Consider the following 55,820-nt stretch of genomic DNA (forward strand, 5'->3'; position numbering starts at 1 on the left):
ATATCGTGGCATAGCGAATCGTCTGAACCGGGACGGTATCCCCTCACCCCGAGACGGCCAGTGGTCCACCAACACCCGGTCGAAGTGGAGCGTCGGAACCATCCGCGCCATCCTCAAAAACCCCGCCTATCGAGGGGACTCTGTTTGGAACAGGAAGACATTCGCGAAGTTTCACCGGGTTAGCGAGGGCACTGCATTGGCAAGGCCCCGTGTCGAGGCGGGGAAGCCCCGCGAGAATCCGGAAGATCGGTGGATTGTCGTGTCGGGCACCCACCCTCCTTTGTTGCCACCTCGTGTCTTCGACCGGGCACAGGAGCTGATGAGCGCCCGGAGGCAGGGGAGCGGTACAAGGAGCTTTCGGGCGGGAAGCGCCCTGCGCTCCCCCTATCTATTTTCCGGTCTCCTTGAATGCGGACGTTGCGGGCAGAAATACCAGGGCCGGGGCGTGAACAGCACGAAGAGGCGCATCGACGGCTCGAAAATCCGGACCCTCTACTACGCCTGCGGTGGGTATGTCATGAAGGGATCCCACGCCTGCGAAAGATTCCTCCTTAGGAAGGATCCCGTGGAAGGAGCCCTCCTTGAGGTCGTCCGCGGTCAGATGGAGAAACTACTTTCGGGCGGGGGAGAGCGCATCCTCCGCGGGTACATCGAGGAGGAGATTGCCGCTCGCGGGGAGGATCCGCGGGTGGAGAGGGACCGGGTCCAGGGTCGGATCGCCGAGATCGACCGGCTGGCGTCCGTACTGTTGGACGGAATCTCCTCCGAGAACCGGGCTTTCGTGGACAGCAAGCTTCGTGACTTAGCCGCCGAGAAAAAGAGCCTTGTCGGCCGCCTGGAGTCGCTTGGGGCCATTTCCAGCGACAACTTGGACCCTGAGGTCATCCTTCAGCAGGGAAGAGCCGCCTTGCAGGACCTGGCGCGGCTGATGGAGTTCGGGTGCCTTGAGGAACGGAAGGAATTTATCCGGGCTTTTGTGACCGGAGTCACGGTCCTTCCGGACGAAAAGCGCTTAGAAGTGCGTGTAAGAAAAATCCCGGCTTCGGTATCGCTGAAGCCGGGATCGTCTGTAGAGTTGGTAGCGGGGGCGGGATTTGAACCCGCGACCTTTGGGTTATGAGCCCAACGAGCTACCAGGCTGCTCCACCCCGCGTCGCTGATCAAATGGTGTGGCATTATAAGAAGATTGGCAGCAAAGTGTCAAGGCGGGTTGGTGATAAGATTGGGGCCAAGAATTCCTGTCAGATATTCCTTGACGTAACAGATAGGGGCGGGTATATGAGAGTCAACATTGGCCCTCACCTGTCGGAGAGGCCGCTCGTGATCGTTCGACGGTTGTTTGCTCTCATCCTTCCCTTGCTGTTCGGGTTGGCGGCCTCGCCTGTCGAAGCTGCCTGGACCGCGAGCGGCACGTTCCTCTATCAGGACCGCGAGTTCGACGAGAACGGCTTCACGGGCGCGACTCCCAACTTGCCCGTCCGTTTCGCGAAGGTGGAGGTCCGCTATTTCAAGCAAAGCGGAGGCACGACGCTGCTGGCGACGGGGGCCACCGACGCCGCAGGAAACTATTCCATCCTCGTCAGCGACACCTCGACACGCGACATCATGGTTCGCGCGCTGACGGCCTCCGGCGTGGCCGACCTGTTCCTGGAGGTCACGAACGTCGTCGGCACGGTCAGCAACTACGCCGTGACGACGCCCACCTTCTTCGCGCACGCCCCAGTGAACCTCAACGCGGGAACCGTCGTCGCGCTCGCGGGGGCCGGCGGCGAGCCCTTCAACCTCTTCGACGTCGGCTTGAATACGGAGGATTACCTCGCGCACCTGAACGGGAGCCGCCCGAGCTCGACCCATGAGCTCATCATCCAGTGGGAGAACCTGTCGGGCGTGACGGTCAACAGCTACATCGGCAACAACACGGTGCGCGCGGCCGACACCTCCGGATACAATGACACGGTCATCCAGCACGAGACCGGCCACTACGCGGTATTCAACTTTTCCGCCACCGATTCTCCGTTCGGCTTTCACCGGCTGAGCAATTGCAAACAGGATCTCCGGCTGGCGTTCGATGAAGGATTCGCCACCTACTTCGGACAATCGGTCCGGAAGTACCTGAACCTGCCCAACCCCCACCTTTACGTCAAGACGACCGGCGCGGTCGGCCCGGGGAACCTCGATTTCTACTTCAACGTCGAGGACGAGGTCCCGTTCACCTGCAGCGAGTCGACCAGCGAAGTGACCGTCTATGCGGCCCTGTGGGATCTCGTCGACGGCGCGACCACCCCCGACGAGACTCCGGGGGTGGACGAGGGCTGGGACCCGCTGGCGGTGAGCGACACCGTCGTCTGGGACATCATGCGAAATTACATGCCGGGCGCCGTCAACAAGAGCGCCGAGGATTTCTGGGACGGATGGTTCGTCCTGGGCAAGGGACTGGACTCCTCCTTCCGGACGGTGTTCGTGCAGCATGGCATGGAATTCATCGACGACCTCGCGGAGAACAACGACACCACCGCCGGCGCCCTGGGGATCGCTCCCGACGGAGTGCCCCTCCACGCCACCTATTTCAGGCCGCTGGCGAGCGGTGCGGGCACGACCGACGTCGACTATTTCAAATTCTTCGGAACGGCGGGGCACGATTTCCGGATCGAGACGACGGCTCTGACGGGGGACGCCAACACCTCCCTGGTTCTTCTCGGGCCGGACGGAGTCACTCCGATCATGTCGAATGACGACCGGGGGGGCGGCGAGAAGTCGTCCCTGATGATCTTCAACTCTCCCGCCAGCGCCACGTACTACGTCAAGTCCTTCCACGGCCCCGGCCTCGGAATCTACGGCTCCTACGACGTGGTCATCAGCGGCGCCGTCGTGGCCGGTGGATCCAGCCCCCCGCTCGTGACGCAGTCGCCCAAATTCACGAGGCGTCCGATGCTGAACGAGGGGGACAGCCCGACGGTTTCCGGACTCAGTTCCCAGGATTGAAAATCGCGCGGGCGCCGGGGTCTTCCCGGAACACGAAGGTGATCTCTCCGGGACGGGCGTAGCCGAGATCTTCCCGGGCGATGCGCTCGATCGCGAGCGGATCCTGCCGGAGGGCGCGGATTTGCTCGTGCAAGGAGGCGTTCTCCTGGCGCAGCGCCAGGACCTCGAAGGAGATCTGCTGATAGGTCGATTTCTTCCGCCAGACCTCGAAGAGCCCGCGGTCGCCCAGGATCGAACGGGCCACCAGCGCGAGGATGGCGCACAGGCTCACGGTGAGCAGGAGCCTTTTGCCGATCGAGACCGGCTCCCGGCGCGGCTGCCGTGCCGGGAGCGTCACCGTCTGCCTCCCGCCGCATAGACTTCAAACCCGCGATACCGGGCTCGATCCGACAGCTCCTCTTCGATGCGCAGGAGCCGATTGTATTTCGCGACCCTTTCGGAGCGCGCCGGCGCACCGGTCTTGATCTGTCCGAGGTTGAAGGCCACCGCCAGATCGGCGATCGTCGTGTCCTCCGTCTCGCCCGAGCGATGGGAGACGACGCAGGTGTACCCGGCGCTCCGGGCGAGATCGATCGTCTCGCGCGTCTCGGTGAGCGTGCCGATCTGGTTGAGCTTGATGAGGACGGAGTTGGCCACCTTCTGGCGGATTCCCTCCCGGAGAATCGCGGGATTGGTCACGAAGAGGTCGTCTCCGACCAGCTGAATCTTCTCTCCCAGCGCGCGCGTCAAGCCGGCCCATCCCTCCCAGTCGCCCTCCGCCATCCCGTCTTCGATGCTCACGATCGGGTATCGGGCCACGAGGCCGGCGTAGAAGTCCACCAGCTGCGCGGAAGTCTTTTCGGGCGGCGACTCGGCCTTCAGCCGGTAGACGCCGTCCTGGTGGAATTCCGACGCCGCCGAATCGAGGCAGAGAACGGCATCGCGCCCCGGAGCGTAGCCCGCCTGCTGGATCGCCTCGACGATGCAGTCCAGCGCCTCGGCGTGCGAGCGGAAACTGGGGGCGAAGCCGCCCTCGTCGCCGACGGTCGTCGAGAGCCCCTTCTTCTTGAGGACCGCTTTCAGCTGCTGGTAGATTTCGGCCGCCATCCTCAGCCCTTCGCGGAACGAGGCGGCCCCGGCGGGCGCGACCATGAACTCCTGGAGATCGAGGTTGTTGTCGGCATGGACGCCGCCGTTGACGATGTTCAACATCGGGACCGGAAGCTCCACCGCCGCGTCGCCGCCGAGCGCGCGGTAGAGGGGAAGCCGCAACGAGGCGGCCGAGGCCCGGGCCACCGCGAGCGAGACCCCCAGCAGAGCGTTCGCGCCCAGCCTGCTCTTGGCCGGAGTCCCGTCCATTTCGATCATGCGGCGGTCCAGCGCGGCCTGGCTCGCGGCCTCCATCCCCGAGAGCTCGGGGGCGAGGACGGAATTAACGTTCTCCACCGCCCGCAGGACCCCTTTTCCGGCGAAGCGCTTCGGATCTCCGTCCCGCAGCTCCAGGGCCTCCCGGGAGCCGGTGGAAGCGCCCGACGGGACGGCCGCCGATCCGCGCGCGCCGTCCGACAGGACGGCCTCGACCTCCAGGGTCGGGTTGCCGCGCGAATCGAGAATCTCACGGGCGGTCAGTGATTGGATTCGAGCCATCGATCCTTCCCCCCTCAGGGATTCAGGACGAGCGACCGGCCGGCATCCAGCAGCCGCGCCAGGTCCTTCGGGCTGCGCGCCTCGGCGTAGCAGCGGACCAGCGGCTCCGTCCCGGAAGGACGCAAGAGGAGCCAGGAGGCGTCCTGCAGGAGCATGAGCGTGCCGTCGGTCGTGCGCACCTCGGTGACGCGCTTTCCGGCCAGCGAGTCGGGCGGGCTCTCCAGCCGGCGGCGGAGGGCGATTACCTCTCCGGGGCCCATCCGGAAATCGCGGCGCGCGGAGTGCCGCGGCCCGACTTTGCGGAACAGGAGCTGAATCTGGCGCCGCAGGCTGGCTCTTCGCCGGGCGACCATCTCCGCCACGAGACATCCCGCCAGGATGCCGTCCTTCTCCGGCACGTGCCCCGACACGGAGAGTCCGGAGCTTTCCTCGCCGGCCAGGAAGACCTTCCCGTCCAGGAGGAGGTCACGGAAGTACTTGAAGCCGACGGGAGTTTCGAAGTGGGCCACACCGTGATGCTCCGCCACGTCGTCGAGGAGGTGCGTCGTCGCGACCGTGCGCGCGACCCCCGACCGGTAGCCTCGCGTCTCCAGGAGATAGTCGGCGAGCAGGGCGAGGATCAGGTTGGCGGCGACGTAATGGCCGCCCCGATCGACGATCCCGAAACGATCGGCGTCGCCGTCGGTGGCGAGACCCAGATGCGCCCCCGTGCGGCGCACCTCCGCGCACAGCTCGTCGAGGTGCTTTTCATTGGGATCCGGTCCGCCTCCTCCGAAGAGCACGTCACGGCGGTCCCGGATCGTCGTCACGCGGGCGACGGGGGAGAGCAACGCCTGCGAATAGCCCCTTCCGGCGCCGTACAACGGGTCACACACCAGCCGCAGCCGGCCGCGGCCGAGCGCTTTCCGATCGATGATGCGCAGGATCGCGGCGCGATACGGGCCGGAGGGGTCCACCGTGCGAAGCTCGGAAGGCCGCGGTTGCGGGGCCGGAGATCCGTCGTGGATCTCGGCGATCAGCGCCTCGATCCGCCGGGTCGTCTCCGGCGGGGCGGGCGCGCCGTCCCGCGTCGAGAATTTCAAGCCGTTGTACTCGGCCGGATTGTGGCTCGCGGTGAGGTTGATGCCGCCGTCGAGTCGCCCGCGCCGGATCGCGTGGGCCACCACCGGAGTCGGCACGAAATCGGCAGCCAGGCGAGGCCGGACCCCTTCCGTCAGGAGCACGGAAGCGACGTCGCGGGCGAGCTGCTCGGAGAGGAAGCGCGTGTCGTAGCCGACGAACAGGCTCGGCGCGCGCCGCCGGTTCTCTTCGTGGACGAGACGAGCGATAGCCCGGGTCGCCCGCCGCAGGTTGAAGAAGGTGAAGTCGTCGCTGAGGATCCCCCGCCATCCGGACGTGCCGAAGGCGATCGGTGTCGGAGCCATCGGACCGGATTCTCCGCCAGGACGTTCGTCCGAGCAGGCATTCCGGGAGGCTTTCGCCTCCTGCCAGCCCGGTGCGGCGCCGACTATAGCACAGGGCCGATCTCATGACAAGGAAAGGATTTGGAGCGATTCGTGCCTTGACACGCCGCAGGGCGGGGACTATACTTCGAGCGTCAAGGAGATCTCCTTCCATGGAAAATGAAACCGTTCTGGTTCTCTCGACGGCTTCCTCGGAGAAAGAGGCGATCTCGATCGCGCAGGCCCTGGTGGATCAGGAGCTGGCCGCCTGCGTCAACGTGGTTCCCGCCATCCGATCGATCTATCGCTGGAAAGGCAAGATCTGGAACGAGGTGGAGAACATGATGTTCATCAAGACCACCTCGCAGCAGTTCGAGGAAGTCAAGAAGACGATCAAAGAGCTGCACTCCTACGAGCTTCCCGAAGTGCTCCTCTTGAAGATCGACGACGGCGAGAAGAACGTGCTGAACTGGATCGGCTCGTCGGTGAAGGGCGGCCGCGAGCGCTTCTAGTCCATCAGACGGCCGCGAGCCCCTGCTCCAGATCCGCCACGATGTCCTCCACGTCCTCGTTGCCCACCGAAATCCGGATCAGGCCCGACGTGAATCCCTGACGCTCCCGCTCCGCCTCTGGGATCGAGGCATGGGTCATGGTGCCCGGATGGCAGATGAGCGTCTCGACTCCCCCCAGGCTTTCGGCCAGGGCGCACAGGCGCAAGCGATCGAGGAAACGCTTGGCGCGGTCGAAGTCGCCCAGGTCGAAGGAGATCATCCCGCCGAAGCCGGAGCATTGGGTTCGCGCCAGCTCGTGCTGCGGATGGGACGGCAGGCCGGGGTAGAGGACGCGCCGCACCTTCGGGTGGGAATCGAGAAAGGCGGCGACCTGCCGCCCACCGGCATCGTGAGAGCGCATCCTCAGGTGCAGCGTCTTGATCCCCCTCAGGACGAGCCACGAGTCGAAGGGAGACAGGATGGCCCCGACGGAGTTCTGCGTGAATCCGATGCGCTCGGCATGGTCCCGATTCGAGGTGACCACGCATCCGCCGACGCTGTCGGAGTGGCCGTTGATGAACTTGGTCGTGCTGTGCAGGACCACGTCGATGCCGAAGGCGAGCGGCTTCTGAAAATACGGAGACATGAAGGTGTTGTCGACCACGGAAATGAGCGAGCGCCGCCGGGCCAGCTTCGCGGCCGGCTCCAGGTCGGTGAGGCTCATCAGCGGGTTCGTGGGCGTCTCGATGTAAAGCATGCGCGTGTCCGGGCGGATCGATCGCTCGGTGGCCTCCAGATCGCCGGTGTCGACGTAGGTGAAGTCGAGCCCGTATCCCCGGAGGATCCGCTCGAACAGGCGGTAGGTCCCTCCGTACGTCATGCTTGAGACGACGACGTGATCTCCCTTTCCCACCAGCGTCATCACTGCCGCGATCGCCGACATTCCCGAGGCGAAACAGAAGCCTTTCTCGCCCCCCTCGAGCGCGGCCAGGTTCTTCTCCAGGGCCAGCCGCGTCGGGTTGATGGTGCGGGCGTAGTCGTATCCTTTGCTCTTGCCCAGCGCTTCCTGCACATAGGTCGAAGTCTGGTAGATCGGAGTCATGATCGCGCCGGTGGTCGGATCGGGATCCTGCCCCGCGTGGATGGCGTCCGTGGCGAAACCCATCGTCGCTCCTCTCGTGATGCGTTCCTGGTGCGGGGATGATAGCCAACGCCTCGGAGGAGTGTCAAACCTCGAAACGCGCGCGCGGCCCGCTCTCCCGTGCCTTGCGTCCCGCGGATCGATGCGTCTATAGTGCCTCGCGGCAATCCGAGCCTCTCGATGTCCGGCCTGAACCCTCTGGGGTCTTCCCTGCGTAGGAGGAGACGGGACTCTCGAGGGCCGATTCGGGGCTTCTTCGACGGGAGGCAACCGTGGACCATTCTCTTCCAGACCCCTCGCGCAGGCTGGCGCTCGTCCTCCTGTCGTTCGCGTCCTTCCTCTTGGGAGCGAAGACTGCCCCGCCGGTTGAGGCGCCGGATCCCCGACCCTACGCGAAGAAGGCGCAGGCGGCCTTCGACGAAAAGGACTACGCCGCCTTCCGCGAGAACATGGAGAAGGCCGTCGAGCTCCGACCGGGCCACGCGGGATATCAGTACTACCTGGCGATGGCGGAGGCGCTCACCGGCAGAAAAGACCAGGCGCTTTACTGGCTCTCTCGCGTGGCCGGGGTCGGGCTCGCGTTCCCGGCCGCGGAAGAGAGCGCCTTCGAGTCGATTCGCGACTCCGAGGGTTTCCAGGGCATCCTGCGGCAATTCGAGGCCAACAAAGCCCCGGTCCATCGGAGCTCGATCGCATTCACCGTCGGCGAGCAGCGGCTCATCGCGGAAGGCCTGGCCTACGATCCGGGGAAGGATCGGTTCCTGATCGGAAGCGTCCACCGGAGAAAGATCCTGAGTGTCGCCCGGGACGGCAAGATCGCCACGTTCAGCGTCCCGGAAGATGGATTGTGGGGGGTCTTCGGCATGCGGGTCGACCCGGCAAGGCGGTTGCTGTGGGTCGCCAGCGCGGCGCTGCCGGAGATGGAAGGATACGGCCCCGAGGACGATGGGAAGACGGGTGTCTTCAAATACGATCTGAAAACCGGCAAGCTCCTGGCCCGGTATCTTCCTGCCGGCCGGGAGAGGAAGCACTTCTTCGGCGATCTGACGGTCGACGCGAAAGGGAGCGTGTTCGTCACGGACAGCGTCTCCCCGATCCTCTACACGATCGGCCGGCGGGACGATCGCCTGGAGCCCTTCGTCGAAGGTCCTTTCGTGTCGCTGCAGGGAGTCGACGTTTCCGCCGACGGCAAGCGGGTCTACGTCGCCGATTACTCCCGCGGGATCTTCGCGGTGGATCGCGCGAGCCGCGGGATGACGCTGCTGCCGGCCCCGGAGCGCAGCATTCTCCTCGGGATCGACGGCATCTACATCCGCGGGGATCGCCTCATCGGAGTGCAAAATGGCACCCGGCAAAACCGCATCGTCCGGCTGTCGCTGGACGAGGCGGCCTTGAAGGTGAAGTCGTTGGAGGTGCTGGAAGCCAACACTCCGGAGCTGGCCGGACCCACGCTGGGCGTCCGGGTCGGAGGCGATTTCTTCTACGTCTCCAACAGCGAATGGGACGCCTTCGACGCCGCGACGGGCCGGTTCGCGGAGGACAAGCTCCGCCAGCCGGTGATCCTCAAGGTTCCTTTCTGAGAAGGGAGGTGGAGGCGTGGCTGCCTATTTGATCGTCGAGATCGACGTTCGCGACCCGGCCGGCTATGAGGAATACAAGACGCTGGCGGCGCAGACCGTTCAGGGCTTCGGCGGGAGATATCTGGCGCGCGGCGGAGAGGCCCAGGCGCTGGAAGGGGACTGGACGCCGAGGCGCGTCGTCATCCTGGAGTTCCCGAGCGCAGACCGGGCGCGCGAATGGTGGTCCTCCAAGGAGTACGGCAAGGCCCGCGACATCCGGCGCCGCACGGCCGACGCCCGCATGATCCTGGTCGAAGGAGTCGCCTAGCACTCCAGGAGGAGAAAAAGAAACGGGGCCCGAAGGCCCCGTGAACAAGATTGATCTTGCCTCCGAGGAGGCGCGACTCAGCGGCCGTGGCCGTTTCCCTGGCCGTGCCCCTTCCCTTGGCCTTGGCCCTCTCCCTTGTTTCCTTTCCCTTTGCCTTTCGTGCCGCCCCGCGTCTCGCGGGAGTCGGAGCCGCCCCGCATCTGGCGGGAATCGGAGCTGCCCCGCGCCCCGTCCCGGCTGTCCGCGCCCCGGCGGTTCGCGGCCCAGGTCTGACGTCCATGCTTTTCCCGCCAGCGGTTCGCGGTGTAGGCCTCGACCCGCTTGCCCTGGCGTTGCGCGTCGATGACCGCGAACGGGCTCGCGCCGAAGTGCCGCGCGGCGGTTTGGACCTTCACCAGGCCGACGACGTCGCGATCGGCGAAGCGAACGCGACGATACGTGCCCGGCCGGGAGTTCTTCTTCCAGTATCCCCACGCGTTGCCGTAGGGCGGTCCGGGATCGCGATCCATTCCCACGAACAGGACGGACGGGCTGACGTTCAGCCTGAAGAAGACCTCGTTCCAAGGGTATCCTTCGTTCCGCAGGCTCAGAATGGCGCCCGGATCGCGGTGCGTGTGAAAGGCGAGGAACGCGATGACCGGGAAATCGTCCTCCGGGTACCGCATGCGCTCGATGACGGTCACCGGCATCGCCGGCCGCCAGACCTCATTCGACACGTTGAGGAAGATCCGAGTGTCCTCGTTGACGTTCATGCCCATGCTCACGTCGAAGCTGACGGCCGCATGAACGGCAGGAGCCGCTGTCAGGATCAACAGGACAGCGCCCAGGAAGTGCTTTCTCCCAAGAGACTGGAAATCCATCGTGGTCCCTCCTCGGCGAGTTTCGTACCGGGAGAATATAGGAGCCGGTGCGCCGAGGGTCAAGGCACGACGGCCGCGCCCTGCGCCGGGCAACCGGCTTGTTTCCAGCTCGATGGGAGCGTGCGGCCGCCCGGCATTTCAATGTCGTAATCGATCGAGCCGGCTGCTTCCGAACCTCGAAAAGGCCGGACGCGAGCCGGGATGGATCGGGGGCCGAATGTAACATGATTTTTGAGACGCGACACTAGGTTGACGATCCCCGCGGCGAGGTGTGAGAATCGGCGGCCACGGCCGCTTCCCCGATCCGAGGGCGTTGCTGCGATGCGAATCGGAGTGATCTCGGACACCCATGGACGCCTCGAAGCGCGCGTCCTCGATCTCTTCCAGGGCGTCGAGCGCATCCTCCACGCCGGGGACGTCGGAAGCGAGGAGGTGCTCGAGAGGCTCGAGTCCGTGGCTCCGGTCACGGCGGTTCACGGGAATGTCGACGAAGGGCCGCTCGTCGAGCGGCTGCGGGAAGTGGAGTGGCTCGAGGCCGGCGGCCTTCGATTCCTGATTCTCCACCAGATCGGAAGCCCGGGGTGCCTGGCGGAGCCCGCCCGCCTCAGGATCCGGGAGCGCCGTCCCGACGTGGTCGTGTTCGGACATACGCACGCCGTCTGCGACCGGGTCGTCGACGGCGTCCGTTTTCTGAATCCCGGCGGCTCGGGGCCCCGTCGATTCGGTCTTCCCAGGACGGTCGCGCTGCTGGAGGCGAGCCGCGGCGAAATCGAAGTCCGCTTCGTGGGGATCGATGCCCCGGGCCTGGAGCGTGAAGGGGAGAACCGATGATGCGAAAAAGCAGGATGATCGTCCCGGCGGTGCTGCTGGCGGCGCTCTCGGCGGCCGCGGCTCCCCGAAGGAGCGCCGCGCCGCCGGCCAACCTGATTGCGACGTTTTCGATCGTGGCCTACGACCCGGCCAACGGCGACCTAGGAGTCGCCGTCACCTCCAAGTTCCCGGCGGTGGGAAACGGTGTGCCGTGGGCCCGCGCGGGGGTCGGCGCGGTGGCCACGCAGGCCGCCGCGAACCTTTCCTTCGGTGAGGGAGGGCTCGATTGGATGGTGCGGGGGGCGTCGGCGGAGGAGGCCCTTCGGAGAGTGATCGAGGCCGATCCGGGACGGGAGGAGCGGCAGGTCGGCATGGTGGACGCGCGCGGCAACGCCGCCACCTTCACCGGAAAGAACTGCTTCTCATGGGCGGGAGGCAGGACGGGAAAGCACTATGCCGCCCAGGGAAACATCCTGGTGGGGCGCGAGACCATCGAGGCGATGAGCCGGGCGTTCGAGCGGACGCGCGGCGAGCTTCCCGATCGGCTGGTGGCGGCGCTTTCGGCGGGCCAGGCGGCCGGCGGCGACCGAAGAGGGCGCGAATCGGCGGCTCTTCTGGTCGTCCGGAAAGGCGCGGGGTACGGCGGCAGAGGGGACCGTTGGGTCGATCTCCGGGTGGACGATCATCCCGATCCGGTCCGGGAGCTTCGCCGGCTCCTCGCGGTGCATCATCTCTATTTCGGCCGCACCGATCGATCGAAAGTGGTCCGTATCGACGCGGCCCTGGCGCGGGAGATCCAGCTGGTCCTGTCCCGAAGAGGATTCTATAAGGGGTCGATTCACGGAAAGTACGACGCCGCCACGCGCAAAGCCCTGGAGGACTACCTGGGATGGGAGAACCTGGAGGAGCGGATCCAGAAGGACGACACGATCGACGACGTCGTGCTCGCCTACATCCGGGAGCACGACGAGCCCGGCAGGCGGTAGCTCGTCCGCCGGAAAGAGGCGTCCCGTGTTGCGTCTGGCAATGGCGTCAACCGCGAGGCCGTCGAGGCGCCCGGATCACCCGGGGCGACGAAGTGCCGCGTGCCCCAAGCGGCACGCCGGCGAGGCGGGATGGATCAACGGTCGAGTGTAACGGGATTTCGGAGACGCGACCCTAGTCCTCGAAGCGAATGTCCTTCACCGCGCTGTTCACGATGAACACCCGGGTGTTGTTCTCGCCCGGGTCGGCAGGATAGAAGTAGAAGCCCTTCTTGTCCTTCCCATACCCCTGTGAGAAGCCCCACACCTTCTCGCCATCCTGGAACTCCACCACCGTCTTCTTCCCCAAGGAGGACTCCATGGCGAATTTCTTGGCGCGTTCCACCGAGCGGCGGGCCGCCCCCCATTCCTTGACGTAGAAGAGGGCCTTGAGCTCCTCCACGCGGATGACGGTCGGCATCCCCCCGCCCTCGCTGGGCAGGAGGTGGAAGGATTCGGAGGCCGGATGAAAATCCTGCGTCAACCCCCGCAACGTCCTGCCATCCTTGAAGTGAGCGACGACTTTGTCTTCCATGGGCCCCCCTTCGAATCGGCGCGCGGCGCGCGCTACAGATTGCCCGTGACGGCGATGGCGCCGTCCGTGGCGAACGGAGATTCCGCGTCCACGCTCGGGAAGAAGACGACCGGCAGATCGGCCAGGTCCTTGCGGACCGCGGAGCCGGGAGCGCCGGAGGAGGAGACGACCAGGCGGAAGTCCCCGATCCCTTCCTTCATGACGCGTATCGTCACGTTCGCGATGACCCGCGTTGTGCTGACCAGCACGGAAGGGCATCCCTGGCAGGTGCCGGAGACGCAGGTGTTCAGGCAGTCCGCGTCCTGCGTGCAAGTGCGGCCCGGAATGTTGGTGCAGAGGTTGCCGCTGCAATCCAGAGGGACGGAGTTGCATTCCGCGGTGCCCGAGCAGGAGGCGCCGCCGGACTCACAGAAAGAGCAGTCGGCGCTGGTCGAACAGCCCCGGTTCGGATCGTTCGAGCAGACCTTCGGCCCCGTCAGGACGGCGAACGCAGCTTGCAGAATCCCGAACGACCCGCAGGCGTCCCCGGCGGCGGTGCAGTCGGTGTCGGCTGTGCAGAACGTGCGGCCATCGCTCCGGCAGAACCTCGACCCGCCGGCGTTGGCCTGCTGGCGATTGTTCGTGCAGATCGGGCTGTTGATGCCGCAGCTCAAGTTCACCGTGTTGCAGGTCCCGAAGAGGGTGTTCTGGCCGGAGAGGCTCGCCACCTGGATGAAGGTGGAGTCGTAGCGGAACACCAGATCGACGTCGTCGATGTCCAGATCGGTGACGCCGGCGAAGTTCCTGATGACCACGTCCATCGAGATCGAGTCTCCGACGGTGATGACGTTGTCGAAGAAGACGACTCCTTTCGCCGACGGCAAAGACGCGGGTGGAGAGGCCGGCGGAGCATCCTGAGCCAGCCTGGCCCGGACCGTCGGCGTCAGGATCGGTTTCCTCTCGCCGCCCGAGCATTGGCCGAGAATCAGCACGCCCGCCAGCGGAGCGAGGAGGCGCAGCGATCGGTTCGATGGAAGCGGCATCGGGCGGCTAAGGTCCCCTCGGAGAGTACGGACTTGAATCCGAGCAGTATAGCCCCCGGCCGATCTCCTTTCAACCCGGCGGCTTGCGCTACTTAAGCCGCGCCCCGAGCAAGGCGCTGACCGCCTTGCCGTCCGCCTTCCCGCGGTGCCGCGCCATGAATTCCTTCATGGCCCGCCCCATGTCCTTCTTCTGGGTGATTCCCGTCTCGCGCAGCAGCTGATCCACGGCCTGCTCGAGCTCCTCCCCCTCCAGCTGCGCCGGCAGGTACCGCATGAGGACCCCCAGCTCCGCCTCTTCCTGCTGCACGAGATCGGGCCGGTTCCCTTTCCGGAAGGCGTCGATCGATTCCCGCCGGGCGCGGATCGCCTTCTGGATCAGCGCCGCGATCTCGTCCTCCCGCAGGTCCCGCTTCGTCTCGATGGCGGCGTAGCGAATCATGGAGAGCAGCAACCGCAGCGTGGAGACGGCGATCTTGTCGCCGGATTTCATCGCTTCTTTGAGGTCTGACTGGATGCGATCCATCATGAGCGTCACATCTCCTGCCGTCTTCCCAGCGTCCGAGTTTTTGACTCCCCCCCGGCGAGGCCCCTATAATAACGCCGTTTTCGGGAGGTTCGGATGGCTCCGGAAGATCCCGGCACTTCCTCGGAAGACGTCCCCGAGGCGCCCGCGAAGCGCTCCTCCAAATCGTCGCTGTTCATCGCTCTCGTCCTGGCCGCGGCCGCGGGCGCGTTTTTCCTGATGCGCCGGCCGGCGGCGGCGCCGGCGGGCGCCACCCCGGGGAGCGCCGCCTCGAAGGCCCCGGCGGCAGGGGTGGTCGTCGAAGCTCCGGTGAAGCTCAGCGCCGCCGCCTCGCTGGTGTCGGATCGGTTCCGTTGCCTTTGCGGGGAGTGTCACGACACGCTGGGAAGCTGCACCTGCACCCGGGACAAAGGGTCCAATGAGATGAAGACGACGCTCAATCGAATCGCCGCCGAGAAGAAGACGATCGCCGAGATCGAGGCGGCGATGGTGCAGAAGTACGGGCCCGGCGTCCTGATCGCCTCCACCCCCGCGCCGTCCGGCCGCTGATCCCTCGCGCTCCTTTCTTCAGCGCGCTCCCCAGCGCAGTTTTCGCCGCAGCACGTCGAAGTAGTTTCTCTGCCGTGAAACGATCAGCGGAAGGGAAGCGCTGCTGCGCCGGACGCTGAGGCGGTCCCCGGCCTTCATCGGGAAGCCCACCTGGCCGTCCATGGTGCAATAGACGTTTTCCGCCCCCGATTCCAGCGTGACCTCGATCCGCACGGAGTCGGGGACGACGAGCGGCCGGTTCGTCAGGGCGTGCGGGCAGATGGGGGTGATGCAGAAGGCCTGCAGGGAAGGAAGGACGATGGGCCCTCCGGCCGACAACGAATAGGCGGTGGAACCGGTGGGGGTCGAGACGATCAGGCCGTCGGAATGGTACGTCGCGACGAACTGCCGATCGATCTTCACGTTCATCTCCAGGATCCGGGCCAGGGCGCTCTTGTTGATGACCACGTCGTTCAGCAGCCGGTGGCCGGAGATCTTCCTCCGCCCGCGCACGAGGGAGGCGTGCAGCATCATCCGGGCCTCCACTTCGAACCGTCCCTGGAGGACCTCGTCGAGGACCGACTCCATCTCCTCCAGCCTCGTCTCGGTCAGGAAGCCGAGGCTTCCGAGGTTCACTCCGAGGACCGGAACGACGCGCCGGGCCATGTTCCGGGCCACTCCCAGCATGGTGCCGTCACCTCCCAGGACCAGCATGAGATCGACCGAGGCCGTCAGGGTGGGCAGCGTCCTCCCTTTGCCCTTCTGCCCGAGAAAGCGGGCGGTTTCGGGATCGCACAGAGTCCGCACCTTGCGGCGCGCCAGCAGAGAGAACAGCCGCTTGGCCGCTCCGCGGGAGGTGGGCGAGTGGAGCTTCGCCACGATGCCCACGGTTCGGAAGGGAGGAAGGGGACTCATCGGTGGGTGGCCTCCTGAATGCGATCCGTGAGCTCGGGCCCCTCCATGGAGGGGCCATGATTCCGGAAATGGAGGAAGAACTCCTTGTTGCCTTCGGCGCCCGGAACGGGGGAGAGAAAGACGTCGCACCCGCTCAAATGCACGGCGGCGCCGGCGGCGAGGATTTCCTGGATGACCCGCCGGTGCACCGACGGATCGCGCACGATCCCTCCCTTGCCGACCTCCCTCCTGCCCGCCTCGAACTGCGGCTTCACGAGCGCCGCCAGATCGCTGCCGGGCAAGAGCAGGCTCGCCGCCGGCCCCAGCACGAGGCGCAGCGAGATGAACGAAACGTCCACGACCGCCAGGGAGACGGCTTCCGGAATCATGCCGGGCTCGAGGAAGCGGGCATTGATCTTCTCCATCACGACGACCCTCGGGTCGCGGCGGAGCCGCTCGTGCAGCTGACCGAACCCGACGTCCAGGGCGTAGACCCGCCTGGCCCCTCGCTGCAGGAGACAGTCGGTGAACCCGCCCGTGGAAGCGCCCACGTCCAGGGCGATCCGATCGCGGGGATCGATTCCGAAGCGCTCCAGGGCGCCGGCCAGCTTCAGGCCGCCGCGGCCCACGTAGGGATGATCGGGGCCGGAGAGCTCCAGCCGGCAGGAGGCGTCGAAGCGCTCCCCCGCCTTGGCGGCGCGCCGGCCCTCCACCGCGACGCGTCCCGCCAGGATGAGGGCCTGAGCCCGTTCCCGGCTCTCGGCCAGACCTCGCGCCACCATCAGGAGATCGAGCCGCTCGCGCTTGGAGTCGCTCCCTTTCGCCATCGCCGGGTCGTCTCCGCGGGTGCGCCCCTCAGTGCGCCCGCCGAAGCACGAATTCGGCCAGGCTCGACAGCGGCTCCGAACGCTTTCCGAAGGGCCGCAGCGCCCGCTTCGCCCGCGCCACGGCGGCCGCCGCCATCACCCGCGATCGGGCCGTACCGAAGAGCGACGGATAGGTGGCTTTGCTCACGGCCCGGTCCTTGCCCGGGGACTTCCCCAGCTCCCGCCGCGTCCCTTCCTCGTCCAGAACATCGTCGACGATCTGGAAGGCGAGCCCGACCTCGCGACCGTAGCGCCGCAGCGCCTGCACGTCGCGGGGGAGGCCGCCGCCGAGGATGGCTCCGATCTCGGCGGACACGGTGAACAGGGCGCCGGTCTTGGAGGCGTGGATTCGTGAGAGATCGGACGGGGCGATGCGCTTTCCCTCGGCCTGCAGATCGCGGACCTGGCCGCCCACCATCCCTTCCATCCCGACGGCCCGGGCCACCCGCGCCAGGACTTGCGCGCGCCGTCCCTCGAAGCGGCGGCCCGCCGGCTCCTCCGCCAGGATCTGGAAGGCGAGGGAGTGCAACGCGTCGCCCGACAGGATGGCCAGCGCCTCTCCGAACTTCACGTGGGCGGTGGGCTTGCCGCGTCTCAAGTCGTCGTCGTCCATGGCGGGAAGATCGTCGTGGATCAGGGAGTAGGTGTGGATCATCTCCAGGGCACAGCAGGCGGGAAGCGCCCAGGCGTCCTTTCCTCCCACCGCGCGGCAGGCTTCCAGAGTCAGAACGGGGCGGATCCTCTTGCCGCCGGCCAGGACGGAATAGCGCATCGCGCGCAGCAGGGACGCGGGCGCGTCGCGGGCGGTCCGAAGCCGGCGGCCGAGCGCGGCGTCGATGACCCGGCGCCGGCTTTCCAGCCACGGACGCGCGCTCTCCATCTCATTCCTCCTCGCCGCCGCCCGCCGGTTCGTCCAGGTCGGCCCCGCCCGGCGCGAACGGCTCGGGGGTCCAGGCGCCGTCGGCCCCTTTCATCAGGATCTCGATCCGCTTCTCCGCCTCGTCGAGCTTCGTGCTGCAGAATCGGGAAAGGCGCACCCCTTCCTCGAAGAGCTTCAGGGCGTCGTCGAGCGGCAGATCGCCCCCTTCCAGATCCCGGACGATCCGCTCCAACCCCGCGAGCGCCTCCTCGAAACGGGGCTCCTTAGGTCCTTTCTTCATCATCCTGGGCATGGGTCACCTCACGTACGTCGCAGGCGATCCGCCCCCGGCGCAGCCGGACGTCGACCCGCCCGTGCTCGGGGAGCCTCCGGCTGTCGGTCACGAGGGCGCCGGTCCGAGGATCGAGGCACAGCGCATAGCCCCGGTCCAATACCGCGAGCGGGGAAAAGGAATCGAGCAGCGACGAGAGAGCCGCCCAGCGGTCGCGCCGTTCGGAGGCGATCCACCGGACCGCGGGCACCGCCCGCCGCAGCAGGGCCTCGGAGCGCAACCGTCGGGCCCCGACGTGAGCGGCCAGGAGGCGGGGCGACACGACCTCGGAGGCCCGGGCCAGCCTCCTGCCGCGCTCGAGGAGCTTCCGCCGGAGCGCCCCGCGCAGCGCCTCGCGGCGATCGTCCAGGCGCTGGAACAGGGCGTCGAGGCGGCCGCGCGTCGACAGCAGCGCGCGGCTGCGGCCCAGCCGGGCGCTGCGCTCTCGAAGATCGCGATGGATCAGACGGATCGACTGGTGGGAGCGGGACAGCAACGAGGCGATCCGCTCGCGCAGCTCTTCCTTGGTCGCCACCACCATCTCGGCGGCCGCGGAAGGGGTGGCGGCCCGCAGATCGGAGACGAAATCGCAGATCGTGAAGTCGATCTCGTGGCCCACGGCGGAGATCACGGGGATGCCTGATTCCAGGACGGCCCGGGCCAGAAGCTCCTCGTTGAACGGCCAGAGGTCCTCGAGCGACCCGCCTCCCCGGCACACGACGATCACGTCGACCCCTCCCAGGCGGTTGGCGCGCCGCACGGCGGCGGCAATCTCCGCGGCCGCCCCGTCCCCCTGGACGCGCACCGGGTGGATGACGATCCGCACGTTGGCGTAGCGCCGATCCAGGACATGCAGGAAATCGCGCAGGGCGGCGCCGGTCGGGGACGTGATGACCGCGATGCATTGGGGAAGGGCCGGAATGGGGCGCTTCCGCGACGGATCGAAGAGTCCTTCCGCCGCCAGGCGCCGCTTGAGCTGCTCGAATGCCAGCTGCAGCGATCCGCGGCCCGCCGGCTCCATCCACTGGCAGTTGATCTGGAAGGCGCCGCGCGCCTCGTAGAGCGAGATTCGCCCTCTCACGAGCACCTTGAGGCCGTCCTCGAGCCGGAACCGGAGCCCCAGGGCCTGCGTGCGGAACAGGACCGCGGAGATCTGGGAGGTCGCGTCCTTGAGCGTGAAGTAGCAGTGGCCCGAGCCGGGAGAGCGGAGATTGGAAACCTCGCCTTCCACCCAGACGTCGTAGAACGAGGACTCGAGCACGTCGCGCGCCAGCGCGTTGATCTCCGAGACGCCGTAGATGCGGCGCGTCCCGCCGACCGGTTTCAACGGAAGCTGATCCAACGCCGCTCTCCCTCCCCGCTCATTCGGCTCCCGCCGAGCCCGGCAGATCGAGGCGCTGGATTCCCCGCGCCCGGCCGGTGGCCTCGTCCACGTCCACGACCACGGCGCAGAGACGCGGATTCTTGCGCGCGCACGCGAAGCGCACGGGCATCTGCTGCAGGAATCTCCGGATCGCCAGCTCCTTCTCGACGCCGATGACCGAATCGCGCGCGCCGGTCATCCCGGCGTCGGTGATGACCGCGGTGCCCTGGGGCAGCACGCGCTCGTCGGCGGTCTGCACGTGCGTGTGGGTTCCGAGGACCGCCGAGACCCGCCCGTCAAGGTACCATCCCATGGCCACCTTCTCGGACGTGGCCTCCGCGTGGAAGTCGACGAGGATCACGCGAGCCCGGCCGCTGATCTCCGCGAGCACGCGATCCGCCGTCCGGAAAGGGCAATCCAGCGCGTTCATGAACACCCGGCCCATGAGGTTGATCACGGCGACCGGGATCCCGCCCGCGGTGGCTCCCATGTGGACGCCCGTGCCCGGGGCTCCCGGGGGATAGTTGTGCGGGCGCAGGAGATCGCGATGCTCCTCGATATACGGAAGAATCTCGGCCTTGTCCCAGATGTGGTTGCCGCTGGTCATGACGTGCAGGCCGCAGCCCTGCAGCTCCGCCGCCAGGGCCGGAGTCACGCCGAAGCCGTCGGCCGCGTTCTCCACGTTGGCCACGGCGTAATCGATGGAGTGCCGATCGATCAACCGGTCGAGGTGCTCGCGGACCAGGTTGCGGCCCGCCCGGCCGTTCACGTCGCCGATGAACAGGAGATTCATCCGATCACTTGGCGTAGTCGACGGCGCGGACTTCGCGGATCACGTTGACGCGCACTTGGCCGGGATAGTTCATCTCCCGCTCGATTTTCGAGGCGATGTCCTTGGAGAGCCAGATGACGTCGGCGTCCGTGACCTTCTCCGTCTCCACCAGGACCCGAAGCTCCTTGCCGGAACGCATCGCGTAGGCCCGGGCGACCCCCGGGAATCCGCGGGCCACCTCCTCCATGTCCTTCATCCTCTGGATCCAGATGTCCATGTTGTCGCGCCGCATCCCCGGCCGGGAGAGGCTGATCTTCCTCGCCAGGCGGAGCAGGATGGCGTCCAGGGAGGGCTCCGCCTCGCCGGGGTGGAGGCTGCGGATGACCTGGACGACCGCCGCATCCTCGCCGTGGCGCCCGGCGATTTCCGAGGCGAGGATCATCGGCGGCGTGTCGGTGCCGCTTTCGTCCACCATGCCGATCCCGCTGAGCAAGCCCGCCCGCTTCACCGTGTCCGCCGCCACTTCGAATTCGGCCGCCAGGGCGGCCGCCAGCGCGGCGGTCTCGCGGCAATGCTGCAGGAGGTTGTAACCGGAGACGACGAAGAACTTCATCTTGCCGACGAGGCGGGCCAGCATCTCCGGGAGGCTCACGATCCCGAGCTCGAACGCGGCGGTCTCGCCCGATTGGAGCATGATCTGGTCCGTCTCCTCCTTCACCTTCTGAACGACCTCCTCGATGCGACCCGGATGGATCCGCCCGTCCTCGACGAGCCGCTCGATCGACACCTTGGCGATCTCGCGTCGCAGGGGATTGAATCCCGAGAGGATGATGGCGCCGGGGGTGTCGTCCACGATGAGATCGATTCCGGTGGCCATCTCGAGCGCCCGGATGTTCCGTCCCTCGCGGCCGATGATCCGGCCCTTCATCTCGTCGTTCGGGAGCATGACCAAGGAGCAGGCTAAATCCACTATCTGGCCCACGGGAATCCTCTGGAGCCCCCCGGCGACGATGCGCCGCGCCTCGGCGTCGGAGCGCTCGCGCGTCTCCTCCTCGATCCGCTTGAGGGTGATGGCCGCTTCGGAGCGCGCCTGGGATTCCATCTCGCGCATCAGCTCCCGCTTCGCCTGCTGCGCGGTCATGGCCGCCATCCGCTCGAGACGCCCGCGCTGCTCGTCGATCAGAGCCTGCAGCTCCTGCTGCCGGGAGGCGAGGACGGCCTCCCGTTCCGTCAGGGCGTGGTCCCGGGTCTCCATCTCGGTCTGCTTCTGGGACAGCAGCGCGGCCTTGCGCTCCAGCAGGCGCTCCTGCTCCTCCGCCTGGCGCCGGGCGGCCTGCAGGTCGGCCCGCTTGGAGCGCATCTCCTGCTCGAAAAGCTCCTCCGCGGCGTCCGCCTTCTCGCGCGCCTCCAGCTCCAGCTCCTTGAGCCGGATCTCCGCCTGCTTCTCCGCGTCCTCCACGACCGCTCGCGCCCGCTGCTCCGCCTCGCTGCGCTTCCGGCGGATGAACGTCCGGTGGAAGAGATAGTCGACTCCCGCGAGGGCGGCGAACGTGGCGATGATGATCCCGAGGATCAGATCCAACGTCGATCTCCCGACTCCGGACGGGACCGGAGGCTGGGTCGAGGAATTCGTAGGTCCGCGGTTCGGAAGCGTTCGGGGGGTGCGGAGCGGGGCGGAAAAAACCCCCGCTCGGCCGTGAGGAACGGGTTATTTGAACCGGCCTGACCAGCCACGGGACCCTGCTCCCACTTCAGGCATCCTCGCGAGGAGGACGCTCACCGTGGGAAGACCCGGATCCCCGTTCAAATAATGTTGGCTCAAATTCGCCGTCCCTGCACGAACCTCGCAGGGGAATGGAATCCGCTTGCATGCTAGCCCTTCTCCCCCCCCGCGTCAAGGCGTCCGGCCGCCTCGCAGGCCGCCGCTACTTGCGGGCCGAGTCCGCGAGATCGCGGTCCAAGATCTCGACGAGCCGGCCCAGTCTATCGGAAACGATCCGATGATTCTCCTCTTCCGCCGTCCGCAGCTGAAAATGCTCGTCGGCGATGTTCAGGGCGGCCAGGATCGCCACCCTCAAGGAATCGACCGTCGCGGTGTGATCGGAAACCTCGCGCATCTTCCGATCCACGAACGCCGCGAGGTCGGTCAGATAGGACGAGTCTCCGTCCCCGCGCAGGTTGTAGGTTTGTCCGTAAATCTCGACCGGGATCATGCTCGGTGTCTTGTCCATGGAGGGTCTCCGAAAGCCTCCGCCCCCGACCGGGGAGAGGATCAGTTGTCCGCGTGGCCGCCGACCTGGATCTCGTCGATCCCCGAGAAGGTCTCCAGCATCCGGGTGACGCGACCGCGGATCTCCTGCCGTTCCTCCTGGAGGAGCTGGAGCTGCCGCGTGAGATCCTCGTTCCGGCGATTCTCCTCCTGGAGGCGGGAGAGGGTCTCTTCCGATTTTCGGACTTGCTCCCGCGCCTCCTTGAGCTGGGACGCCAACTGCGAATTCTCATGGCGCAGCCCGCGGATGACGTCGCTGACCCGCCGGATCCTTTCTTCGAGCTGTTCGAGTTCTTCCATTTCCGCTGCCAAGGAAGCCTCCTTCAGTTGCCGCGGAGGACGGCGCCGAGCCGGTCCCGCAGCCGTTGGACGATTCGATCCATCATGGCGGCCACCTCCCCGGAGACGAGGGTGCGCTCCGGGGCCTGAAAAACGATATTCACGGCCATGCTCACCTTGCCCTCGGGCACCTGCCGGCCCTGATACAGGTCGAACAGCGTCACCTTCGCGATCGGGGCGCCCTCTACGCTGCGGATGGTCTCCTCCACCTCCGCATACGTATGGCCTCGGTCCAGGATCAGGGCGAGATCGCGCCGGGCGGACGGTGTGCGGGACGAAGAGACGTGCCCGGGAATCCATCCCGCCGCCAGCCCCGCGAAGAACGCGGGGAGGCGAATCTCGGCGGCGACGACGGGATGCTGCGGAGCGAGCCCGGCGAATGCCGAAGCGAGGAGCTCCCCGGCGTGACCGCAGGGCTTCCCGTCGACCTCCAGCACCGCTCCCGTCCCTGGGCGCAGAAACGGACGGTCGGCTCCGCGCCAGACGGTCGCCCCGATGCCCGTCAGGCGGGCGGCCAGGTTCACGGCTCCCGTCAGGTCGAAGACGTCGGGCCCCCGGGACGGCTCGCTCCAGTGGGACGAAGTCCCCTGGCCTCCGCCGATCAGCGCCAGCGTCTCGATCTCCCGGGGCGGATCGCCCGGAGCCCCGGGATGGAAAACCCTGCCCGTCTCGAAAAGCCGGACCTCCTCAGCGCCATGGTTCAAGTTGTGGGCGAGATTCCGGAGAAGTCCCGGAAAGAGGGTGGTCCGGAGATGATCCTGGCCCTCCGTAAGGGGATTCGTGACCCGGACTCCGGGGCCTGCTTCGCCCAGCCGCTCGTTCTCCTCGGCCGAAACGAGACTCAGGTTCAGCGCCTCGGCGAATCCGCAGCGCACCATCGCCTCGCGCACCCTGCCGAGACGTCGCTCCGCCTCGGACCGTCCCTCGGGAAAGACCTGGGCACGGGGCAGGGTGGCCGGGATCTTCTCGTAGCCGTGATGCCGGGCGATCTCTTCGATCAGGTCCTCCTCCAGGGAAAGATCGACGCGGAACGAAGGAGTGGAGACGAGCCAAAGCGAGTCCCGGCTCTTCACGGCGCAGCCGAGGAGCTCGAGGATGCGCCGCATCTCCTCGACCGGAATCTCCACGCCGAGCATCCGGCCGACCCGATCGGGGCGGAAGGCGATCTCGCGCGCAAAGGGCGGGGCGGCCCGCGATTCGAGGCAGGCTGAGAGAATTCGCCCGCCGGCCGTCTCGCGGATCAGTCCGGCGCAGCGGTTCGCCGCCTTGAGCGTGATCTCGATGTCGGCTCCGCGCTCGAACCGGTGCGAGGCGTCGGTGTGGAGCCCCAGCCGCCGCGCGCTCCGGCGCACCGACACGGCGTCGAAATGCGCACTCTCGAGCAGGACCTCGGTCGTGGCCGGTGAAATCTCGGAATCCAGCCCTCCCATGACGCCGGCGACCGCGACGGCGCGCTGTTCGTCGGCGATGACCAGCGTCTCGGGATCGAGCTTCCGGGAGACGCCGTCGAGCGTCGTGAGGGGCTCGCCGGAGCGCGCCCGCCGCACGCGAACCTTCCGCCCCGCGAGACGCTCCAGGTCGAAGGCGTGAAGCGGCTGGCCCATCTCCCACAGGACGTAGTTCGTGGCGTCGACGATCGCGTTGATCGGCTTCTGGCCGATGGCCGCGAGGCGCCGGGACAGCCAGTCGGGGGATGGACCCACTTTCACGCCCCGGATCACGATCGCCGTGTAGCGGCCGCACAGATCCGGCGCTTCGACCTCCAGCGCCGCCCGGCTGGAGGCGGGCGCGGCATCGCGCGGGCCGGTCTCGGCGGAAGGCTCCGCAAGAGGACGCCGGCACGCGACCGACAGCTCCCGGGCCAGGCCGACGTGGTTCATGCAGTCGGGCCGGTTCGTGCTGACGTCGAAATCGAAGACGGTGTCGTCTCCGGCGCGCCCCAGGGAGTCGAGGGGGATTCCCACTTGAGTAAGGCGGATCCCCGCCGCGGCGGGATCTTTCCCCGGATCCACGTACTCCCTCATCCATTCGAGGCTGAACTTCACGGCTGCCTCACCCCGGGAACTGCGCGAGGAAGCGCAGGTCGTTTTCGAACAGCAGCCGGATGTCGTCGATGTTGAACTTGAGCATGGCGATGCGGTCGACTCCCAGGCCGAAAGCGAATCCCGAGACCTGTTCCGGATCGTACCCCACCGTCCGCAGCACGTTGGGATGGACCATTCCCGCGCCCCCCATCTCCAGCCATCCCGTCTGCTTGCACGTCGGGCAGCCCCGTCCCGCGCACGGCGAGCAGGTGATGTCGAACTCGGCCCCCGGCTCCACGAACGGGAAGTAGCTGGGCCGGAATCGGACGTTGGTCTCCGGGCGGAATATCCGCCGGGCGAACGTGAGGACCGTCCCCTTGAGATCGGCGAAAGTGATCCCTTCGGCGACCGCCAGGCCCTCGACCTGGTGGAACATGGGGGAGTGGCTGACGTCGGAATCGCGGCGGTAGACTTTTCCCAGGGCGATGATCTTCACCGGCGGCCGGCGCGCCTGCATCGTCCGGATCTGGACCGGAGAGGTGTGCGTGCGCAGGAGGAGATCGCCTTCCAGATAGAAGGTGTCCTGCGTGTCCCGGGCGGGATGATCGGGAGGGAAGTTCAGCGCCACGAAGTTGTAGAAATCGGTCTCCACCTCGGGGCCCTCGGCCAGGCAGTAACCCATCTCCAGGAAGATATCCTCGATCTCGCGCCGCACCTGGGTGACGGGGTGGAGCGCCCCGAGCCTCGGCGTCCTCCCCGGAAGCGAAACGTCGAGGCGATCCCGCCGCACCGGCGCGCCGAGCGATTTCTCGGCTTCCTCCAGGCGCGCTTCGATGTGGGTTTTCAGCGCGTTCAGGGAGCTTCCGAGGGCGGGACGCTCGCCCGGAGCGGCGTCCTTCAAGGAGCGGAGGAGCAGAGAGAGCTCTCCCCCTTTCCGGCTGAGGTAGGCGGTCCGGATTCTTTCGATGGCCTCCGCTTCGGTCGCGGCGGAGATCTCCGAGTCGAAGCGCTCCCGGAGAGACTGAAGGCGATCCTTCATGGCCGGCCTCGGGTTCTCATCTCGCTTCCCGGAGCGCTCCGCGCGCGGCGGGGGACAGCGAGGCTAACGGGCCAGGGCTTTCTTCGCCACGCTCGCGACCTCGGCGAAGCCCTGGGGATCGGCCACGGCCAGCTCGGCCAGAATCTTGCGGTCCAGCCCCACGTTGGCCTTCTTCAGGCCGGCCATCAGGTGGCTGTAGGAAATCTCCTGGGTCCGGGCGGCGGCGTTGATGCGGGTGATCCAGAGCTTGCGGAAATCCCGCTTCTTCCGCTTCCGGTCCTTGTAGGCCGAGAGGAGCGATTTCTCGACGGCCAGCTTCGCGATGCGATGCAGGCGTCCCTTGGCTCCATAAAAGCCCTTCGCGAGCTTGAGTATCTTCTTGCGCTTCTGGCGTCGCTTGGTACCGCGCTTTACCCTGGGCATCGGGTCGTCTCCTTGGATCGAGTCCGGGAACTATCCGTAGGGAAGCATCCGGCGGATGCGCCGGATATCGGCGGGGCTCACGACGACCTCTTGATCGAGGTGGCGCTTCCGCTTCCGGGGTTTCTTGGTCAGGATGTGCCGCTTGAACGCCTGGGACCTCTTGGCCTTGCCTCCGGCCGTCATCCGGAAGCGCTTCGCGGCGCCTCGGTGCGTTTTCTGCTTCGGCATCGTTTCGTCTCCGCCACCGGGCTCTCCCCGGCTCATGAAGTTCCGCCGCCGGATGGGCCGGTCAGCGCTTCGGGGCCATCATCATGTAAAGGAACGGACCCTCCAGCCGGGGGCCGCTCTCCACGATGGCCACGTCCTCCAGCTCGGCCCGGATCCGATCGAGGATTCGCTGCCCGATTTCCCGATGCTGGTTCTCTCTTCCGCGGAACATCACCGAGACCTTCACCTTGTTCTCCTTGGTGATGAACCGGGAGATGTTGTTTTTCTTGAACTGATAGTCGTGCTCGTCGGTCTTGGGGCGGAACTTCACCTCCTTGACCACGATCACCTTCTGTTTCTTGCGCGACTCCTGGGCCTTCTTGTTCAGCTGGTAGCGGTACTTGCCGAAGTCCATGATGCGGCAAACGGGAGGATTGGCTTCCGGGGCGACCTCCACGAGGTCGAGTCCCTCCTCCTCGGCGGTTTTCAGGGCGACCTCAGGGGTCATGATCCCCAGCTGGGCTCCCGTGGATCCGATGACCCGAATCTCCCGGGCCCGTATTCTCTCGTTCACCCGCGTCTTCTTGTGGATGGACTCACTATCCATTGAAACCCCGATGATGGGACCGGCCCTCCCGGTCCCGAAGTCTGGGCGAGCGCCGGCTCCTCCTCAAGGAGCCAGGGCCCGGGTCGTGGAAAGTTCCAGCATCTCTCCGAGGACTGAGTCGATCGCCCGCGCTCCCTGGTCGCCCCGGGAGCGGATTCGGACGGAGACGTTGCCGGCGGCCGCTTCCTTGTCGCCGATGATGAGCATGTAAGGCACTTTCTGCATTTCCGCGTCGCGAATTTTCGCGCCGATCTTCTCGTTTCGTGGATCCGATTCGGCGCGGATCCCGGCGTCCCGAAGGCGGTCGCGAATCGCGCGGGCCGCGTCGAGGACGCGATCGGTGATCGGCAGCACCACCGCTTGGACCGGGGCCAGCCAGAACGGGAACGCGCCGGCGTAGTGCTCGACGAGGGAGCCGAAGAAGCGCTCCAGCGATCCCAGGACGGCTCGGTGGATCATCACCACGGGGACTTCCTTCGACTCGGAATTCAGGTAATGGATGTCCAGCCGGCCGGGAAGATTGAAGTCGAACTGCACCGTCGGCCCCTGCCAGGCGCGCCCCAGCGCGTCGAGCATCCGGATGTCGATCTTCGGCCCGTAGAAGACCGCTTCGCCGAGCATCCGCCGGTAGGCGAGCCCGCGCTGCTCGAGCGCCCAGACGAGCGCCTTCTCCGCCATGTCCCACCCCGCGGAATCTCCGGCGTATTTTTCCGGCTGGGCGGGATCCCGCAGCGACAGGTCCACTTCGAACTCCCCGTAGCCGAACGTCCGCAGCATGTAGAGGCAGAGATCCAGGGCGCCGAGGACCTCCTGCGGGGCCTGCTCGGGGGTGCAGAAGATGTGGGCGTCGTCCTGGGTGAAGCCGCGGACCCTCATCATCCCGTGGAGAACCCCCGAGCGCTCGTAGCGGTAGACCGTTCCGAGCTCCGCGAGGCGGATCGGCAGATCGCGGTACGAGTGCAGCCGCGACTTGTAGATGAGGGAATGTCCCGGGCAGTTCATCGGCTTCAGGACGTATCCCTCCTCCTCGATCGGGAAGGTGTACATGTTCTCCCGGTAGAACGACAGGTGGCCCGAGCGGTTCCAGAGCTCGTCGCGCGCAATGTGGGGGGTGGTGACCAGCTCGTAACCCCTTCGGCGGTGCTCGACCTTCCAAAAGTCCTCGATAACCTGGCGAACCTGCGTCCCCTTCGGGTGCCAGAAGATGAGCCCGGGGCCCGCGACCTCCTCCACGCTGAAGAGGTCCAGGGCGGGGCCGAGCTTCCGGTGGTCCCGTTTCTTGGCCTCCTCCAGGCGCCGGAGATGCTCCTGGAGATCGGCATCGCGAAAGAACGCGGTGCCGTAGATCCGCTGGAGCATCTGGTTCTCTTCGCTCCCTTTCCAATAGGCCCCGGCGATCGACAGGAGCTTGAACGCCTTGATGCGCCCCGTCGAAGGGAGGTGCGGTCCCCGGCAGAAGTCCAGCCACTCTCCCTGCTGGTAGCAGGACACCGGATCGCCCCCCTTTTCCCGAATCAACTCGACCTTCAGGCTTTCCCCTTTGCTCTGGAAATACCGGATCGCCTCTTCCTTGGGAATCTCCCGGCGATGGATCGGAAGGTCCCTCTGGACGATCTCCTTCATCTTCGACTCGATGCGCTGGAGGTCTTCGGGGGTGAAGGGCCTCTCTTTCTCGAAGTCGTAGTAGAAGCCCCCGTCGATGACCGGCCCGATGCCGACGCGGGCGTCGGGGAAAATCTCCTGCACCGCCTGGGCCAGAAGGTGGGCGGTGCTGTGCCGATAGACCTCGAGCGTCTCCGGCTGGGACGGAGTGAGGATCACCAGGGCGCTGTCCTGGGTGAGGGGCGCGTCGAGATCGACGACCCGATCGTTCACCTTCGCCGCGAGGGCTTCGCGGGCGAGCCGGCTTCCGATCGAGCGCGCGACCTCGAGGACGGGTGTTCCCCGTGGCACGGTCCTCTCGGTTCCGTCAGGCAGCGAGACGCGGATCTCTTCCATCGGACGCTGGGATCTCTTTGCCGACGCCCCGGCCGAGCGGTCCGGACGATCGGCGATTCTCCACGATGAATTCTGGAGCTGGTTTGCGAATGGTAGGCGCGAGCGGATTTGAACCGCTGACCCCTTCCGTGTCAGGGAAGTGCTCTCCCCCTGAGCTACGCGCCTCCAGATCGTCTCTCCACCCGGCGGGCGCCGAGAGAGGCGCCTTGATTGGAGCACCGATAAGTGCTCAGTGTAAACGGGTTGCGAGAGGCCTGTCAACCCTTTCCGTCGGCGGCCTTTCCAGGCCGCCCCCAGCCGCCGTTGCGGCCCCTTGAGCCGTCGGGTATTATAACGGCCCCTGAACCTTCAACCTGGGGTGAGCGCCGAATGCTGATCGTCATGGACAAGGCGGTGACGGACCTCGAGATCGAGGCCGTCGTCAAGAAGATCGAGCGTCTTGGCTACAAGGCCAATCCTATCCCCGGAGCCCAGCGGATCGCCATCGGTATAACTGGAAACCAGAACCCCCTCGATCCCGAAGAGTTCGAATCGATGCCCGGCGTCAAGGAGGCGATCCGCGTCACCAAGCCCTACAAGCTCGTCAGCCGCGAAATGAAGAAGGAGGACAGCGTCGTCTCGGTCCGGGGCCGGGACGTGGGAGGGGCCCGCCTGGCGGTCATCGCCGGACCCTGCGCCGTGGAGACGGAGGATCAGGCGATCGAGATCGGCGAGATCGTCGCCCGGGCCGGCGCCAATTTCTATCGCGGCGGGGCCTACAAGCCGCGGACTTCCCCCTATTCCTTCCAGGGATTGGGCGAAAAGGGCCTGAAGATCCTGGCCAAGGTGCGGGAGGCCACCGGACTGCCCATCGTGACCGAGGCGATGGACACGGAATCGGTCTCCCTGGTCGAGGAGTACGCCGACGTCATCCAGATCGGGGCCCGGAACATGCAGAACTTCTCCCTGCTGAAGCGCGTGGGTAAGTCGCGCCTTCCGGTCTTCCTCAAGCGCGGAATCTCCGCCACGATGGACGAGCTGCTGATGTCGGCCGAGTACGTCGCGGCGGAAGGCAACTACCGCGTCATGCTCTGTGAAAGAGGGGTTCGAACCTTCGCCGACCACGCGCGCAACACGCTGGATCTCTCCGTCGTCCCGGCGGTGAAGCACCTGAGCCACCTCCCGATCCTGGTGGATCCCAGCCACGGCACCGGCCGGCGCGACCGGGTGGCGCCGCTGGCGCGGGCCGCGATCGCCGCGGGGGCCGACGGCATCATGGTGGAGGTCCACAACCACCCCGACAAAGCCCTCTCCGACGGGCCGCAGGCCCTCTATCCCGAGCAATTCGCCGTCCTGGTGGGCGAAATCCGGGCCCTGGCCCCGCTGGTCGCGCGGACCTTCTGACTCGAGAGAAATCTTGATACCGCTGGGGCACCTCCACGTCGATCTCGTCCGCATGGGACGCTTCCGGCTCGACGGGGGGGCGATGTTTGGCGTGGTTCCCCGCGTCCTCTGGGAGCGCGTCAGCCCCCCGGACGAGAAGAACCGGATCGAGCTGGCCATGAACGGCCTGCTGATCCGGGATGGCAAGCGGACGGTTCTCGTGGAGACGGGGATGGGGGACCGCTGGTCTCCGAAGGAGAGGGAGATCTACGCGCTGCGGAACGATCCCGGCCTGGCCGCCGCCTTGGAGAAGCTGCAGGCGCGCGCCGAGTCGGTCGACGCGGTGATCCTCACCCACCTGCATTTCGATCACGCCGGGGGCGCCACCTGCCTGGAGGCCTCGGGGGAGGCGGCGCCGGCCTTTCCGAACGCCACCTATTTCCTCCAGAAGTCGGAATGGAGCTTCGCCCGGGATCTGAACGAAAGGACGCGCGCCAGTTATCGCAAGGACGATTTCGAGCCGCTCGAGCGCGCCGGCCGGTTGCAGCTCGTGGAAGGGGAAATGGAGATATTTCCGGGAGTCAGCGTGGTGCCGCTTCCCGGACATACCCCCGGGCTGCAGGGCGTCCTGATCCGAGGAGGGGGCCGGTCCCTTCTCTATCCCTCGGACATGGTCCCCACCGCCGCGCACCTTCCTTATCCTTACATCATGGGATTCGACGTGTTGCCGCTGACGACGCTGGCGACTCGCAAGGCGATCCTGCCCCGCGCCGCGGCCGAGGGGTGGATCCTCGTTCTGGGGCACGAGGTGGACAACCCCGTGGGCACCCTGATCGAAGAGAAGGGCAGGATGCGCCTGGAACCGGCGGAGGCGGAGCCGTGAGGGAGGGCGTGCTCGTCCTCGAGGACGGCCGGGCCTTTCCCGGCAAGTCGTTCGGCGCCTCCGCCGAGCGGACCGGAGAGGTGGTCTTCAACACCTCGATGACCGGCTACCAGGAGATCCTCACCGATCCTTCGTATCGGGGGCAGATCGTCGTCCTCACCGTGGCCGAGGTGGGGAATTACGGGGTGAACGAGGAGGATCCCCAGTCGGCCGCGATCCAGGCGGAAGGGTTGATTATCCGGAGCCTCACGGCCACCCCGAGCAACTGGCGCGCCCAGAAGGGGCTCGTCGATTACCTCCTGGAAAGCTCGGTCCCGGCCCTGACGGAAGTCGACACGCGCGCCTTGACGCGCCACATTCGATCGCTGGGCGCCATGAAGGGAATCCTCTCCGAGAGGGGCGAAAGCGTCGAGAGCCTCGCCCGGAAAGCCCAGGCCTCGCCCGGCCTCGAGGAGATCGATCTCGTCGGCCGGGTCACCTGTCCCCGCCCCTACCGCTTTTCCACGTTGCCGCCCGACGGGACCGGAACCAGGATCCCGATCCTCGCCTACGATCTGGGCATGAAGCAGAACATCCTGCGCCGGCTGGAGGCGTCCGGATTCGACGTCACGGTCGTTCCCGCCGGCACGGGCGCGGAAGAAGCGCTCGCCTCCGGCGCGCGGGGGATCTTCCTTTCGAACGGACCCGGCGACCCCGCCAGCGCCACCCGGGTCGTCGAAGCGGCGCGGGGGCTGGTGGGCAGGCTTCCGGTCTTCGGCATCTGCCTGGGGCATCAGATCCTCGGCCTGGCGCTCGGCGCGAAGACCTTCAAGCTGAAATTCGGCCATCGCGGAGGAAACCAGCCCGTGAAGGATCTGGCGACCGGAAAGGTCCTCATCACGGCACAAAATCATGGCTACGCCGTCGATCCCGACGGTCTGCCCGCCGGCGCCGAGGTGACGCAGATTAACCTGAACGACGGGACGGTCGAGGGATTTCGCCATCGGGAGATGCCCATCGTCTCGGTCCAGTATCACCCGGAGGCGAGCCCCGGGCCCCAGGACTCCTTCCCGCTCTTCGATACCTTTCGCGCGCTGGTCCTCGCCTTCGAGAAGGAAATCGCCGCGGGCCGGCGTGCGCCAGCTGCCCGGCGATCACAATCTCGCACCCACGGGGAAATTTGACCCCGCCACCTCGCACGAAAATCCGCTCGGATTCCGCGGCACTTGGAATTGCGCGCACGGCGACCCTATATTTCATCGGTGCCGGGGGCGGGCGTCCGGCCGGCAGGGAGGTCGCCATCGATGGGCAAGGAAGACGTCTACATCATTAATGCGGAAGACATTCTGGAGAGCTACTCTCAGGCCGCGGGAACCCGACAGGGTCCGCGGCTGATCGGTGAGGAGGGGGACCGAACCGCCGCGCGGACGCGCCGCGCCCGGGGCAACGCCCGGGCGGTCGTGGCTTCGACCCTTTCCCTCTTCCTGTGCGGGGCCGGGCAAGCCTACAACGGCCAGCCCAAGCTGGGGTTTTTCCTCTTCTTGACGGAGGTCCTGGCGGTGGTCGGCCATTGGTCGGTGATCAAGCTGTGGCCGATGCTCAGGGATGTCGGCTACATCTTCGCCGTGACGGAGTGGGAGATCTTCGTCTTCCTGGCCATCAGCGACTTCCTGATGGTCTTCTTCCTCCTGTACAACGTCGCGCAGGCCTACCACCAAGCGGAGCTGGACGGGAACGCCTTCGAGGGACTGCGCCGGCCGATCCTCGCGGGGATCGCCTCCCTCCTGCTGCCGGGCTGGGGCCAGCTCCTCAACGCCCAGCTCGGAAAGGCCCTCTTCTTCCTCTTTTGCCTGCTGACCGAGGTCTACGTCGTCACGCTTCTGCTGCTCCTCCCGTCGTTCCGATTCCTTGCCGAACTGGATTTGGGAAGGCTCCTTGCCGGGCGGGAAACGAGGATCGCCATGGGGATCGTCTGCTTCGCCGCGCTCATCTGGGCGATGAGCGCCTACGACGCCTACCTCGTGGCGCGCTATCGCAGAGCGCGGTAACTCTTCGCGGTCCTCGCGAAGGAGGCTGTCAGCGCCGGGGGGCGGGGCTTCCCTCGATTTGCCGCCGCACCACGTCGATATCCGGGTTCTCGGGATCCAGGGCGGCGGCCCGGTCGAGCTCCTTCCGCGCCGACTCCAAATCGCCTTGGGCGCGGGCGATCCGTGCCATCAGGACCCGGGCCTCCGCCGTCTCCTTCGACGCCAGGGCTTTCGCCGCCTCCGCTTCCGCCTCGGAGAGCCGGCCGGCGTCCAGCGACAGACTTCCCAGCAAGGCGTGGTATTCACCGGCGTAGGGGGCCGGCTCACCCGAGCTCTTCTTCAGGACGCCCTCCGCTTCGCGGAGCTTGCCCTGCTTGGCCAGGAGCCGGCCGAGCTGGAAGGAGGCTTTCGGGTAGCCCGGAGATTGCTCGAGAGCCTTCCGGAGGAGCGACGGCTGCCGCCCCGAGCCGGAGTCGATCAAGGCGCGAATGTAGTTTTCGTACGCCACCAGCGGGAAATCGCGTCGCGCGCCGGCGTCGTCGGCGGCGGCGGCCAGGTTGTTGCCGGAGATGCCGTCGCTGCGGAACAGCGAATGCGCCAGCGACCGGAGGAGCCTCAGGAGATCCTTGAGGCTCCCGCGCTCCTCCCTCCAGGAGGCGGCACGGTTGGAATCGAGGTTGATGACGCGCGCCGAGACGACGATTTGTCCCTGATCGAGGTTGAACCGTCCCACCACGAGCCGATCGGCGCGCGGGCCGTCCGGATCCGCGGCGAAATGGCGGCCGAGCTTGATCGAGGTGGCGAGCGTCAAGGGGGCCCCGGCCGGGACGGACAGCTCCTCCATGGCGAGAATGCGATCCTCGCGCGCCACGACGGTCTGCCCCGCGAAGAGGTAATAGTCTCCCAGCGACACCGCCATCGCCTCCCGAAGCCAGTCCCGCGACGGATCGGGCGCCCGATCCTCGAACGGCAGAATCAGGTAGGCGTGGTGTCGTGCCTCCGCGGCGGCCGGAAGCGCGACGCCGAGAAGCAGGAGCAGCGCGGCGCCGGCGCGGCGCCCGATCATCCGTTTCTCCGGAGCCGGTCCACTTCCTCAGGCTGGGCGCCCGGCGGCGTCTCGAAGCGTCCGAAGAACATCTTCCCGGCGGTCGTCTGCAGAACGCTGGTCACGACGATGTCCACCGTCTTGCCGATGAGCCGCTTGGCGTTGTCCACGACCACCATCGTCCCGTCGTCCAGGTAGCCGACTCCCTGGTTGGGCTCCTTGCCTTCCTTGATGATGAAGACCTTCATCGCCTCCCCCGGGAGCACGACGGGCTTGAGGGAGTTCGCCAGCTCGTTCACGTTGAGGACTTCCACCCCGCGCAGCTGCGCGACCTTGTTCAGATTGAAGTCGTTGGTGAGGATCTTCGCGTGCGTCTGCTTGGCCAGCTCGATGAGCTTCAGATCCACCTCCTTCACGTCGGGGAAGTCGGCGGCGGTGATCACCACCTTCACGTGGACCCCTTTCTGGATCCTCTGGAGGATGTCCAGTCCCTTGCGGCCGCGGTTCCTCTTCAGGGGATCGGGAGAGTCGGCGATGTACTGCAGCTCGTTGAGGACGAACTGGGGCACCACGAGCCCGCCGTCCAGGAATCCCGTCTCGCACACGTCGGCGATCCGGCCGTCGATGATCACGCTGGTGTCGAGGATCTTGTCCGGAGGGGCCGCTCCCCGGGAGCCGCCACCCCGCAGCGACTCCAAAGTGAAGTGCTCCGCTTTCCGGGCCCCCAGGGCGGCCCCGAGAAAGAGGGCCACGAGAAGATTCCCCGCCCGCAGGAATTCCGCGGGGATCCCGAAGAGGCCGGAGGAGGGGATCACGCGCCACAGGAAGGCCCCGGCGCCCGCTCCGCAGGCCAGCCCCAGCATCGCGCCGGCGAGGATGCGGACTTCGACTCTGCGGGCCAGGAATTCCAGCGCCAGCCCCGTACCGGCGAGGGCCGCCGCCAGCACCGGGCCGCGCAGGCCGGCGGAATCGCCGGAAGGAGGGAAAATCTGGAAGGACAGAACCGCGGCGAAGAGAATGAACAGGACTCGGAGGATCCAGGTCATCGCATTCTTGCTCCCGTCGGGAAAGAATCGAAATAACCGGCGGGATTATAGCAACGATTCGACCGCCTCCGCGAGGGAGCCGACTCCCGTCAGCTCGATCCCCTTCTCGAAAGCCAGATCCCGGAGGTTCGGCTGGGGAAGCAGGCAGCGGCGAAAGCCGAGCCGGGCGGCCTCGCGAATCCGCTCGGACGCCCGTCCCACGGCGCGCACCTCCCCAACGAGCCCGATCTCGCCGAAGACCACGGTGTCGGCGCGGGCGGGGCGGTTCAGCAGCGACGAGGCCAGGGCGCAGGCGATGGGGAGATCGGCGGCCGGCTCGCTCAGGCGCACCCCCCCGGCCACGTTGAGAAAGACATCTTGACCGGAGAACGCCAGGCCGGCCCTCTTCTCCAGCACCGCCAGAAGCAGGGCCGCGCGGCCGGCGTCGAATCCGGTGGCGGCCCGGCGGGGCGAAGGGGAGAGCGCGCTGGCCGCGAGCGCCTGGGTTTCCACGAGCACCGGCACCGTCCCTTCCATCGAGCAGAACACCACCGAGCCCGGCGCGCCGCTGCGCCGCTGCGCCAGGAAGAGCGACGACGGGTTCGCGACCGGCGACAGGCCCCGGTCGGTCATCTCGAAGACTCCCATTTCGCCGGACGGTCCGAACCGGTTCTTCACGGTCCGCAGGATCCGATGGGAGAAGGAGGCGTCGCCCTCGAAGTAGATCACCGTGTCGACGAGATGCTCCAGGGTCTTCGGGCCCGCAAGGTTGCCGTCCTTGGTGACGTGCCCAATCAGGAAGAGCGGCACGCCGCGCTCCTTCGCGAAAAGCAGGAGCCGCGAGGCCGATTCGCGGACCTGGGCGACGCTTCCGGCCGGTGACGGAAGCGTCGCGGCGGAGACGGTCTGGATCGAATCGACGATCAAGGCGCCGGGGAGGATCTCCTCCGCCGCCTCGAGGATGCGCTCCAGGGAGTTCTCGGGAAGGAGCAGGACCTGCTCGGCGGCGAGACCGAGTCGCCCGGCGCGCAGAGCGATCTGGGCGCCCGATTCCTCGCCGGTCGCGTAAAGCACCGGCGTTCCGGCGCGCGCCAGCGCCGCCGCGGCCTGCAGGAGCAGGGTCGACTTCCCGATCCCCGGGTCTCCCCCCACCAGGATCCCCATGCCCGGGACCATCCCGCCTCCCAGCACCCGATCGAGAGGAGCGATCCCCGACACGCGGCGGGCGCCCGGCTCGGATCCGGCCCAGCCTGCCAACGGCCGCGCGGCCGGGCCGGGCCCGGAGCGGCGCGCCGGGGAGGCTTCTCGGAGGGCCCCCTCCTGCAGGCTGTTCCATTCCTGGCAGGCGGGACAACGGCCCAGCCACTTGGGGCTTTCGTTGCCGCAGGATCGACACAAGAAGAGGGAGGCCTTCACGGCCGGCCTCTGGCGAACCGGCTGCGGACCTCTTCCAGCCGCCCGCCGCGGAAGTAGAGTCTCGGCACCCTCCAGCCGATGCCGCACAGGATTTCCCAAGACACGGTGCCGGCCTCGGCGGCCACTTGGTCGGCCCCCTGAAGCTCGCCGCCCTGGCTCCCGATCAGGACCGCCTCGTCCCCCAGCGCCGCTTCGGGGATATCGGTGACGTCCAGCGTGGTGAGGTCCATGCTGATCCGGCCGGCGATTGGAACGCGCCTGCCGCGAACCAGGAAGTGCCCCCGGTTCGAGAGAGAGCGGATGACTCCGTCGTCGTAACCGGCGGCGACCGTGGCGATCCGGCTTTTCCTTCGGGCCACGAACGTCGCCCCGTACCCGACCGCTTCCCCCTCGGGGACTTCCTTGACCAGGACGATCCGGCTCGTCAGCCGGAGGACCGGAGCCAGGGGAATCGCCCGGTTGCGCGGAGAGGGACGGTAGCCGTAAAGCAGCAGCCCGGGACGCACCAGCGTGAGGCCTTCCGGCAGGCGATCCAGCACGGCGGCCGAATTGGCGAGGTGCAGCAGAGGCGGGGCGTAGCCGCGCGATCGGATCAGCCCCACCACCTCGTCGAAGCGCTCTCTCTGCACCCGCGTGAGGGGGTGATCGGGGTCATCGGCGCAGGCGAGGTGGGAGAAGACTCCCTCCAGCGCCAGAGCCGGGGAACGCGCGAGGATCTCCAGCAAGGCTCCGGCAAGCGTCCAGGGAACTCCGAGGCGGCCCATGCCGGTGTCGACCTTCAGATGAAAGGGGGCGGGCCGGCCCGCCCGGGAGGCGGCGGCCTGGAGCGCGGCGATCTGATCCTCCCGGAACAGAGCCGGCGTGACCCGTTCGCGGACCACCGCCTCCATCTGGGCGGGCTCGAGCGGGCCCATCACCAGGATCGGAACCTCGATCCCGGCCCGCCGGAGCTCCTGCGCCTCCTCCAGCAGGGCGACCGCGAGCCGGTCGATTCCCGCCGCGGCGAGCGCGCGCGCCACGGGAACGGCGCCGTGGCCGTAGGCATCCGCCTTCACGACGCCCATCACCGGCAGGCCGCCGGCGCGCGATCGGATGGCGGCCAGATTCGCCTCCAGGGCGTCGAGCGACACTTCCGCCCGGGTCGGCCGCTGCTCCGGAAAGTCGGCGGCGCTCACTCCGGCTGCCAGCCGGGTTCGTCGACCCTCGTCTCGAACTTGGTGTACTGCTTGATGAAGGCCAGGGGAACGAGGCCGATCGGGCCGTTCCGCTGCTTGGCGATGATCAGGTCCGCCTTGCCGCGGTTGTCCTCGGTGGGCTTGTAGACTTCCTCGCGATAGATGAAGAGCACCACGTCGGCGTCCTGCTCGATGGCCCCCGATTCCCGGAGATCCGAAAGCTGCGGGCGGCGGTCCCCGCCGCGCGTCTCCGGCGCCCGGGAGAGCTGCGAGATCGCGATGATCGGTATCTGGAGCTCCTTGGCCAGCTCCTTCAAGGAGCGGGAGATCTCCGAGATCTCCTGCGTGCGGTTCTCCACCCGCCCGCGCCCCCGGATCAGCTGAAGGTAGTCGATGATGAGCATGTCGAGCCCGTGCTCGCTCTTGAGCCGCCTCGCCTTGGCGCGCATCTCCAGCACGCCGATCCCGGCGGTGTCGTCGATGAAGATCGGAGCCGCGGCGAGCCGGGCGAAGGCCTCCGTCAGCTTCTTCCAGTCGTCCTTGGACAGGCGCCCCGTGCGCAGGAGGTGCGCGTCGATCCGGCCGAGGGAGCACAGCATTCGCAGGAAAAGCTGCTCCCGGGACATTTCCAGGGAGAAGAGGCCGATCCGGCGCGCCTCCTTCAGCGCCGCGTTCTGGGCGACGTTCAGGCAGAACGTGGTCTTGCCCATCGCGGGCCGCGCGGCCACGACGATCAGATCCGATTTCTGCAGTCCGGCGGTGTACTCGTCCAGCTTCTCGTAGCCGGTCGCGAGGCCGGTGATCAGGGAGCGGCTTTCGGTGAGCTCCTCGATGACCTTCAGCGACGCTTCGGCGATCGTCCGGATGGGAAGGAATCCGACCGAGAGGGTGTCCTGGGCGATCCGGAAGATCGAGGACTCGGCGCGATCCAGGATTTGCTCCACCTCGTCCTCGGCCCGGTAGCATTCGGTGAGAATTCCCGAGGCCGAGCCGATGAGCCCCCGCAGGATCGCTTTTTCCTTGACGATCCGGGCGTAGTACTCGATGTGCCGGGAGGTCGGGACGCCGTCGGCGAGGGCCGCGATGTAGGCGGGGCCGCCCACCTGCTCGAGCACTCCCGTCCTGGCAAGCTCCTCCTTCAGCGTGATTTCGTCGATTGCGGTGGCGCGCTCCGAGAGCGCCTCCATCACCTTGTAGATCTTGCGGTGGGTGTCCTGGTAGAAATCGCTGTCCTTGAGGATTTCCTGGGCCCGGTTGATCGCCTGGTTCTCGAGCAGGATCGATCCGAGGACCGAGCGCTCGGCGTCGACGCTGTGGGGAAGGTTTTTTTCGAGGGTGATATCGGTCGCCATCGCGGCCCGGGAGCGGCGCGCTGGCGCGCCGCCGAAGAATCAGGATCGGCTCTCCGCAGGAGACGGACTATAACACGGATCGAGAATCGTTGACCCGCTGATTCCCCTATGCTAACTTTCGTCACGGCCGGAGCAGAAAGGACGGTCGCCGCCCTTGCAAAAGGGGGGAGGAAAGTCCGGACTCCGCAGGGCATTGCGCTGGGTAACACCCAGTCCCGGTGACGGGAAGGAAAGTGCCACAGAAAAGATACCGCCGGAGCCGCGTAACGGGCGGCCCTCTCGTGAGAGGCGCCCGGCTTCGGTAAGGGTGAAAAGGTGCGGTAAGAGCGCACCAGTGCTCCGGGTGACTGGAGCAGCTTGGTAAACCCCGCAAGGAGCAAGGCCAAATAGGGAAGCATTCGGGGTGGCCCGCCTCCGCTTCCGGGTAGGCTGCAGGGCTCCGGGGAGACCCGGGGTCCCCGGCGGGAGTAATCCCTCCGGTAGAGGAATGACCGTCGCCCGGCCCTCGGGGCCGGGGACAGAATCCGGCTTATTTTCTGCTCCGGCCGTTTCTTTCGCGCCCTTCCGACACGCGCCCCGCGCGGCGCGCCGGTGCCCATTGGAAACATCCCACGCAGCCAAGCTGAAGGAAGAGATCGTTCGACTCGCCGCGACGCTCTCCGACGATCTGTTCTCGTTCAGCCGGGCCCTTTACGACGATCCGGAGCTGAGCCTTGAGGAGCACCGCGCCGCCGCCCGCCTGGCCGAGCTCTTAAGCGGCGGCGGCTACCAGGTCGAGCGCGGCGTCGCCGGCCTCCCCACCTCCTTCGTCGCCGCGGGCGGCGGCCTCTTGCCGGGTCCGCGGATCGGCATTCTCGCCGAATACGACGCCCTGCCCGGAGTCGGGCACGGCTGTGGACACAACCTGATCGCCGCCTCGGCCCTGGGCGCCGGCCTGATCCTGGGCCGCCTCCGCGAGCGCCTTCCCGGGGAAGTCCGGATCATCGGAACGCCGGCCGAGGAGACCGTCGGCGGCAAGGCGCTGATGGTCCGGGAAGGAGTCTTCCGCGATCTCGACGCCGCCATGATGATCCATCCGGGGACCGAGTTCCGCGTCCACACGACGTCGCTCGCCTGCCAGTCGATTCAAATCGTGTTCGAAGGCAAGGCGTCCCACGCCGTGGCGGCGCCCGATCGCGGCGTGAACGCCCTGGATCCTCTGGTCCAGCTCTACGTGGGAATCGACGCGATGCGCAAAGGGCTCACGCCGGAGGTGCGGATTCCCGGGGTCATCGTGGAGGGCGGCAAGCGCGCCAACATCGTCCCCGATCGGGCGGTCGGTCGCTTCAGCGTTCGCGCCCGCAACCGGACGGCGGTCGGGGCGGTCCTGGATCGGATCGTCCGGATGGCGAACTCCTTGTCGGCGGCCGGCGGGGCGCGGGTCGTCGTGACCCGGATCGATGAAGCCTACGACGAGATGCTCACGAACCGCGTGATGGCGGATCTCTTCAAGGAAAATCTGCGCTCCCTCGGGGTGGAGACGAACGATGCGCCGCGCGAGCGCATGGGATCGCTGGACATGGGGAACGTGAGCCAGGTCGTGCCTTCCCTGCACGCCTACGTGGCCATCGTCCCGGACACGGGCGCCCTGCACACGCGGGAATTCGCGGAGGCCACCGTCTCCGAGAGCGGCCGCCGGGGACTTCTCCTGGCCGCGCAGGCCCTCGCCATGACGGCGGTCGATCTCGTCACGCAGGCCGAAGCGGTTCCCGCGGCGCGCCGGGAGTTCCTCGCGGCCACCGGCCAGGGGGGCGAGTGAAGCCGGTCCTGCCGCCGCCCCTCCCTCCCGGAGGACGGATCGGAGTGGTTGCCCCCGCGGGCCCGATCCGCGCCGACGCGCTGGAGGAAGGGCTGGCCTATCTTCGCGGCCGAGGCTTCGAGGTGGTGGAAGGAAAGCACCTTCGCTGCCGCCATGGCTATCTCGCCGGAACGGACGCCCAGCGCACCGCCGATCTCAACCGGGCCATGGCCGATCCGCGGTTGGACGCGGTGGTGTTCGCGCGCGGCGGTTACGGATGCGGGCGGATTCTGGCGGACCTCGATTTCGCTCCCTTGAGGTCCAGGCCGAAGCTCTTCCTCGGCTATTCCGATCTCACGGCGTTCTACGCTGCCTTGAGACGCGCGACTGGCCTCGCCGGCTTCTACGGTCCGATGGTCCTGAACTTCAACGGCGCCGGAAAGGAGTTCCGGGAATCGTCGCTCTGGTCGGTGCTGAGCCGGAGCGCGGGGTGGAATCAATTCCGCCTGCCGCGCCGCGGGATCCTGCGGGAAGGGCGTTCCGAGGGGATGCTGATCGGAGGGTGTCTGTCGATCCTGGTTTCCCTGTTGGGGACGCCGTTCGATCTCGACACGCGCGGCGCCATCCTGTTCTGGGAGGAGGTCGACGAAGAGCCCTACCGGATCGATCGGATGCTGAACCACCTGCGGTTGGCGGGGAAGCTCGAGAACCTCCGGGGGATGGTCGTCGGCAGGCTGGAGCGCTGCAACCCGAAAGGGAAGACCCCCGGGCTGCCGCTGGCGGAGATCGTGACCGATCATCTGCGCGGGACGCGCTTCCCGGTCGTGCTCGATTTTCCCGCCGGTCACGCCCCCGGCAAGCTCACTCTGCCGCTGGGGCTCCCCGCCCGTCTGGACACCGGCGCCCGGTTGCTCGAAATCCTCACTTGAGAAGCGCGGGGGCCCGCCCGGTCCTTGGGACAGGCTACTCGACCCCGCCACGGCGACGGAGGAGCTCCGAGGCGGCGTCGTGCCCGTTGTCGCGCGCCAGGGTGAGGGCGGTGCGCCCGTCGTCGGTCCGGGAGTTGACCTCGGCCCCCTGGTCGAGCAGAAGCTCCACCATCTTCAAGTTGGCCTGCGCCGCGGCCTGGTGCAGCGGCGTGTATCCCTTTTCCTGCTTGCGATTCGGATCGGCGCCGCGCGCCAGGAGAAGGCGGACGATCTCCAGGGAGATGGCCGGCTGACGGTGGGCGGCCGCGGAGTGGATCGGTCGCAACCGGCTGCCGTTCCTCGACTCGGCGTCGACCTCCGCGCCGCAGTCCAGAAGCAGGCGCGCGACTCCCGGATGCCCGAAGAACGCCGCCAAGTGAAGGGGGGTAAAGCCGTCGGAGGAATAGGCGTTCACCAGGCCCGGCTCGGAGCGCGCGAGCGAAGTCACCTCGCCGAGCGAGCCCAGGGCCGCGGCCTCGAAGACGTCGAGGATCTTGCGCCCGCCGCACAAAAGCTGCGCCAGGTCGTTCCGCCCCAGGTAGACCGCCAGAAGGACCATCGAGACCCCGGCTGGATCCCGCGTCGAGGAGAGGCTCGGATCGGAGCGCAGGAGCGCGGTGACTCGATCCGTGTCCCCGGCTTTGAGAGCGGCGATCATCTCCTCGGAAGTCGTCATGGCCCGCCTAAGGGATCACCCGGAAGGGAATCTCCTGGGTGACGCTTTTCTGCGCGACCTCGTCGGTGACCTTGATGGCCAGCTTGTAATCGCCGTCCACCCAGCCCTTCTGGGTAGCGGTGGGCTTGATGAGCTGGAAGGAGAAGGCGGCGATCTGACTCGTCCGGTTCTTCTCGATCTGGGGCGCGGTGACGGGATGGTAGTCCCCCTTCTGTTTCAGAAGGAAGTCGTATTGGATGGTCAGGTTGGGCTGCCCCGTCGCAGGATCCGTCGCCGCGTTGTAGATTTGATAGTACCAGGCCATGTCGGTTCCCTGCTTGAAGACGCCGTCCAGGGACGGCACGACGCGGAAGGAGCCGAGGTAGAACGGAGCCTTCTTTCCGTCCGTCACGGCCGGCGGGGTCAGGGGTCCTTCCAGCTTCCGGACCAGGGCGACGGTGCTCAGCGCCAAGCCGCCCCCCTCGTATTTCGGAATCTCGATCGATTGTTTCACGACGCCCGCTTTGCCGGTTTCCGGGCTGCGAACTCCCGCGAGCAGGATGTAGCGGCCGGGGTGCAATCCGGCGCCTCCCTGGAACAGCAGGACGGAGCTCGAGGGATCGGCGTTTTCCGTCTCGGCCGGCAGGAAACTGTCGGGCGCCGCGAGGGTGACCGCGCGGACGTCCCCGGATTCCGCGGCGAACCGGGCGAAGCCGAGGAGAGGGGAGCCGGCGTCGGCGCGCGCCACGGCGAGCGTGACGACGGCGAACGAATCTCCCTTCGTGGCCTGGTATACGTCGGTTCGGACCTGGAGGGGGATCGCGGTGGGCAGCAGGTCGCTTCCGGCCAGCGAATCGAGCAGCTTGCTCTCTTCGGTGGCTGCGGCTTCCGGGGGAGGCGCCGACTCGAGCGCGGGGAGGGCCTGGGCGACGGCCGGCGCCGGCGCGAAGATCTCCTTGGCTTTCGGACCGAGCCCGCGAAGGAATTCATTGGAGTTGAAGATCGCCTCGACGTCCTTCTTCCCGAGAAGGAGGATGTTTCCCGCCTCGACCGCGTGGAAGAGGATCTTGAAGGAGGCGGGCGTCACGTGGGGGACGTTCTCGTAGACCCACTCCATGTTCTTGCCGGTGTTCACCTTGGCCGGCATTCCGAGAAGGAGGAAGACCTGTCCGCGGTCGCTGATGGCTCCCGTCTCGGTCGTCTGGATGAAGCGCTTGTTTGCCTCGTCCACCCGCTTCGCGAAGAACTCGAGGTATTCATTGGCCGGCGTGCCGGGGGTCGGGTCCCGGCGTTCCCAGAACTCCTTCACGAACCGCTTGAAGTCTTCGTCGGTTTTTAGCCCCTTGAGCTGCTTTTCCTCTTCGGCGGTCAGGAGGCAGCGCACCGGGCCGTGGGACCATTTCTTCCCGGGTTGATTCCAGTCCGCCGGCTGGATCTCGGCGGCGAAGGAAAGCGTCGCCGCGAGCAAACCGGTCAGAATCGATCCGAACCCTAGACGCTTGACCATGCCGTCCCTCCTCACTGTCCCTGCGCTCCGACCCAGGAATACGGGACGCTCCGCGCGACGGGACGCGACATTATAGGCGTGGCCCGGGCCGGTTGCCAGCCGCCGCTCTTCCCCTCATTGGACGACGAAGGGGACACCGCACGACTCCACCTGGCCGGTGACCCGATCGGAGACGGTCACGGTCAGCAGATACTCTCCCCGATCCCACCCTTGAAGCGGAAAGATGAAGGCATGCGTCGGGGCGGAATTGTCCCTGAGAACGACCGGTTTCCCCTGAGCCACGAAGCGCCCCTGTCTTCTGCGGGAGATGTCGTAGGAGAGATCCAGATGAAGCCGTCCCCCCGGCGCCGCCGGGACGGCATGATAGACCTGGAAATAGAAGCCGAAGTCGCCGCCCACAGGGAAGAAAGGCTCCAGCTTCGGCAGCATCCGCAGCTTCCCGAGAACGAAGCCGCGTCCGCCGGCCGCGGCGGCGGATAAGTCCGGAACCTCTTCGGCAAGAACGGGGCCGGTCAGCCGCAGGAGATCTCCGCTGAAGTCGGGCACGGTGACCCGCTCTCCGACCGCACCGATCCGCGGGCCGACGCGGACCCCGAGGTTCACCTGGTACTCCCCGGCCGGCAGAACCCCCCGGACTTCGTAGAGACGGTGAAAGCGTCCGCCGACGTCCTGCCGCGGCGCCTCCTCCGGCGCGGCATGGGTCGAGGAGAACTGGTAGACCTGGGTCCGGTCGCCCACTTTTTCCAGGCGGCCGAAGATTTCGGCGGCGGCCGACGGGCTCTTGTCCATTTCCTCGGCGGGGATGGCCAGGGTGATGAGGGCGGTCGTGGCGCTTCCGCTTTGGAAGAAATCGAACCGGCTCCTCAAGGGCACGACGCCGAAGAACTGGGTGGTCGTGACCCCCGTCGCCGGTCCAATCGCCTCGTCCCTCTCGAAAAGAGAGGCCCGGCCGAAGCCGAAGAGATCCTCGGCGGCGCCCAGGCCGCCTTCGAATCGATCCGGTCGCGACAGGGGACTGTCCGGCAGATCGTTCCACGGGAGCCCCTCGCCGCCCGCGATGTCCTCTCCGGGGATTCTCTGCCTGCCCGCCTCGGAGCTTCCGAAGCCGGGTTGCTGGCCGGCGCGCAGCGCCATGAGCCCCGCGCCTCCCTCGAGCCGGAAGCCGCCGGGAATTTTTCCGGAAAGCCGGAACTCGCCGGTTTGGTCGCGCAGGAACCTGACGATCCCGTCGCTGTTGCCGCGCGATCCCTTGAGGCTCCGGTAGGTCCAATCCACGGCGCCGCGCTGGCCGGGCCGCAAATCCCCGGTGTCGCGCCGCCGTTGGTTGAAGAACCGGGAGGTCTCCAGCTCGTCGGCCGAGGGGACCGGATAATTGGTGATTTCGTCCGGCGGGCCGAGGACGATGTAGACTCGCCCCCGATCGGTGCGCCACCCGGAAAGGGTCGTTTCGCCGAAGAGCTCGTCCGCCGCGCAGACGCGCTCCCAGAACGACTCTTCCTCCTCGTTGCGGGGCGTGAACGGCGTGGAATCGCGGGCCGCCCAGAAACGGGCGATGAAGGCGGAGCGCTCGGAGACGGAGCCGAAGAATCGGTATTCGCGCGTCTCCTCCTCGGTGAGGGCGTAACGCACCGGACCGGTCCACCAATCGGGGGTCGGTTTGTTCCAGGCCCTCCGCTCCGCCTCCGGCGTCGTGGTGGCGCGGGCCAGACCAAGCCCCGAAGACCACAGCGTCAGCGCGACAAGGACCATTCGCACGGGGAGCTTCGCGTCCGCCAAGGAACCTTGACCCTGTTGGGGTCCCCTCCTACAATGCAATACGCCAAGCCTGATAAGGCCATACTAGAAGTCCTTCTTCTCCCCGTCAATCCTGAGGAAACGCGCCGCGTGAGGACCCTGAAGCTCCGCGTGCAATACCTTGGAACCGCTTATCGAGGCTGGCAGATTCAACCCGATCAGCCCACCGTCCAGGGGTGTCTCGAGACGGCGCTGTCCAGACTGTTCGGGGAGGGGGTGCGGGTTGCGGGGGCGGGACGGACCGACGCCGGCGTCCACGCCCGCGGGCAGGTCGCCAGCTTCCGGATCGTCTCGAGGATTCCCTGCCTGGGAATCCTGCGGGGCGCGAACCATTTTCTTCCCGGGGACATCCGAATCGTCTCGGTGGAGGAGGCTCCCGAAGGATTCCACGCGCGGCATCACGCCGTCCGGAAGGACTACGCCTACCGCTTCTCACAGGCGCCCGTCCTCTCGCCCTTCCTGTCGGCGACCGTCGAGTCGATCCGCGGGAAGCTCGATCTCTCGCGCATGGAGAGCGCAGCGGCGCATTTCCTCGGCCGGCACGACTTCACGGCATTCTGCGGCTCGGAAGGCCGGCGCCGGAACGCCGTCCGCACCGTCGTCGAGGCGCGTTTCGCCTGCGAGCCGGACGAGGTTGCGGTCTTCCGCATCTCGGCGGACGGCTTCCTGCAGTATCTGGTGCGCACGATCGTGGGGACACTGATCGAGGTGGGGCGAGGCCGCATCGCCGCCGAGGCCATCCCTGAAATCCTGGACGCCCGGGATCGAACCCGGGCCGGTCCTACCGCCGCGGCGAAAGGACTGACGCTTGAAAAGGTCCATTTCCCCGCTGGAATGTGAGCGCGGGAGCAGGCGTAAGCTCAACGCGAAGCGGCATTTCGGCGCCTCGGCGTGGTTTGCGGCTCTTCGAGCCGCTGTGGTAGCATGCGAACACTCCCGCATCGGGCGGCTGGGACGATCGCGATCATGATCGACATGGAAGGCTACATTCAGAAGGGATCGGAGGAGGAGCGTCTCCTGCGGGCGATCGATCCCGCGCGCCTGCCGCGCCACGTCGCGATCATCATGGACGGCAACGGGCGCTGGGCCAAGTCGCGAAGCCTGCCGAGGGTCGCCGGCCATCGCGCCGGAATCACCGCGGTCCGCGAGGTCGTGGAGACCGCGGCCCGTCTCGGCCTTCAGGTGCTGACGCTGTACGCCTTTTCGGTGGAGAATTGGAAGCGGCCCCGCCGCGAGATCGACACGCTCATGGAGCTGTTGAAGGAGTTTCTCGCCCGGGAGCTGAACACCTTGAACCGGAACAACATTCGATTCGAGGTGATCGGGCGTTTCCACGAGCTCGGCGAAAGCGTCAAGAAGGAGCTGCGCAAAGGGATCGAGGCCACCCGGGAGAACACCGGGCTGCTCTTCAATATCGCCCTTTCCTACGGAGGCCGGACCGAAATTGTCGACGCCTGCCGGCGGGCGATGGAGGAGAAGGCCAGCGGCGAGGCCTCGTGGACCGAGCTCACGGAGGAAGTGCTGTCGCGCTACCTTTACACGGCCGGGCAGCCCGATCCCGACCTGCTCATCCGCACGAGCGGCGAGCTTCGGGTGAGCAATTTCCTGCTCTGGCAAATCGCCTACGCCGAGATCTGGGTGACGGAGACGCTCTGGCCCGACTTCCGCCGCCGCCAGCTGCTTCAGGCCATCGTCGATTTCCAGAAGCGCGAGCGGCGCTACGGCCGGGTGGTGGAGGAATCGGCTCCGCGCCACGCCCCGGCCAAGATCGGAGCCTGACGCCTTGTCCGCCACCCGGACATGAAACGCGTTCTCTCGGCGGTCGTATTCCTCCCTCTTTTCATCGTCCTGGTCCGCCTTCCGCCCCGTTTCTTCGGGATTCTGATCGCCGCGGCCTGCGTGCTGGGGATCCTGGAGCTCTACCGTCTCGCGGAGCTTCGCGGATTCCACTGCAACCGACCGGCGGGCGCCCTGCTGGCGCTGGCGATCCTCTACTCCTTCTTCGGCGGCTTCCGGCTCCCGCTGGCCGTGCCGCTGTTCGCCGGCCTCGCCGTGGTGCCGATTCTGTCGCTTCTCGGCCGCCGTCCCCTGGGGGAAAGCCTCGGCTCGGATGCGGTGACGGTCTTCTCCGCCCTCTTCCTGTCGACGCTTCTCGGTTACCAGCTCCTCCTGCGAAACCTTGGAGAGGAAGTGGGGCGGGACCTGGTTTTCTTTCTCTATCTGGTGGTGTGGGGCGGGGACGCCGCCGCCTATTACGTCGGCTCGCTGCTCGGCCGGCATCCTCTCTCGCCCCGCGTCAGCCCGCGGAAGACGGTGGAGGGAGCGCTGGCCGGCGCCGCCGGCAGCGTCGTCGCGGCGCTCTCGGCGCGCGCCTGGTTCTTCCAGCCGCTGAGGGCCGCGGACGCCGCGCTGGCCGGTCTTCTCCTGGCCGCCGTCGGCATCCTGGGCGATCTGGTGGAGTCGATGTGGAAGCGCGGCTCGGGCCTCAAGGACAGCGCCTCGCTGGTCCCCGGCCACGGCGGCATGCTGGATCGATGCGACAGCCTTCTCTTCGGCGGGCCGATCCTTTACTATTACTTTCTCTTCTGGCTGCGCTGAGGGAGTCTCGAAGGAATCATGTCGTCCCGGACGCGGATCGCCATTCTCGGATCGACCGGCTCGGTGGGAGTCCAGGCGCTGGACCTGATCTCGCGATTCCCGGACCGCTTCGAAGTGGTGGCCCTGGCGGCGCGGCGGAACGCGGCGCTCCTGGCCGGCCAGGTCGAGCGGTTCCATCCGAGGCTCGCGGTCCTATCCGACGCGAAGAGCTCTCCGGAATGGGTCTCCCGGTGCGCCTCCCTCGGAGTGGAGGCGGCCACGGGGGAAGAAGGCCTCCGGCAGGTCGCCGCGCATCCCGAGGCTGATCGCGTCGTCTGCGCGATCGTCGGCGGGGCGGGCCTCCGGCCCACCTTGGGCGCGATTCAAGCCGGCAAGACCGTCGCCCTGGCGAACAAGGAGACGCTGGTGATGGCCGGAAGCCTGATGCTGCAGGAAGCGCGGCGCAGCGGCGCGCGCCTCCTGCCGGTCGACAGCGAGCACTGCGCCCTGCATCAGTGCCTGAGGGGAGAGAGGACGGACGAAGTCCGCCGGCTCATCCTGACCGCCTCGGGAGGCCCGTTCCGGCTCTCCACGCTGAGCGAGATGGAGGAGGCGGGGCCCGAGCAGGCTCTCCGCCATCCCACCTGGGAGATGGGGCCGAAAATCAGCGTCGACTCCGCCACTCTCATGAACAAGGGCCTCGAGGTGATCGAGGCGCATTGGCTGTTCGGGATCGAGCCGGAGAGGATCGAGGTCCTGCTCCACCCGCAGAGCCTGGTCCATTCGATGGTCGAGATGCAGGACGGCTCGGTCATCTGCCAGATGGGGACTCCCGACATGCGCCTGCCGATCCTCTATGCGCTGACCTATCCCGATCGCTGGGTCTCGCCGCTGCCGGCGCTGGATCTCGCCGCCGCGCCGGCCCTGGAGTTCTCCGCCCCCGATCCCGTCCGGTTTCCCTGCCTGTCGCTGGCCTACCGGGCGCTCGCCGCTGGGGGGACCGCTACCACGGCGCTGAACGCCGCCAACGAGATCGCCGTCGCGGCGTTCCTGGCGCGTCGCGCCCGGCTCCTGGACATCCCGCGGGTGATCGAGAAGGTCCTGGAGAAACACGCGCCGCAACCGGCCGATTCGCTTTCCCCCATCCTCGAAGCCGACCGGGAGTCTCGCCGGCTGGCGGAGGAGATCCTCATGAAAGGCGCCGCCGCATGAGCCATTTCCTGAGCTTCCAGAGCCTGGGCGCCTTCGCCATCGTCCTGGGGATCCTGATCCTCATCCACGAGCTGGGGCACTTCACCGTGGCCAAGCTTCTCGGGATCGACGTGGAGGTGTTCTCCGTCGGCTTCGGCCCGCGGCTGTTCGGCGTGCGCCGCAAGGGGACCGACTACCGGCTCTCGCTGCTGCCGCTCGGGGGGTACGTGAAGATGCGGGGAGAAAACCCCGACGAGTCGCTCGCCGGCGACTCGGGTGAATTCCTGTCCCGCCCGAAGGTTCAGCGCTTGGCGGTCCTCATCATGGGGGCCACGACGAACATCCTGGCGGCGATCGTCCTGATGACGATCGTCTACCGGGCGGGGATTCCGGAGCCCGCCTATCTGACCCAGCCCGCGGTCGTGGGGATCGTCGCCCCCGACTCCCCGGCGTCCAAGGCCGGGATCGAGCCGCGCGATCGGATCGTGAAGCTGGGCACGAAGGCGATCCGGAACTGGGGGGATCTGCTCATGGCGGTGACCCTGAGCCCGGGGCAGGCCACGACGGTGACGGTGGACCGGGCCGGAAAGCCGCTGAACCGGCAGATCGTCCTCGAATCGATCACGGCGTACGAGATCGGGTACGCCGGCATCTTCCCGGTGATGACCGCCCAGATCAAGCAGATCGACGCCGGCTCACCCGCCGCGACGGCGGGGCTGCAGGCCGGGGACCGGATCCTGGCGGTGAACGGCCAGGAGATCAGCCATTTCGAGATGGCGTCGCAGGTCTTGCGGAAGTCGATCGGCGTCCCGGTGCGCCTCACCGTCCAGCGCGGCGGTCGGACCAGCGAGATGACGGTCGTCCCGGCGGGGGACAGCGGCCAGGGCCGCATCGGAATCACCTGGGATCCCTCGACCGACGAGAAGATTCGCCAGTACCCGCTGCCCGGCGCCCTGGCCGCGAGCGTCTCGTGGAACTGGAAGAACGTGGATCTCGTCTTCACGACGCTGCGCAAGCTCTTCACCCGGCAGCTTTCGCTGCGGACCATGTCGGGCCCGATCGACATCTACAAGATCTCGGGGCAGACCTTCCGGGAGGGCTGGAAGCCCTTCCTTCAGTTCATGGCTCTGATCAGCCTTCAGCTGGGCGTGATCAATCTGCTTCCCTTTCCCGTCCTCGACGGCGGTCACATCTTCATCCTCTTCATCGAGGGGCTGATGCGTCGCGATTTGAGCCTCAAGATCAAGGAGCGGCTGATGCAGGTGGGGTTCTACCTCCTTCTCCTGCTGATGGGGACCATCGTCTACCTGGACATCGCCAAGAACTCCAACAATTTCGAGCGGCTCAAGAACTTCTTCCAATGACCGGCGGCCCGGCGCGGCCGCCGGGCGACCTGAGGAGATCCTCGTTGGGGCACCGACCGCTTCTCTTCACTCCGGGCCCGACCGAGGTGCGCCCGGAGATTCTGCAGGCGATGGCCCGCCCCGTCATCTCCCATCGGGGAGCCCCGATGGAGGAGATGGTCCGGGACATCGTCGCCAAGGCGCGCTGCATCTTCATGACCGAGGGGACGATTCTCCTGTCGAGCTCTTCGGCTTCGGGCCTGATGGAGGGCGCGGTGCGCAACTGCATCGCCAGGCGCTCGCTGCATCTCGTCGGCGGCGCGTTCGGCGAGCGGTGGCGGCAGATCGCCGCCGATTGCGGCTTCGATCCCGGCGTGGTGCAGGCCGAGCCCGGATTCGCGATCCGGCCCGAGCGGGTCGAGGAGGCGCTGTCGCGCGGCGACTACGACGCCGTCTGCGTCACCCACAACGAGACCTCCACCGGAGTGACCCACCCGCTCGAGGCGATCGCGCGCGTCGTCCGCGCGCGCCCCGGCGTCCTCCTGATGGTGGACGCCGTCAGCTCGCTGGGCGGCATCCCGGTGGAGGTGGATCGTCTCGGAATCGACGTCTGCTTCGCCTCGGTCCAGAAGGCGCTCGCGCTGCCGCCCGGGTTTGCCCTGGGCGCGGTATCGGAGGCGGCGCTGGAGCGGGCGCGGGCCCGCAAGGGACGCGGCTATTACTTCGATTTCATCCGGCTCGCGGAAGCCTCCGCCAAGGGGATGCCGCTCGCCACTCCCTCGGTGTCCCATCTCTTCGCGCTCCAGGCCCAGTTCGACCACATCCTCGCCGAAGGACTTCCCCGGCGCTTCGCGCGCCACGCGGCGATGGGGGAGCGGGTGCGCCGCTGGGCGAGGGAGAAGTTCGCGGTGCTCGCGGAGCCCGGCTTCGAGTCCGACACCGTGACCTGCGTCGCCAACAGCCGCAAGATCCGGGTGGCCTCCTTCCTGGAGTCCTTGAAGAGCCGCGGGTACCAGATCTCGAACGGCTACGGCACTCTCAAGGAGGCCACCTTCCGCATCGGGCACCTGGGGGAGCACACCCTCGAAGGCGTGGAGGGGCTGCTCGCCGCCATGGACGAGGTCTTGTCCGGATGAGCCAGCGCGTCGTGATCGCCGATCCGGTCGCTCCCGTCTGTGGAGAGATCCTCTCCCGCGCGGGACTGGAGGTGATCGCTCTGGGGCGCTCCGGCGCCGCCTCGCTTCGGGAAGCCATCTCCGGCGCGGCGGGCCTGGTGGTGCGCTCGGAGACGAAGGTCACCGACGAGGTCCTCGCCGCGGCGCCCGCCTTGAAGGTGGTGGGCCGGGCGGGCACCGGGGTCGACAACATCGACGTCGCCGCCGCCACCCGGCGCGGCATCGTGGTGATGAACGCGCCCGGCGAGAACACGATCGCGGCCGCCGAGCACACCCTGTCGCTGATGCTCTCGCTGGCCCGGAATATCCCTCGCGCCGATCGCTCCCTCAAGGCCGGAAAGTGGGATCGCGAGAAGTTCCTGGGCGTCGAGCTCCTCGGCAAGATCCTCGGCGTCGTCGGCCTCGGAAAAGTCGGGCGCGAAGTGGCGGCCCGGGCCCGAGCCTTCGGCATGGAGATTTGCGGCTTCGACCCGTTTCTTCCGGAGGAGGTGGTCGCGCGACTGGGGTTCCAGATGCTCGCGCTTCCCGATCTGATCGCCCGGGCCGACTTCCTGACCGTTCACGTTCCGCTCAACGCCCAGACCCGCCGCCTCATCGGCCCGGCGGAGCTGGGGCGCTGCAAGCCCGGGCTGCGGATCGTCAACTGCGCCCGCGGCGGCATCGTGGACGAGCAGGCGCTGGAGAAGGCTCTGCAGGACGGAAGAGTGGCGGGGGCCGCCCTGGACGTCTTCGAGAAGGAGCCTCCGGGCGAGGATCATCCGCTCGTCCGCCGGGATACGGTGGTGGCTACGCCGCATCTCGGCGCCTCCACCCTCGAGGCCCAGGAGAAAGTGGCGGCCCGCATCGCCGAGCAGATCGTCGCGTATCTGGAGCGCGGCTCGGTGGCCGGGGCGGTGAACGTCGAAGCGATCGACCCGGAGGTCCTGCGCGTCCTCGGCCCCTGGCTGGATCTGGCGGAGCGGCTGGGGCGCCTGCAATCGCGGATGGCGCATCCGGCCGGCGAAGAAGTCACCATCGAGTTCAGCGGAGCCCTGCTCGACCATCCCGTCCCCGCCCTGGTCGCGGCCTTTCTGAAAGGATACCTGCAGGGCATCGTCACGGAGCCCGTGAACCGGGTGAACGCGGCCCTCCTGGCCCGCGAGATCGGCCTGCGGGTGAACGAGGTCCGCTCTTCCGACTCGAGCGATTACAGCTCCCTCATCACCACCCGTCTGCGGACCGGGGAGCGGGTCCGCACGATTGCCGGCACCCTGTTCGGCAAGCGCGATCTCCGGATCGTCCGCCTCGACGACTACGACTTCGACGCGGTCCCGTCGGGCGAGATGCTGATCTGCTCGAACGACGACCGGCCGGGGATGGTGGGGAGCCTGGGGACGATTCTGGGCGAGGCCGGGATCAACATCGCGCAGCTCTCGCTCGGCCGGGACCGCAGCGGCGGCCGGGCCATCGCCATCCTCAATCTGGACAGTCCCGTCGCCCCCGATCTGCTGTCCCGCATCCGCCATCTGAGCGGTATCCTCTGGGCCGAGCAAGTCTCCATCTAAACAAGCCGTTCCGTAACACGCCGTTCACGCGATGTTCCGCCGCCGACCGCCGGAAGCGCCGGCGGGCGTGCCGGCCGGTGCGGCCCCGCCCGCGGCGGAGCCGCGAAACTCCGCGTCCTGCAGGCACTTTCCATCTTTCCTCAAGCTCGGGGCCCGATCCGCGAGGATTGGCACGTCCATTGCCATAAGTTCCGCGGCCGGGACGAAGCGGAATCGACGCTTCCCCGCGAGGAGGCCGACGTGGAGAAATCGCCGTTCAAGCCGAAGGATCTGGAGCTGCTGGTGCTCAAGGCGCTCGCGGGAGAGCGGGTGTCGCTGCTGCTCGGGCGGCGCCGCTACACCCTGACGGTCGATCCCGTCTTCCGGATCGAAGAAGGGGAGGACGGCTTTCTGTATCTCTGCATGGGACTCTCCAGTCTTCGGCGTCGGCTCGGCGTTCTGGCCGAAGGGGGAGAAGCCGGGAAGGGAACGATCGCGGAGCTTGGGGGAGCGCAGAGGTCCCATTAACCGATCGGCTCTCCATCGCTCGGAGGGCCTCTGCGGGGCGCGGAAGGGGGATCGGAAGATCCCCCCTCCCCCAGGGTTTCCATTCAGGAGGTGCCGGGAGAAACAGAATGTCGCGGCGGCGCAGCCGCCTTGAGACCGACCATCTTGAGACCAACATCCAATTCACGGGAGATCGAATCGACATGCAAGCCTTGAATCGTCCCACCGCATGGCTCGTCCTGGCGGCCTTTGTCGTCCTCGCGCTCCTCGCGGCGCCGGCACCCGCGCGGGGAGCCGCCGCTGAAGAGAAGGCGGCGAAGGTCAACCTGAACACCGCCGGGGTCGAGGAGCTGACCGCTCTTCCCGGCATCGGCCCCTCCTACGCCAAGAGGATCGTCGACTTCCGGGAGAAGAACGGCCCCTTCAAGAAACTGGAGGATCTCCTCAACGTGCAGGGGATCGGCGAGAAAACGCTCGACAAGATCAGGGAACGGGTCACCGTTTCCGGAAAGTAGATCCGCCGTGGCGAAGGGCCGGAGGAACGCCTCGACGCGCGCCGGCCCTTCGCCGGGCTTTTCGCTTTTGGAAGCGCTCGTCGTCCTCGCGTTGCTCGGGATCGTGATCGCCGTCTCGGTTCCGTGGGTGGCCGCGGCGGTGGCGCGCGAGCGGCTGCGCGCCGCGGGATTCGAAGTGGCGGTTCTGCTGCGGGGACTCCGGCAGCGCTCGGTCTCCGAGCGGGCCGCGTTCGGACTGAGATTCGTTCGCGCGGGGGAGTCCTGGAGCTATTCGACCTACCGGGACGGGAACGGCAATGGAATTCGGACCGCCGACATTCTCGCGCTCCGCGACCCGCTCTTGCAGGGACCCGAGGATCCCGGGAGCCGCTTCGAGGGAATCCGCTTCGGCCTTCCCGCCGCCCCGGTGCCCGAAATCCCTCCCGGAACGGGATCGATTCCGGACCCGGCGGATCCGGTCAAGTTCGGCGGCAGCGACATCATCGGATTCTCCCCCGCAGGATCGGTCTCCGGCGGGACGCTGTATCTGACCGACGGCCGCCGCGTGCTGGCGGTCGTGGTGTACGGCCCGACGGGACGAATCCGCGTCTTCCGGTTCGACCCGGAGGGAGGCTGGCGCGAGGGTTCTTAGACGCCGGCAGCGGTTTCCCGCGGCGGGCCTCCTACTCGGGGGGGAGCGCAGGAAGGAGAAGCAGCAGATCCTCCAGCCGGTCGAGGAACAAGTCGGGTCGGGAGGAAAGCAGCTCTTCGCGGCTCTCCGATCCCGTGGCGACCGCATAGAAGGGTATCCCGGCGACGCGCGCCGTGTCCCGATCGACGCGCATGTCGCCGACCAGGATCGCCTCGCCGAGGGCGCAGCCCAGATCGGAGAGCGAGCGGAAGACCATTTCGGGCGCCGGCTTCGGAGCGGCGAGATCGGGACCGTAGAGGACGGGAATCCAATGACCGACCCCCAGGTGATCCAGGATCCTCCGGCTGAAGAAGGCCGGCTTGTTGCTGAGGACCGCGAGCCGGTACCCGCGCTCGTGCAGCGTCTTCAAAGTCTTCTCCGCTCCCGGCAACAGAAAGCTCTTCGACAGGGAAATCTCCCGGTACCGGTCGCGGAAGATGCGGACGCCTTCCTCGACGCGCTCGGGACCGACCGCCTCTTCCATGAGGCTCTCC

Annotated in this window: 55 protein-coding genes, 2 tRNA genes and 2 other RNA genes (1 of these 59 running past the window's edge); 24 read left to right on the plus strand and 35 right to left on the minus strand. The window is 67.2% G+C overall.

Translation table 11 applies throughout. The annotated features are described in order from the left end of the window. Window positions 1-1,076: 1,076 nt before the first annotated feature. Window positions 1,077-1,153 (minus strand) — tRNA-Met (locus VGR67_00310). A 167-nt stretch (window positions 1,154-1,320) separates the two neighbouring features. On the opposite strand from VGR67_00310, the gene VGR67_00315 reads away from it, so the two are divergent. Continuing rightward, window positions 1,321-2,982: a PPC domain-containing protein gene (locus VGR67_00315; GenBank protein ID HEV8334847.1), complete on the plus strand. Its 1,662-nt coding sequence runs from the start codon at window positions 1,321-1,323 to the stop codon at window positions 2,980-2,982. On the opposite strand, the gene VGR67_00320 is transcribed toward VGR67_00315, so the two are convergent. From VGR67_00320 to VGR67_00330, 3 genes are read right to left on the minus strand one after another with little or no spacing between them, the layout of a single operon-like run. Further along, window positions 2,966-3,319 carry a septum formation initiator family protein gene (locus tag VGR67_00320; protein ID HEV8334848.1) on the minus strand — a complete coding sequence of 118 codons (354 nt, stop codon included), beginning with the start codon at window positions 3,317-3,319 and terminating at the stop codon, window positions 2,966-2,968. The two genes, VGR67_00315 and VGR67_00320, sit on opposite strands and share 17 nt — an antisense overlap. Beyond that, entirely contained in the window at window positions 3,316-4,608 is a 1,293-nt protein-coding gene (gene eno, locus VGR67_00325; protein HEV8334849.1) for a phosphopyruvate hydratase, read from the minus strand. The genes VGR67_00320 and eno overlap by 4 nt, the downstream gene beginning before the upstream one ends. Window positions 4,609-4,622: 14 nt before the next feature. Further along, window positions 4,623-6,032 (minus strand): phosphoglucomutase/phosphomannomutase family protein, encoded by a 1,410-nt coding sequence (locus tag VGR67_00330; GenBank protein ID HEV8334850.1) that lies wholly within the window; start codon window positions 6,030-6,032, stop codon window positions 4,623-4,625. Between the two features lie 191 nt (window positions 6,033-6,223). Here VGR67_00330 and cutA point away from each other — a divergent pair, with 191 nt between their 5' ends. Next, window positions 6,224-6,562 carry a divalent-cation tolerance protein CutA gene (cutA, locus tag VGR67_00335; protein ID HEV8334851.1) on the plus strand — a complete coding sequence of 113 codons (339 nt, stop codon included), beginning with the start codon at window positions 6,224-6,226 and terminating at the stop codon, window positions 6,560-6,562. 4 nt (window positions 6,563-6,566) lie between these two features. Here the strand turns inward: cutA and VGR67_00340 are convergent, their stop codons facing one another. Then, window positions 6,567-7,706 carry a PLP-dependent aspartate aminotransferase family protein gene (locus VGR67_00340; GenBank protein HEV8334852.1) on the minus strand — a complete coding sequence of 380 codons (1,140 nt, stop codon included), beginning with the start codon at window positions 7,704-7,706 and terminating at the stop codon, window positions 6,567-6,569. A gap of 248 nt (window positions 7,707-7,954) precedes the next feature. Between VGR67_00340 and VGR67_00345 the strand changes: the two genes are divergently transcribed. Next, a complete protein-coding gene (locus VGR67_00345) occupies window positions 7,955-9,262 on the plus strand; it encodes a hypothetical protein (protein HEV8334853.1) in 1,308 nt (435 codons plus the stop codon). A 16-nt stretch (window positions 9,263-9,278) separates the two neighbouring features. Next, window positions 9,279-9,569, plus strand: coding sequence for a DUF1330 domain-containing protein (locus VGR67_00350; GenBank protein HEV8334854.1), 291 nt, complete (start codon window positions 9,279-9,281; stop codon window positions 9,567-9,569). 77 nt (window positions 9,570-9,646) lie between these two features. Here the strand turns inward: VGR67_00350 and VGR67_00355 are convergent, their stop codons facing one another. Continuing rightward, window positions 9,647-10,429 (minus strand): hypothetical protein, encoded by a 783-nt coding sequence (locus VGR67_00355; GenBank protein HEV8334855.1) that lies wholly within the window; start codon window positions 10,427-10,429, stop codon window positions 9,647-9,649. 321 nt (window positions 10,430-10,750) lie between these two features. Between VGR67_00355 and VGR67_00360 the strand changes: the two genes are divergently transcribed. Both VGR67_00360 and VGR67_00365 read left to right on the plus strand, forming a co-directional pair. Then, a complete protein-coding gene (locus tag VGR67_00360) occupies window positions 10,751-11,260 on the plus strand; it encodes a metallophosphoesterase family protein (GenBank protein ID HEV8334856.1) in 510 nt (169 codons plus the stop codon). Beyond that, window positions 11,257-12,225 (plus strand): DUF1028 domain-containing protein, encoded by a 969-nt coding sequence (locus tag VGR67_00365; GenBank protein HEV8334857.1) that lies wholly within the window; start codon window positions 11,257-11,259, stop codon window positions 12,223-12,225. The genes VGR67_00360 and VGR67_00365 overlap by 4 nt, the downstream gene beginning before the upstream one ends. Window positions 12,226-12,397: 172 nt before the next feature. On the opposite strand, the gene VGR67_00370 is transcribed toward VGR67_00365, so the two are convergent. The 3 genes from VGR67_00370 to VGR67_00380 all read right to left on the minus strand — a co-directional run bounded on the left by VGR67_00370 (window position 12,398) and on the right by VGR67_00380 (window position 14,344). Beyond that, window positions 12,398-12,796 (minus strand): hypothetical protein, encoded by a 399-nt coding sequence (locus VGR67_00370; GenBank protein ID HEV8334858.1) that lies wholly within the window; start codon window positions 12,794-12,796, stop codon window positions 12,398-12,400. Window positions 12,797-12,828: 32 nt separating this feature from the next. Next, window positions 12,829-13,818 carry a hypothetical protein gene (locus VGR67_00375; protein HEV8334859.1) on the minus strand — a complete coding sequence of 330 codons (990 nt, stop codon included), beginning with the start codon at window positions 13,816-13,818 and terminating at the stop codon, window positions 12,829-12,831. Between the two features lie 88 nt (window positions 13,819-13,906). Beyond that, complete coding sequence (locus VGR67_00380; GenBank protein HEV8334860.1) at window positions 13,907-14,344, minus strand: GatB/YqeY domain-containing protein; 438 nt, start codon at window positions 14,342-14,344, stop codon at window positions 13,907-13,909. Window positions 14,345-14,437: 93 nt separating this feature from the next. Between VGR67_00380 and VGR67_00385 the strand changes: the two genes are divergently transcribed. Beyond that, on the plus strand, window positions 14,438-14,890 hold the full coding sequence (locus VGR67_00385; GenBank protein ID HEV8334861.1) for a hypothetical protein: 453 nt from the start codon (window positions 14,438-14,440) through the stop codon (window positions 14,888-14,890). A gap of 18 nt (window positions 14,891-14,908) precedes the next feature. Here VGR67_00385 and VGR67_00390 read toward each other — a convergent pair whose 3' ends face one another. The 17 genes from VGR67_00390 to VGR67_00470 form a co-directional block, all read right to left on the minus strand. Next, window positions 14,909-15,784 carry an NAD(+)/NADH kinase gene (locus tag VGR67_00390; protein HEV8334862.1) on the minus strand — a complete coding sequence of 292 codons (876 nt, stop codon included), beginning with the start codon at window positions 15,782-15,784 and terminating at the stop codon, window positions 14,909-14,911. After that, window positions 15,781-16,590, minus strand: coding sequence for a TlyA family RNA methyltransferase (locus VGR67_00395; GenBank protein ID HEV8334863.1), 810 nt, complete (start codon window positions 16,588-16,590; stop codon window positions 15,781-15,783). The genes VGR67_00390 and VGR67_00395 overlap by 4 nt, the downstream gene beginning before the upstream one ends. Before the next feature lie 28 nt (window positions 16,591-16,618). After that, window positions 16,619-17,509: a farnesyl diphosphate synthase gene (locus VGR67_00400; protein HEV8334864.1), complete on the minus strand. Its 891-nt coding sequence runs from the start codon at window positions 17,507-17,509 to the stop codon at window positions 16,619-16,621. A gap of 1 nt (window position 17,510) precedes the next feature. Further along, entirely contained in the window at window positions 17,511-17,792 is a 282-nt protein-coding gene (gene xseB / locus VGR67_00405) for an exodeoxyribonuclease VII small subunit (GenBank protein ID HEV8334865.1), read from the minus strand. Then, complete coding sequence (gene xseA, locus VGR67_00410; protein ID HEV8334866.1) at window positions 17,773-19,161, minus strand: exodeoxyribonuclease VII large subunit; 1,389 nt, start codon at window positions 19,159-19,161, stop codon at window positions 17,773-17,775. The genes xseB and xseA overlap by 20 nt, the downstream gene beginning before the upstream one ends. 19 nt (window positions 19,162-19,180) lie before the next feature. Beyond that, window positions 19,181-19,975: a TIGR00282 family metallophosphoesterase gene (locus tag VGR67_00415; protein ID HEV8334867.1), complete on the minus strand. Its 795-nt coding sequence runs from the start codon at window positions 19,973-19,975 to the stop codon at window positions 19,181-19,183. A gap of 4 nt (window positions 19,976-19,979) precedes the next feature. Next, the gene (gene rny / locus VGR67_00420) at window positions 19,980-21,536 is read right to left on the minus strand and encodes a ribonuclease Y (GenBank protein HEV8334868.1); all 1,557 of its coding nucleotides are present in this window, start codon (window positions 21,534-21,536) and stop codon (window positions 19,980-19,982) included. A 97-nt stretch (window positions 21,537-21,633) separates the two neighbouring features. After that, window positions 21,634-21,810: non-coding RNA, 6S RNA (gene ssrS / locus VGR67_00425), on the minus strand. A gap of 69 nt (window positions 21,811-21,879) precedes the next feature. Then, entirely contained in the window at window positions 21,880-22,185 is a 306-nt protein-coding gene (locus tag VGR67_00430) for a cell division protein ZapA (protein ID HEV8334869.1), read from the minus strand. Window positions 22,186-22,226: 41 nt separating this feature from the next. Continuing rightward, entirely contained in the window at window positions 22,227-22,535 is a 309-nt protein-coding gene (locus tag VGR67_00435) for a hypothetical protein (GenBank protein HEV8334870.1), read from the minus strand. 11 nt (window positions 22,536-22,546) lie between these two features. After that, on the minus strand, window positions 22,547-24,607 hold the full coding sequence (pheT, locus tag VGR67_00440; GenBank protein ID HEV8334871.1) for a phenylalanine--tRNA ligase subunit beta: 2,061 nt from the start codon (window positions 24,605-24,607) through the stop codon (window positions 22,547-22,549). Window positions 24,608-24,614: 7 nt separating this feature from the next. Next, the gene (gene pheS, locus VGR67_00445) at window positions 24,615-25,625 is read right to left on the minus strand and encodes a phenylalanine--tRNA ligase subunit alpha (GenBank protein HEV8334872.1); all 1,011 of its coding nucleotides are present in this window, start codon (window positions 25,623-25,625) and stop codon (window positions 24,615-24,617) included. A gap of 63 nt (window positions 25,626-25,688) precedes the next feature. Further along, a complete protein-coding gene (rplT, locus tag VGR67_00450; GenBank protein HEV8334873.1) occupies window positions 25,689-26,048 on the minus strand; it encodes a 50S ribosomal protein L20 in 360 nt (119 codons plus the stop codon). 30 nt (window positions 26,049-26,078) lie between these two features. After that, window positions 26,079-26,276: a 50S ribosomal protein L35 gene (gene rpmI / locus VGR67_00455; GenBank protein HEV8334874.1), complete on the minus strand. Its 198-nt coding sequence runs from the start codon at window positions 26,274-26,276 to the stop codon at window positions 26,079-26,081. 61 nt (window positions 26,277-26,337) lie between these two features. Beyond that, on the minus strand, window positions 26,338-26,862 hold the full coding sequence (infC, locus tag VGR67_00460) for a translation initiation factor IF-3 (protein HEV8334875.1): 525 nt from the start codon (window positions 26,860-26,862) through the stop codon (window positions 26,338-26,340). A 63-nt stretch (window positions 26,863-26,925) separates the two neighbouring features. After that, window positions 26,926-28,860, minus strand: coding sequence for a threonine--tRNA ligase (thrS, locus tag VGR67_00465; protein HEV8334876.1), 1,935 nt, complete (start codon window positions 28,858-28,860; stop codon window positions 26,926-26,928). 90 nt (window positions 28,861-28,950) lie between these two features. Then, a tRNA-Val gene (locus VGR67_00470) sits at window positions 28,951-29,025 on the minus strand. A gap of 204 nt (window positions 29,026-29,229) precedes the next feature. Here VGR67_00470 and aroF point away from each other — a divergent pair. The 4 genes from aroF (at window position 29,230) to VGR67_00490 (ending at window position 33,132) form a co-directional block, all read left to right on the plus strand. Next, window positions 29,230-30,243, plus strand: a complete 1,014-nt coding sequence (gene aroF, locus VGR67_00475; GenBank protein HEV8334877.1) for a 3-deoxy-7-phosphoheptulonate synthase — start codon at window positions 29,230-29,232, stop codon at window positions 30,241-30,243. 13 nt (window positions 30,244-30,256) lie between these two features. Next, window positions 30,257-31,105, plus strand: a complete 849-nt coding sequence (locus VGR67_00480; protein HEV8334878.1) for an MBL fold metallo-hydrolase — start codon at window positions 30,257-30,259, stop codon at window positions 31,103-31,105. Next, window positions 31,102-32,268, plus strand: a complete 1,167-nt coding sequence (gene carA / locus VGR67_00485) for a glutamine-hydrolyzing carbamoyl-phosphate synthase small subunit (GenBank protein ID HEV8334879.1) — start codon at window positions 31,102-31,104, stop codon at window positions 32,266-32,268. Before VGR67_00480 ends, carA begins: the two co-directional genes overlap by 4 nt. Before the next feature lie 120 nt (window positions 32,269-32,388). Next, window positions 32,389-33,132 (plus strand): hypothetical protein, encoded by a 744-nt coding sequence (locus VGR67_00490; protein ID HEV8334880.1) that lies wholly within the window; start codon window positions 32,389-32,391, stop codon window positions 33,130-33,132. A 28-nt stretch (window positions 33,133-33,160) separates the two neighbouring features. On the opposite strand, the gene VGR67_00495 is transcribed toward VGR67_00490, so the two are convergent. Genes VGR67_00495 through dnaB form a run of 5 tightly spaced genes read right to left on the minus strand, consistent with a single transcriptional unit; the run spans window position 33,161 to window position 39,124 of the window. Further along, window positions 33,161-34,177 (minus strand): tetratricopeptide repeat protein, encoded by a 1,017-nt coding sequence (locus tag VGR67_00495; GenBank protein HEV8334881.1) that lies wholly within the window; start codon window positions 34,175-34,177, stop codon window positions 33,161-33,163. Then, window positions 34,174-35,202: a PIN domain-containing protein gene (locus VGR67_00500; protein ID HEV8334882.1), complete on the minus strand. Its 1,029-nt coding sequence runs from the start codon at window positions 35,200-35,202 to the stop codon at window positions 34,174-34,176. The genes VGR67_00495 and VGR67_00500 overlap by 4 nt, the downstream gene beginning before the upstream one ends. 45 nt (window positions 35,203-35,247) lie before the next feature. Continuing rightward, the gene (gene radA, locus VGR67_00505; protein HEV8334883.1) at window positions 35,248-36,597 is read right to left on the minus strand and encodes a DNA repair protein RadA; all 1,350 of its coding nucleotides are present in this window, start codon (window positions 36,595-36,597) and stop codon (window positions 35,248-35,250) included. Next, a complete protein-coding gene (alr, locus tag VGR67_00510) occupies window positions 36,594-37,772 on the minus strand; it encodes an alanine racemase (GenBank protein HEV8334884.1) in 1,179 nt (392 codons plus the stop codon). The genes radA and alr overlap by 4 nt, the downstream gene beginning before the upstream one ends. Continuing rightward, window positions 37,769-39,124, minus strand: a complete 1,356-nt coding sequence (gene dnaB, locus VGR67_00515) for a replicative DNA helicase (protein ID HEV8334885.1) — start codon at window positions 39,122-39,124, stop codon at window positions 37,769-37,771. Before dnaB ends, alr begins: the two co-directional genes overlap by 4 nt. A 129-nt stretch (window positions 39,125-39,253) precedes the next feature. On the opposite strand from dnaB, the gene rnpB reads away from it, so the two are divergent. The 3 genes from rnpB (at window position 39,254) to VGR67_00530 (ending at window position 41,830) form a co-directional block, all read left to right on the plus strand. Then, window positions 39,254-39,671: RNase P RNA component class A (gene rnpB, locus VGR67_00520), an RNA gene on the plus strand. 51 nt (window positions 39,672-39,722) lie between these two features. Further along, on the plus strand, window positions 39,723-40,922 hold the full coding sequence (locus VGR67_00525) for a M20 family metallopeptidase (GenBank protein HEV8334886.1): 1,200 nt from the start codon (window positions 39,723-39,725) through the stop codon (window positions 40,920-40,922). After that, window positions 40,919-41,830, plus strand: coding sequence for an LD-carboxypeptidase (locus tag VGR67_00530; protein HEV8334887.1), 912 nt, complete (start codon window positions 40,919-40,921; stop codon window positions 41,828-41,830). Before VGR67_00525 ends, VGR67_00530 begins: the two co-directional genes overlap by 4 nt. 34 nt (window positions 41,831-41,864) lie before the next feature. On the opposite strand, the gene VGR67_00535 is transcribed toward VGR67_00530, so the two are convergent. The 3 genes from VGR67_00535 to VGR67_00545 all read right to left on the minus strand — a co-directional run bounded on the left by VGR67_00535 (window position 41,865) and on the right by VGR67_00545 (window position 45,780). After that, window positions 41,865-42,545 carry an ankyrin repeat domain-containing protein gene (locus VGR67_00535; protein HEV8334888.1) on the minus strand — a complete coding sequence of 227 codons (681 nt, stop codon included), beginning with the start codon at window positions 42,543-42,545 and terminating at the stop codon, window positions 41,865-41,867. A 7-nt stretch (window positions 42,546-42,552) separates the two neighbouring features. Then, on the minus strand, window positions 42,553-44,031 hold the full coding sequence (locus VGR67_00540) for a GWxTD domain-containing protein (GenBank protein HEV8334889.1): 1,479 nt from the start codon (window positions 44,029-44,031) through the stop codon (window positions 42,553-42,555). Between the two features lie 114 nt (window positions 44,032-44,145). Next, on the minus strand, window positions 44,146-45,780 hold the full coding sequence (locus tag VGR67_00545) for a GWxTD domain-containing protein (GenBank protein HEV8334890.1): 1,635 nt from the start codon (window positions 45,778-45,780) through the stop codon (window positions 44,146-44,148). Window positions 45,781-45,915: 135 nt separating this feature from the next. Here VGR67_00545 and truA point away from each other — a divergent pair, with 135 nt between their 5' ends. The 10 genes from truA to VGR67_00595 all read left to right on the plus strand — a co-directional run bounded on the left by truA (window position 45,916) and on the right by VGR67_00595 (window position 55,287). Next, window positions 45,916-46,665, plus strand: a complete 750-nt coding sequence (truA, locus tag VGR67_00550) for a tRNA pseudouridine(38-40) synthase TruA (GenBank protein ID HEV8334891.1) — start codon at window positions 45,916-45,918, stop codon at window positions 46,663-46,665. A gap of 126 nt (window positions 46,666-46,791) precedes the next feature. Continuing rightward, complete coding sequence (locus tag VGR67_00555; protein HEV8334892.1) at window positions 46,792-47,604, plus strand: isoprenyl transferase; 813 nt, start codon at window positions 46,792-46,794, stop codon at window positions 47,602-47,604. Between the two features lie 21 nt (window positions 47,605-47,625). After that, entirely contained in the window at window positions 47,626-48,423 is a 798-nt protein-coding gene (locus VGR67_00560) for a phosphatidate cytidylyltransferase (protein HEV8334893.1), read from the plus strand. Window positions 48,424-48,441: 18 nt separating this feature from the next. Next, a complete protein-coding gene (locus tag VGR67_00565; GenBank protein HEV8334894.1) occupies window positions 48,442-49,614 on the plus strand; it encodes a 1-deoxy-D-xylulose-5-phosphate reductoisomerase in 1,173 nt (390 codons plus the stop codon). Then, a complete protein-coding gene (rseP, locus tag VGR67_00570; GenBank protein HEV8334895.1) occupies window positions 49,611-50,957 on the plus strand; it encodes an RIP metalloprotease RseP in 1,347 nt (448 codons plus the stop codon). The genes VGR67_00565 and rseP overlap by 4 nt, the downstream gene beginning before the upstream one ends. 44 nt (window positions 50,958-51,001) lie before the next feature. Then, window positions 51,002-52,072 (plus strand): alanine--glyoxylate aminotransferase family protein, encoded by a 1,071-nt coding sequence (locus VGR67_00575; protein ID HEV8334896.1) that lies wholly within the window; start codon window positions 51,002-51,004, stop codon window positions 52,070-52,072. After that, window positions 52,069-53,655 (plus strand): phosphoglycerate dehydrogenase, encoded by a 1,587-nt coding sequence (gene serA / locus VGR67_00580; protein HEV8334897.1) that lies wholly within the window; start codon window positions 52,069-52,071, stop codon window positions 53,653-53,655. Before VGR67_00575 ends, serA begins: the two co-directional genes overlap by 4 nt. Before the next feature lie 240 nt (window positions 53,656-53,895). After that, window positions 53,896-54,162: a hypothetical protein gene (locus tag VGR67_00585; GenBank protein ID HEV8334898.1), complete on the plus strand. Its 267-nt coding sequence runs from the start codon at window positions 53,896-53,898 to the stop codon at window positions 54,160-54,162. Between the two features lie 107 nt (window positions 54,163-54,269). Further along, window positions 54,270-54,656, plus strand: a complete 387-nt coding sequence (locus tag VGR67_00590; protein ID HEV8334899.1) for a helix-hairpin-helix domain-containing protein — start codon at window positions 54,270-54,272, stop codon at window positions 54,654-54,656. Between the two features lie 7 nt (window positions 54,657-54,663). Next, the gene (locus VGR67_00595) at window positions 54,664-55,287 is read left to right on the plus strand and encodes a prepilin-type N-terminal cleavage/methylation domain-containing protein (GenBank protein ID HEV8334900.1); all 624 of its coding nucleotides are present in this window, start codon (window positions 54,664-54,666) and stop codon (window positions 55,285-55,287) included. A 31-nt stretch (window positions 55,288-55,318) separates the two neighbouring features. Here VGR67_00595 and VGR67_00600 read toward each other — a convergent pair whose 3' ends face one another. Continuing rightward, window positions 55,319-55,820, minus strand: partial view of an HAD family hydrolase gene (locus VGR67_00600; GenBank protein ID HEV8334901.1) — the 3' portion only. Its footprint extends 146 nt past the window's final position; only the last 502 of its 648 coding nucleotides appear in the window; its start codon lies off the right edge, out of view; the stop codon is at window positions 55,319-55,321.

The sequence above is a fragment of the Candidatus Polarisedimenticolia bacterium genome (assembly GCA_036004685.1).
Lineage (GTDB): Bacteria > Acidobacteriota > Polarisedimenticolia > Gp22-AA2 > AA152 > DASYRE01.

What these genes read in the sequence shown, in the direction of transcription:
- VGR67_00330 (HEV8334850.1), bottom strand. Translation starts at nt 6,032, where the DNA reads ATGGCTCCGACACCGATCGCCTTCGGCACGTCCGGATGGCGGGGGATC.
- serA (HEV8334897.1), top strand. Translation starts at nt 52,069, where the DNA reads ATGAGCCAGCGCGTCGTGATCGCCGATCCGGTCGCTCCCGTCTGTGGA.
- rseP (HEV8334895.1), top strand. Translation starts at nt 49,611, where the DNA reads ATGAGCCATTTCCTGAGCTTCCAGAGCCTGGGCGCCTTCGCCATCGTC.
- VGR67_00370 (HEV8334858.1), bottom strand. Translation starts at nt 12,796, where the DNA reads ATGGAAGACAAAGTCGTCGCTCACTTCAAGGATGGCAGGACGTTGCGG.
- VGR67_00535 (HEV8334888.1), bottom strand. Translation starts at nt 42,545, where the DNA reads ATGACGACTTCCGAGGAGATGATCGCCGCTCTCAAAGCCGGGGACACG.
- VGR67_00360 (HEV8334856.1), top strand. Translation starts at nt 10,751, where the DNA reads ATGCGAATCGGAGTGATCTCGGACACCCATGGACGCCTCGAAGCGCGC.
- VGR67_00430 (HEV8334869.1), bottom strand. Translation starts at nt 22,185, where the DNA reads ATGGACAAGACACCGAGCATGATCCCGGTCGAGATTTACGGACAAACC.
- VGR67_00340 (HEV8334852.1), bottom strand. Translation starts at nt 7,706, where the DNA reads ATGGGTTTCGCCACGGACGCCATCCACGCGGGGCAGGATCCCGATCCG.
- VGR67_00375 (HEV8334859.1), bottom strand. Translation starts at nt 13,818, where the DNA reads ATGCCGCTTCCATCGAACCGATCGCTGCGCCTCCTCGCTCCGCTGGCG.
- VGR67_00540 (HEV8334889.1), bottom strand. Translation starts at nt 44,031, where the DNA reads ATGGTCAAGCGTCTAGGGTTCGGATCGATTCTGACCGGTTTGCTCGCG.
- VGR67_00555 (HEV8334892.1), top strand. Translation starts at nt 46,792, where the DNA reads ATGATCGACATGGAAGGCTACATTCAGAAGGGATCGGAGGAGGAGCGT.
- VGR67_00490 (HEV8334880.1), top strand. Translation starts at nt 32,389, where the DNA reads ATGGGCAAGGAAGACGTCTACATCATTAATGCGGAAGACATTCTGGAG.
- aroF (HEV8334877.1), top strand. Translation starts at nt 29,230, where the DNA reads ATGCTGATCGTCATGGACAAGGCGGTGACGGACCTCGAGATCGAGGCC.
- rpmI (HEV8334874.1), bottom strand. Translation starts at nt 26,276, where the DNA reads ATGCCGAAGCAGAAAACGCACCGAGGCGCCGCGAAGCGCTTCCGGATG.
- VGR67_00385 (HEV8334861.1), top strand. Translation starts at nt 14,438, where the DNA reads ATGGCTCCGGAAGATCCCGGCACTTCCTCGGAAGACGTCCCCGAGGCG.
- rplT (HEV8334873.1), bottom strand. Translation starts at nt 26,048, where the DNA reads ATGCCCAGGGTAAAGCGCGGTACCAAGCGACGCCAGAAGCGCAAGAAG.
- xseB (HEV8334865.1), bottom strand. Translation starts at nt 17,792, where the DNA reads ATGATGAAGAAAGGACCTAAGGAGCCCCGTTTCGAGGAGGCGCTCGCG.
- VGR67_00500 (HEV8334882.1), bottom strand. Translation starts at nt 35,202, where the DNA reads ATGACCTGGATCCTCCGAGTCCTGTTCATTCTCTTCGCCGCGGTTCTG.
- cutA (HEV8334851.1), top strand. Translation starts at nt 6,224, where the DNA reads ATGGAAAATGAAACCGTTCTGGTTCTCTCGACGGCTTCCTCGGAGAAA.
- eno (HEV8334849.1), bottom strand. Translation starts at nt 4,608, where the DNA reads ATGGCTCGAATCCAATCACTGACCGCCCGTGAGATTCTCGATTCGCGC.
- VGR67_00400 (HEV8334864.1), bottom strand. Translation starts at nt 17,509, where the DNA reads ATGGAGAGCGCGCGTCCGTGGCTGGAAAGCCGGCGCCGGGTCATCGAC.
- VGR67_00565 (HEV8334894.1), top strand. Translation starts at nt 48,442, where the DNA reads ATGTCGTCCCGGACGCGGATCGCCATTCTCGGATCGACCGGCTCGGTG.
- pheS (HEV8334872.1), bottom strand. Translation starts at nt 25,625, where the DNA reads ATGAAGGATCGCCTTCAGTCTCTCCGGGAGCGCTTCGACTCGGAGATC.
- VGR67_00390 (HEV8334862.1), bottom strand. Translation starts at nt 15,784, where the DNA reads ATGAGTCCCCTTCCTCCCTTCCGAACCGTGGGCATCGTGGCGAAGCTC.
- infC (HEV8334875.1), bottom strand. Translation starts at nt 26,862, where the DNA reads ATGGATAGTGAGTCCATCCACAAGAAGACGCGGGTGAACGAGAGAATA.
- thrS (HEV8334876.1), bottom strand. Translation starts at nt 28,860, where the DNA reads ATGGAAGAGATCCGCGTCTCGCTGCCTGACGGAACCGAGAGGACCGTG.
- dnaB (HEV8334885.1), bottom strand. Translation starts at nt 39,124, where the DNA reads ATGGCGACCGATATCACCCTCGAAAAAAACCTTCCCCACAGCGTCGAC.
- VGR67_00355 (HEV8334855.1), bottom strand. Translation starts at nt 10,429, where the DNA reads ATGGATTTCCAGTCTCTTGGGAGAAAGCACTTCCTGGGCGCTGTCCTG.
- VGR67_00380 (HEV8334860.1), bottom strand. Translation starts at nt 14,344, where the DNA reads ATGATGGATCGCATCCAGTCAGACCTCAAAGAAGCGATGAAATCCGGC.
- VGR67_00590 (HEV8334899.1), top strand. Translation starts at nt 54,270, where the DNA reads ATGTCGCGGCGGCGCAGCCGCCTTGAGACCGACCATCTTGAGACCAAC.
- VGR67_00415 (HEV8334867.1), bottom strand. Translation starts at nt 19,975, where the DNA reads ATGAATCTCCTGTTCATCGGCGACGTGAACGGCCGGGCGGGCCGCAAC.
- VGR67_00495 (HEV8334881.1), bottom strand. Translation starts at nt 34,177, where the DNA reads ATGATCGGGCGCCGCGCCGGCGCCGCGCTGCTCCTGCTTCTCGGCGTC.
- VGR67_00395 (HEV8334863.1), bottom strand. Translation starts at nt 16,590, where the DNA reads ATGGCGAAAGGGAGCGACTCCAAGCGCGAGCGGCTCGATCTCCTGATG.
- VGR67_00365 (HEV8334857.1), top strand. Translation starts at nt 11,257, where the DNA reads ATGATGCGAAAAAGCAGGATGATCGTCCCGGCGGTGCTGCTGGCGGCG.
- VGR67_00545 (HEV8334890.1), bottom strand. Translation starts at nt 45,780, where the DNA reads ATGGTCCTTGTCGCGCTGACGCTGTGGTCTTCGGGGCTTGGTCTGGCC.
- VGR67_00560 (HEV8334893.1), top strand. Translation starts at nt 47,626, where the DNA reads ATGAAACGCGTTCTCTCGGCGGTCGTATTCCTCCCTCTTTTCATCGTC.